This window comes from Pseudomonas sp. USTB-Z (assembly GCF_019691255.1).
GTDB classification, from domain to species: domain Bacteria; phylum Pseudomonadota; class Gammaproteobacteria; order Pseudomonadales; family Pseudomonadaceae; genus Aquipseudomonas; species Aquipseudomonas alloputida.
The window spans coordinates 1-56,257 of record NZ_JAECZP010000007.1 but is presented as its reverse complement, the minus strand read 5'-3'; the positions used below and the strand labels follow the sequence as shown (position 1 = coordinate 56,257).

General features: G+C 59.7%; 56 protein-coding genes and 1 pseudogene (1 of these 57 cut by a window edge). 26 read left to right on the top strand and 31 right to left on the bottom strand.

Annotated elements, in window-relative coordinates:
• Both I8746_RS10330 and I8746_RS10325 read left to right on the top strand, forming a co-directional pair.
• Positions 1-46, top strand: the final stretch of a protein-coding gene (locus tag I8746_RS10330) for a type 1 glutamine amidotransferase domain-containing protein (RefSeq protein ID WP_221100614.1). It extends 494 nt beyond the left edge of the window; only the last 46 of its 540 coding nucleotides appear in the window; its start codon lies beyond the left edge, outside the window; the stop codon is at positions 44-46.
• A gap of 31 nt (positions 47-77) precedes the next feature.
• Positions 78-935, top strand: a complete 858-nt coding sequence (locus I8746_RS10325; RefSeq protein ID WP_221100613.1) for an SDR family oxidoreductase — start codon at positions 78-80, stop codon at positions 933-935.
• Positions 936-965: 30 nt separating this feature from the next.
• Here the strand turns inward: I8746_RS10325 and I8746_RS10320 are convergent, their stop codons facing one another.
• On the bottom strand, positions 966-1,130 hold the full coding sequence (locus I8746_RS10320) for a hypothetical protein (protein ID WP_221100612.1): 165 nt from the start codon (positions 1,128-1,130) through the stop codon (positions 966-968).
• Positions 1,131-1,305: 175 nt separating this feature from the next.
• Between I8746_RS10320 and I8746_RS10315 the strand changes: the two genes are divergently transcribed.
• From I8746_RS10315 to I8746_RS10305, 3 genes are all read left to right on the top strand, one after another.
• A complete protein-coding gene (locus tag I8746_RS10315) occupies positions 1,306-1,809 on the top strand; it encodes a CinA family protein (RefSeq protein WP_221100611.1) in 504 nt (167 codons plus the stop codon).
• A 65-nt stretch (positions 1,810-1,874) separates the two neighbouring features.
• Positions 1,875-2,327, top strand: a complete 453-nt coding sequence (locus tag I8746_RS10310; RefSeq protein ID WP_186702919.1) for a hypothetical protein — start codon at positions 1,875-1,877, stop codon at positions 2,325-2,327.
• Positions 2,328-2,337: 10 nt separating this feature from the next.
• Positions 2,338-2,781 (top strand): DUF421 domain-containing protein, encoded by a 444-nt coding sequence (locus I8746_RS10305; RefSeq protein ID WP_221100610.1) that lies wholly within the window; start codon positions 2,338-2,340, stop codon positions 2,779-2,781.
• Positions 2,782-2,804: 23 nt separating this feature from the next.
• Here I8746_RS10305 and I8746_RS10300 read toward each other — a convergent pair whose 3' ends face one another.
• Complete coding sequence (locus I8746_RS10300; RefSeq protein ID WP_221100609.1) at positions 2,805-2,945, bottom strand: hypothetical protein; 141 nt, start codon at positions 2,943-2,945, stop codon at positions 2,805-2,807.
• Between the two features lie 350 nt (positions 2,946-3,295).
• Between I8746_RS10300 and I8746_RS10295 the strand changes: the two genes are divergently transcribed.
• From I8746_RS10295 to I8746_RS27120, 3 genes are all read left to right on the top strand, one after another.
• On the top strand, positions 3,296-5,050 hold the full coding sequence (locus I8746_RS10295; protein ID WP_221100683.1) for a glycoside hydrolase family 15 protein: 1,755 nt from the start codon (positions 3,296-3,298) through the stop codon (positions 5,048-5,050).
• Between the two features lie 97 nt (positions 5,051-5,147).
• Positions 5,148-5,612: a hemerythrin domain-containing protein gene (locus I8746_RS10290; RefSeq protein WP_221100608.1), complete on the top strand. Its 465-nt coding sequence runs from the start codon at positions 5,148-5,150 to the stop codon at positions 5,610-5,612.
• Positions 5,613-5,681: 69 nt separating this feature from the next.
• On the top strand, positions 5,682-5,960 hold the full coding sequence (locus tag I8746_RS27120) for a hypothetical protein (protein ID WP_259674116.1): 279 nt from the start codon (positions 5,682-5,684) through the stop codon (positions 5,958-5,960).
• Here I8746_RS27120 and I8746_RS10285 read toward each other — a convergent pair.
• A complete protein-coding gene (locus I8746_RS10285; RefSeq protein WP_221100607.1) occupies positions 5,946-7,082 on the bottom strand; it encodes a sensor histidine kinase in 1,137 nt (378 codons plus the stop codon). The two genes, I8746_RS27120 and I8746_RS10285, sit on opposite strands and share 15 nt — an antisense overlap.
• Positions 7,083-7,229: 147 nt before the next feature.
• On the opposite strand from I8746_RS10285, the gene I8746_RS10280 reads away from it, so the two are divergent.
• Positions 7,230-7,592, top strand: coding sequence for a response regulator (locus I8746_RS10280; protein WP_221100606.1), 363 nt, complete (start codon positions 7,230-7,232; stop codon positions 7,590-7,592).
• Between the two features lie 194 nt (positions 7,593-7,786).
• Here I8746_RS10280 and I8746_RS10275 read toward each other — a convergent pair whose 3' ends face one another.
• From I8746_RS10275 to I8746_RS10255, 5 genes are all read right to left on the bottom strand, one after another.
• On the bottom strand, positions 7,787-8,089 hold the full coding sequence (locus I8746_RS10275) for a hypothetical protein (RefSeq protein WP_221100605.1): 303 nt from the start codon (positions 8,087-8,089) through the stop codon (positions 7,787-7,789).
• A gap of 136 nt (positions 8,090-8,225) precedes the next feature.
• Complete coding sequence (locus I8746_RS10270; protein ID WP_221100604.1) at positions 8,226-8,726, bottom strand: ferritin-like domain-containing protein; 501 nt, start codon at positions 8,724-8,726, stop codon at positions 8,226-8,228.
• Between the two features lie 29 nt (positions 8,727-8,755).
• Positions 8,756-8,971 (bottom strand): hypothetical protein, encoded by a 216-nt coding sequence (locus I8746_RS10265; RefSeq protein ID WP_221100603.1) that lies wholly within the window; start codon positions 8,969-8,971, stop codon positions 8,756-8,758.
• Between the two features lie 5 nt (positions 8,972-8,976).
• Positions 8,977-9,861 (bottom strand): manganese catalase family protein, encoded by an 885-nt coding sequence (locus tag I8746_RS10260; RefSeq protein ID WP_221100602.1) that lies wholly within the window; start codon positions 9,859-9,861, stop codon positions 8,977-8,979.
• Between the two features lie 520 nt (positions 9,862-10,381).
• Positions 10,382-10,678 (bottom strand): hypothetical protein, encoded by a 297-nt coding sequence (locus tag I8746_RS10255; protein ID WP_221100601.1) that lies wholly within the window; start codon positions 10,676-10,678, stop codon positions 10,382-10,384.
• A 294-nt stretch (positions 10,679-10,972) separates the two neighbouring features.
• Here I8746_RS10255 and I8746_RS10250 point away from each other — a divergent pair.
• Positions 10,973-11,386 (top strand): annotated as a pseudogene (locus tag I8746_RS10250) (low affinity iron permease family protein).
• Positions 11,387-11,398: 12 nt separating this feature from the next.
• On the opposite strand, the gene I8746_RS10245 reads toward I8746_RS10250, so the two are convergent.
• The 5 genes from I8746_RS10245 to I8746_RS10230 all read right to left on the bottom strand — a co-directional run bounded on the left by I8746_RS10245 (position 11,399) and on the right by I8746_RS10230 (position 13,750).
• Positions 11,399-11,815 (bottom strand): response regulator, encoded by a 417-nt coding sequence (locus I8746_RS10245; protein WP_221100600.1) that lies wholly within the window; start codon positions 11,813-11,815, stop codon positions 11,399-11,401.
• 98 nt (positions 11,816-11,913) lie between these two features.
• The gene (locus I8746_RS27530) at positions 11,914-12,336 is read right to left on the bottom strand and encodes a DNA methylase (protein ID WP_409078007.1); all 423 of its coding nucleotides are present in this window, start codon (positions 12,334-12,336) and stop codon (positions 11,914-11,916) included.
• Positions 12,333-12,557 (bottom strand): DUF2188 domain-containing protein, encoded by a 225-nt coding sequence (locus tag I8746_RS10240; RefSeq protein WP_064615203.1) that lies wholly within the window; start codon positions 12,555-12,557, stop codon positions 12,333-12,335. Before I8746_RS10240 ends, I8746_RS27530 begins: the two co-directional genes overlap by 4 nt.
• A gap of 210 nt (positions 12,558-12,767) precedes the next feature.
• On the bottom strand, positions 12,768-13,061 hold the full coding sequence (locus tag I8746_RS10235) for a DUF6555 family protein (RefSeq protein ID WP_221100599.1): 294 nt from the start codon (positions 13,059-13,061) through the stop codon (positions 12,768-12,770).
• Positions 13,062-13,318: 257 nt separating this feature from the next.
• Complete coding sequence (locus tag I8746_RS10230; RefSeq protein ID WP_259674115.1) at positions 13,319-13,750, bottom strand: aspartate/glutamate racemase family protein; 432 nt, start codon at positions 13,748-13,750, stop codon at positions 13,319-13,321.
• Between the two features lie 548 nt (positions 13,751-14,298).
• Between I8746_RS10230 and I8746_RS10225 the strand changes: the two genes are divergently transcribed.
• Positions 14,299-14,901 (top strand): hypothetical protein, encoded by a 603-nt coding sequence (locus I8746_RS10225; RefSeq protein ID WP_221100598.1) that lies wholly within the window; start codon positions 14,299-14,301, stop codon positions 14,899-14,901.
• Positions 14,902-14,997: 96 nt separating this feature from the next.
• Here the strand turns inward: I8746_RS10225 and I8746_RS10220 are convergent, their stop codons facing one another.
• Positions 14,998-15,567 (bottom strand): hypothetical protein, encoded by a 570-nt coding sequence (locus tag I8746_RS10220; protein ID WP_221100597.1) that lies wholly within the window; start codon positions 15,565-15,567, stop codon positions 14,998-15,000.
• A gap of 311 nt (positions 15,568-15,878) precedes the next feature.
• Here I8746_RS10220 and I8746_RS10215 point away from each other — a divergent pair, with 311 nt between their 5' ends.
• Entirely contained in the window at positions 15,879-16,169 is a 291-nt protein-coding gene (locus tag I8746_RS10215; RefSeq protein ID WP_221100596.1) for a hypothetical protein, read from the top strand.
• A 227-nt stretch (positions 16,170-16,396) separates the two neighbouring features.
• Here the strand turns inward: I8746_RS10215 and I8746_RS10210 are convergent, their stop codons facing one another.
• The 4 genes from I8746_RS10210 to I8746_RS10195 all read right to left on the bottom strand — a co-directional run bounded on the left by I8746_RS10210 (position 16,397) and on the right by I8746_RS10195 (position 18,369).
• On the bottom strand, positions 16,397-16,975 hold the full coding sequence (locus I8746_RS10210; RefSeq protein ID WP_221100595.1) for a hypothetical protein: 579 nt from the start codon (positions 16,973-16,975) through the stop codon (positions 16,397-16,399).
• Between the two features lie 98 nt (positions 16,976-17,073).
• Positions 17,074-17,448: a hypothetical protein gene (locus I8746_RS10205; RefSeq protein WP_221100594.1), complete on the bottom strand. Its 375-nt coding sequence runs from the start codon at positions 17,446-17,448 to the stop codon at positions 17,074-17,076.
• Between the two features lie 2 nt (positions 17,449-17,450).
• Positions 17,451-17,927 carry a hypothetical protein gene (locus tag I8746_RS10200; RefSeq protein ID WP_221100682.1) on the bottom strand — a complete coding sequence of 159 codons (477 nt, stop codon included), beginning with the start codon at positions 17,925-17,927 and terminating at the stop codon, positions 17,451-17,453.
• Between the two features lie 46 nt (positions 17,928-17,973).
• Positions 17,974-18,369, bottom strand: coding sequence for a DUF6957 family protein (locus I8746_RS10195; RefSeq protein WP_221100593.1), 396 nt, complete (start codon positions 18,367-18,369; stop codon positions 17,974-17,976).
• Between the two features lie 47 nt (positions 18,370-18,416).
• Between I8746_RS10195 and I8746_RS10190 the strand changes: the two genes are divergently transcribed.
• The 5 genes from I8746_RS10190 (at position 18,417) to dacB (ending at position 25,525) form a co-directional block, all read left to right on the top strand.
• The gene (locus tag I8746_RS10190) at positions 18,417-18,965 is read left to right on the top strand and encodes a helix-turn-helix domain-containing protein (protein WP_259674114.1); all 549 of its coding nucleotides are present in this window, start codon (positions 18,417-18,419) and stop codon (positions 18,963-18,965) included.
• 254 nt (positions 18,966-19,219) lie between these two features.
• On the top strand, positions 19,220-19,843 hold the full coding sequence (locus I8746_RS10185; RefSeq protein ID WP_221100592.1) for a response regulator transcription factor: 624 nt from the start codon (positions 19,220-19,222) through the stop codon (positions 19,841-19,843).
• Positions 19,844-19,851: 8 nt separating this feature from the next.
• Entirely contained in the window at positions 19,852-23,484 is a 3,633-nt protein-coding gene (locus I8746_RS10180) for an ATP-binding protein (protein ID WP_012053181.1), read from the top strand.
• A 41-nt stretch (positions 23,485-23,525) separates the two neighbouring features.
• Positions 23,526-23,870 (top strand): YggL family protein, encoded by a 345-nt coding sequence (locus I8746_RS10175; protein WP_003248695.1) that lies wholly within the window; start codon positions 23,526-23,528, stop codon positions 23,868-23,870.
• A 200-nt stretch (positions 23,871-24,070) separates the two neighbouring features.
• A complete protein-coding gene (gene dacB, locus I8746_RS10170) occupies positions 24,071-25,525 on the top strand; it encodes a D-alanyl-D-alanine carboxypeptidase/D-alanyl-D-alanine-endopeptidase (protein ID WP_221100591.1) in 1,455 nt (484 codons plus the stop codon).
• 130 nt (positions 25,526-25,655) lie between these two features.
• On the opposite strand, the gene I8746_RS10165 is transcribed toward dacB, so the two are convergent.
• Both I8746_RS10165 and rlmKL read right to left on the bottom strand, forming a co-directional pair.
• Positions 25,656-28,046, bottom strand: a complete 2,391-nt coding sequence (locus tag I8746_RS10165; protein WP_221100590.1) for a GGDEF domain-containing protein — start codon at positions 28,044-28,046, stop codon at positions 25,656-25,658.
• A 94-nt stretch (positions 28,047-28,140) separates the two neighbouring features.
• On the bottom strand, positions 28,141-30,333 hold the full coding sequence (rlmKL, locus tag I8746_RS10160) for a bifunctional 23S rRNA (guanine(2069)-N(7))-methyltransferase RlmK/23S rRNA (guanine(2445)-N(2))-methyltransferase RlmL (protein ID WP_012053184.1): 2,193 nt from the start codon (positions 30,331-30,333) through the stop codon (positions 28,141-28,143).
• A gap of 562 nt (positions 30,334-30,895) precedes the next feature.
• Here rlmKL and rmf point away from each other — a divergent pair.
• Positions 30,896-31,111, top strand: a complete 216-nt coding sequence (gene rmf, locus I8746_RS10155) for a ribosome modulation factor (RefSeq protein ID WP_003248687.1) — start codon at positions 30,896-30,898, stop codon at positions 31,109-31,111.
• Between the two features lie 163 nt (positions 31,112-31,274).
• Here rmf and I8746_RS10150 read toward each other — a convergent pair whose 3' ends face one another.
• The gene (locus tag I8746_RS10150; protein ID WP_221100589.1) at positions 31,275-32,297 is read right to left on the bottom strand and encodes a quinone-dependent dihydroorotate dehydrogenase; all 1,023 of its coding nucleotides are present in this window, start codon (positions 32,295-32,297) and stop codon (positions 31,275-31,277) included.
• A 137-nt stretch (positions 32,298-32,434) separates the two neighbouring features.
• On the opposite strand from I8746_RS10150, the gene I8746_RS10145 reads away from it, so the two are divergent.
• The 5 genes from I8746_RS10145 to cobA all read left to right on the top strand — a co-directional run bounded on the left by I8746_RS10145 (position 32,435) and on the right by cobA (position 38,080).
• Positions 32,435-33,649, top strand: coding sequence for a CmpA/NrtA family ABC transporter substrate-binding protein (locus I8746_RS10145; RefSeq protein ID WP_014753960.1), 1,215 nt, complete (start codon positions 32,435-32,437; stop codon positions 33,647-33,649).
• Between the two features lie 11 nt (positions 33,650-33,660).
• Complete coding sequence (locus I8746_RS10140; RefSeq protein ID WP_003248677.1) at positions 33,661-34,236, top strand: ANTAR domain-containing response regulator; 576 nt, start codon at positions 33,661-33,663, stop codon at positions 34,234-34,236.
• 184 nt (positions 34,237-34,420) lie between these two features.
• The gene (locus tag I8746_RS10135) at positions 34,421-35,632 is read left to right on the top strand and encodes a NarK/NasA family nitrate transporter (RefSeq protein WP_003248674.1); all 1,212 of its coding nucleotides are present in this window, start codon (positions 34,421-34,423) and stop codon (positions 35,630-35,632) included.
• 9 nt (positions 35,633-35,641) lie between these two features.
• Entirely contained in the window at positions 35,642-37,312 is a 1,671-nt protein-coding gene (locus I8746_RS10130) for a bifunctional protein-serine/threonine kinase/phosphatase (protein WP_088513642.1), read from the top strand.
• 27 nt (positions 37,313-37,339) lie between these two features.
• Positions 37,340-38,080, top strand: a complete 741-nt coding sequence (gene cobA / locus I8746_RS10125; protein ID WP_003248669.1) for a uroporphyrinogen-III C-methyltransferase — start codon at positions 37,340-37,342, stop codon at positions 38,078-38,080.
• A gap of 86 nt (positions 38,081-38,166) precedes the next feature.
• Here cobA and I8746_RS10120 read toward each other — a convergent pair whose 3' ends face one another.
• The 8 genes from I8746_RS10120 to ppsA form a co-directional block, all read right to left on the bottom strand.
• Positions 38,167-39,201, bottom strand: coding sequence for an OmpA family protein (locus tag I8746_RS10120; protein WP_010953090.1), 1,035 nt, complete (start codon positions 39,199-39,201; stop codon positions 38,167-38,169).
• A gap of 111 nt (positions 39,202-39,312) precedes the next feature.
• Positions 39,313-39,879, bottom strand: a complete 567-nt coding sequence (gene sigX, locus I8746_RS10115) for an RNA polymerase sigma factor SigX (RefSeq protein WP_003248665.1) — start codon at positions 39,877-39,879, stop codon at positions 39,313-39,315.
• 113 nt (positions 39,880-39,992) lie between these two features.
• Complete coding sequence (locus I8746_RS10110; protein WP_003248659.1) at positions 39,993-40,817, bottom strand: mechanosensitive ion channel family protein; 825 nt, start codon at positions 40,815-40,817, stop codon at positions 39,993-39,995.
• Between the two features lie 2 nt (positions 40,818-40,819).
• Positions 40,820-41,092 carry a hypothetical protein gene (locus tag I8746_RS10105; protein ID WP_003248657.1) on the bottom strand — a complete coding sequence of 91 codons (273 nt, stop codon included), beginning with the start codon at positions 41,090-41,092 and terminating at the stop codon, positions 40,820-40,822.
• Positions 41,093-41,179: 87 nt separating this feature from the next.
• On the bottom strand, positions 41,180-42,175 hold the full coding sequence (locus I8746_RS10100) for a zinc transporter ZntB (protein ID WP_003248655.1): 996 nt from the start codon (positions 42,173-42,175) through the stop codon (positions 41,180-41,182).
• A gap of 27 nt (positions 42,176-42,202) precedes the next feature.
• Entirely contained in the window at positions 42,203-42,694 is a 492-nt protein-coding gene (rraA, locus tag I8746_RS10095) for a ribonuclease E activity regulator RraA (RefSeq protein ID WP_003248652.1), read from the bottom strand.
• Between the two features lie 358 nt (positions 42,695-43,052).
• A complete protein-coding gene (locus I8746_RS10090) occupies positions 43,053-44,045 on the bottom strand; it encodes an alpha/beta fold hydrolase (RefSeq protein WP_014753965.1) in 993 nt (330 codons plus the stop codon).
• Positions 44,046-44,147: 102 nt separating this feature from the next.
• Positions 44,148-46,523 (bottom strand): phosphoenolpyruvate synthase, encoded by a 2,376-nt coding sequence (ppsA, locus tag I8746_RS10085; RefSeq protein WP_012053190.1) that lies wholly within the window; start codon positions 46,521-46,523, stop codon positions 44,148-44,150.
• Between the two features lie 191 nt (positions 46,524-46,714).
• Between ppsA and I8746_RS10080 the strand changes: the two genes are divergently transcribed.
• Positions 46,715-47,533: a pyruvate, water dikinase regulatory protein gene (locus I8746_RS10080; protein WP_003248634.1), complete on the top strand. Its 819-nt coding sequence runs from the start codon at positions 46,715-46,717 to the stop codon at positions 47,531-47,533.
• 261 nt (positions 47,534-47,794) lie between these two features.
• On the opposite strand, the gene I8746_RS10075 is transcribed toward I8746_RS10080, so the two are convergent.
• Complete coding sequence (locus I8746_RS10075) at positions 47,795-52,660, bottom strand: NAD-glutamate dehydrogenase (RefSeq protein WP_221100588.1); 4,866 nt, start codon at positions 52,658-52,660, stop codon at positions 47,795-47,797.
• A gap of 274 nt (positions 52,661-52,934) precedes the next feature.
• Between I8746_RS10075 and I8746_RS10070 the strand changes: the two genes are divergently transcribed.
• A complete protein-coding gene (locus I8746_RS10070; protein ID WP_012053192.1) occupies positions 52,935-53,288 on the top strand; it encodes a hypothetical protein in 354 nt (117 codons plus the stop codon).
• Between the two features lie 198 nt (positions 53,289-53,486).
• On the opposite strand, the gene I8746_RS10065 is transcribed toward I8746_RS10070, so the two are convergent.
• Positions 53,487-54,392 (bottom strand): LysR family transcriptional regulator, encoded by a 906-nt coding sequence (locus I8746_RS10065; RefSeq protein ID WP_010953080.1) that lies wholly within the window; start codon positions 54,390-54,392, stop codon positions 53,487-53,489.
• Between the two features lie 123 nt (positions 54,393-54,515).
• On the opposite strand from I8746_RS10065, the gene lysA reads away from it, so the two are divergent.
• Positions 54,516-55,748, top strand: a complete 1,233-nt coding sequence (lysA, locus tag I8746_RS10060) for a diaminopimelate decarboxylase (RefSeq protein WP_221100587.1) — start codon at positions 54,516-54,518, stop codon at positions 55,746-55,748.
• Positions 55,749-56,257: the final 509 nt, after the last annotated feature.

The window sequence follows — 56,257 nt, the reverse complement described above, 5'->3', positions numbered from 1 at the left end:
TATTCCGGCCTTTAATGAGCAGTTGATCAAGGCATTGGCCGGCTGATTTCGCGTTCGAAACTGCAGGAGCTTTCACCATGAGCGAGTACCCTACCCCTCCATTCCCGTCGCAACCGCAAAGCGTTCCAGGCTCACAACGCAAGATGGAGCCCTATCCAGACTGTGGTGAGCAGACCTACACCGGCAACAATCGGCTGGAAGGCAAAATCGCCTTGATCACCGGCGGCGATAGCGGCATCGGGCGCGCAGTTGCTATTGCCTATGCTCGGGAGGGCGCTGACATTGCCATTTCCTACCTGGATGAACACGAAGATGCGCAAGAAACCGCGCGCTGGGTTGAGGCTGCTGGCCGCCAATGCCTGTTGCTGCCAGGCGACCTAGCGCAGAAACAGCACTGCTTTGACATCGTCGACAAGACCGTGGAGCAGTTTGGTCGTATCGATATTCTGGTCAACAATGCCGCGTTCCAGATGGCTCATGAGGGCCTGGACGAGATTGACGATGATGAATGGGTAAAGACCTTCGATACCAACATCACCGCCATTTTCCGGATTTGCCAGCGCGCGTTACCCTCAATGCCCAAAGGCGGTTCGATCATCAACACCAGCTCCGTCAACTCTGACGACCCATCACCCAGCCTGTTGGCATATGCCGCCACTAAGGGAGCCATTGCCAATTTCACTGCGGGCCTGGCTCAATCACTTGGCAAGAAAGGCATTCGGGTCAATAGCGTGGCGCCCGGCCCGATCTGGACACCGTTGATTCCTGCCACTATGCCCGATGAAGCCGTCAGGAACTTCGGTTCGAGCTACCCGATGGGGCGGCCAGGACAACCTGTGGAAGTAGCGCCAATCTACGTCCTGTTGGGATCCGATGAAGCGAGTTACATCTCGGGCTCACGATATGGAGTAACCGGCGGCAAACCCATCCTCTGAAGGTATTCCTGAGGCCAGATATCACTGGCCTCAGTGCTTCTTCTCCCCTTCATGCCGCGCTGTTTTCTGCGCGGTCGAGTCATGATCAGTGCCTGACGAGCCATCCGGTCGATGCGCATCGTTGTCGCGTTCTTCTTCACCCTGAGTTTTTGACGGGGCCTGCGGTTTATGCCCGGCGTCGGTGTGCTTTTTCATGGCCTACCCTACCCTTATCAAATAGCGGTTCGGAGCATGGCTCCGTGTTCCCTACAGTGATGGCAGCACGAGCATTAAAGTTCAGGTTAAGAAACCAAGCGAACCTACGCTAAACCGGTGAACCATTTACCTGACGGATACGTCCACCGCAAAAGAACAACGAGTCGACACCAAGATGGCAAGTGACCCCGTACTGGCCGTGCTCGGCTATCTCAAAGACCACCACCTGGTACTCACCACTGCCGAGTCATGTACAGCAGGCTGCATGGTCGCTTTGCTGGCGGCCTTCCCTGGTACTGGCGAGGTACTGGAAAGCGGCTATGTCGTGTATTCGCCTACCGCCAAGAAGCGTCTGCTAGGGGTAAGTCCGGAAACCATCGAACGGTACGGGCTGACCAGCGAGCCAGTTGCCTGGGAAATGGCGCTAGGGGCATTGAAGGACAGCGATGCCAACGTCGTTATTGCAACGACCGGTGTAGCCGGGCCTGGCCCAGCATCCGGGGTTTTACCCGGCACGCTGTGCTTCGCGTGGGCGTTCGCCGGCGAGCCGATTGCCGTGTTTACCCGAACCCAGCGTTTTTTGGGTGAGCGAGCGCAGGTCATGCATGACGGCGCCGTCTATGGGCTCACCCGCCTGATCCATTATCACGAGCGCTGGCTACGTGGGGAGCGCGCCTGAGGGCTAAAAATGTGACGGATGATGAACTGGTGTCCAGACAGCACCCTGTCCAGGAAGACATGGCCATGCAACAGCGCGTTTGGCGCTTCGAACGCGTGGGTTGGTACGTGCTGGTGGTCATTGTCTTACTTGGGTTGGCCGGCGTCTTCGGCAACGGCCCGCTCAGCAATGCCCAGGTCACAAGCGCAGATGGCCGTTTGCATGTCGAGTATCAACGCCTCAGCCGTAGCGGCACGACTGACTCCCTGCGCATCACGGTTCGCGGTAGCGCCCGAGAACCCATCATGGTGCTACTCGATGGTTCACTACTGCGCGAAGCCAGTATCGAAACCCTGCAACCCCAACCACAAGCCTCGCTCTCACAGGGCAAGGCCATTCTGCTGCAACTGGGTACCAGCGAGGATGGTATTGCCACGCTCTACCTCACCGTGCGCAGCGAGTATGTGGGCACCCTTGAAGGTATCGTGCGTGCAGGCCCATCCAGCGCTGTCCACTTCACCACTTTCCTATTCCCTTGAGGAGCGAGTGATGGATTCGATCCTCCGCGCAGCCGGCATGTACGTCGCATTGATGCTGTTGTTTCGCGTCGCCGGCAGACGCTCACTGGCCGACCTGACCACCTTTGACTTCGTCCTGTTACTGATCATCGGCGAAGCGACCCAGCAGGCTTTGCTGGGCGATGACTTTTCCTTCACCAACGCCATGTTGGTCATTGCGACGCTGATAGTGCTGGATGTCGGGCTGTCGCTCGCAAAACTTAATTCCAAGCCCTTGGCGCGGCTGCTGGACGGCCACGCAACGCTAGTCGTCGAGCATGGCCGATTTCTTTACCATCGCATGCGTAGAGTTCGGCTCACGGAAGACGACATCCTCGAATCGGCCCGGGACAGCCAAGGGCTCGAAAAAGTAGAGCAGATCAAATTTGCCATCGTCGAGCGCAATGGAAAGATCTCGATCATACCCGACGAGTGACGACGCCCTTCTGCCCGCGCTGATTAAGTGACGAGGATGGCATGATGAGGTTCGATAGCGGGGATGGACACACAACCGCGACGGGTAGAGAGCCACTCCCGCATCCGTAGGGTGTCGAAGATTTGCCCCTCTTCCATCATCACCAGAACGAGCGTTTGGGACATGCGATAGCTCCCGCACTGCGAGCAATGGCGCTCCTCCCAACCCGCAACACATTCAACGGACTCAGCATTTCCGGCGCAAATCAGACAAGTCATGAAGCCTCCTTTTGCTGTTGTTAGTAGGAGGGTTGAAGTCAGGCGACTGGCGCCTGTGACGCTATTGAGATTTCGATGGCCATTTGAAATTCCCTTTATTGTGAATCCGTGAAAAGCGCGCGAGCTGGAAACTGAGACGAACTCTGCATTCGACGGCTATGTCCGAACAGGACAACCTACCTCGGATGCGTCGCGTGGAAATTACATCGGTCGATGGATGGCAACACGGGGAGCCTCAGCGGGATGAAGGCGGCTGGTTGTTGCTGGAGGAGTACGGAGCGCTCGGCGATGGGCGCTCTGTAGCCTTGATTGGCCTGGATGGATCCATCGACTGGTGGTGTGTCCCCCATATGGATTCGCCTCCGCTGTTCGACCGATTACTCGCGCCCCATTCAGGTGGGTTCTTTTCCATTACGCCTTGCGAAAACTACCGCGCAGAACGCCGTTACCTTCCAGACAGTAATGTACTGGAGACACTGTTCGTCACGCCCAGTGGCCGGGCCCGGCTGACCGAGTCACTCAACAGCGGGCCAGCGGGCCGTTTGCCATGGGCAGAACTCGCCAGACGCATTGAGGGTATCGAAGGGCAAGTCGATTTCAACATCGCCATCGACTTTGGCACCCAAGCCGACACCGTCAGCCCCTACCTTGCACCGAACGACAACGGCTGCGTTTTCCATGCCGGACACATACTCGGTATGTTCATCCACGACGCCCAGGTGCGTATTGATCGCAAGGACGATATGGGCGTCAGGGCATTCGTCAGCGTTGGCCAAGGACAAAGAACCGTACTGGCTATCGTCGCGGGACGGGATGAGCCGTTGGTGCTTCCCCCGCTCGAACTCATCGACGAACGTATCGATGGCTCCCACCGTGAGTGGCAGCAATGGTCGAAAGGCCTGATCTACGACGGCCCGTTCAAATCGCTGGTTGTCCGCAATGCGCTGGCATTGAAGCTTCTGCTGTCCTCACCGAGCGGCGCGATCATGGCGGCAGGCACCTCGTCACTGCCTGAGCGAATAGGCGGGAACAAGAACTTCGATTACCGCTTCGCCTGGATCCGGGATGCCGGCTATACCATCGAAGCCTTCCTCGCTATCGGCGCGCAGCCTGAGGCCAAGGCAGCCTTCACCTGGCTGCTGAATCGGCTAGGTGAACATGGCCCACGTGTGTTTTATACACTCGACGGTGCAATCGGAGAGTGCACCCACCCGGTAGACCTGCCGGGTTACAAAAACTCGCCACCGGTGGTGGGTAACGACGCTCGCGACCAGCTCCAGCATGGAGTATTCGGCGACATATTCGAGACCGCCCGCTGCTTTATCGACAGCGGCAATATCCTCGATGCGACCAGCGCGATGATCCTCTCTGGGCTGGCCGATCAATGCGCCGACAGCTGGAGGCAGGCCGACGCCGGTATCTGGGAGCTACACGAGAAACGGCATTACACCTTGTCCAAGATCAGCTGCTGGCAGGCGCTGAGTCGGGCCATAGAGTTGGCAGATGGCGGCCACCTGCCGACCACCTGCCGTGAACGGTGGCACCGGGAGCGTCAGCGTATCCAGGCGTGGGTAGAGGAACATTGCTGGAACGAGAAACGCCAAGCCTACGTGTTCTATGCGGGCAGCGACCGCCTGGACGCGTCCATCGCACTCGCAGTGCGTTTCGGCTACCCCTCAGTGCCACGCTTGCATAGCACACTGGAAGCCATACAGACGGAACTGGGGACAGGGCCCTTTCACTACCGATTCAGTCAGGCCAGTGAAGAGGAAGGTTGCTTCCTGGCCTGTACTTTCTGGCTCATCGAAGCTTGGGCATTGATAGGTCAATGCGACCGCGCTGAAGACGCCTTCCACCGTGCGGTAAACGGCCTTGATCACGGCGTCGGCATTTACTCCGAAATGGTTGATCCAGTCACCGGCCAGTTTCTTGGCAATCTGCCGCAGGGCTTGACCCATCTCGCGGCATTGCGCGCCGCACTGGCTATAGGGGGGCAAGGGCCAGAGCGCTAAAACAGATCGGCCCTACGCATCATCATTGAACCCTGCCGTTGTCGGCCACTCAACTCCTAGGAAGTCAGTATTTATCCACCCATGACGAGGTGCCTCCATGAATGCTATCGATCTGCTGATTCAAGACCATAAAGTGGTCAAGAAACTGCTGGAAGAACTCTCATCGACCACTGAACGTGCCGTTAAAAAACGCGCTGAATTGCTGCACCGCATCGAACAGGAGCTGCAAATCCATACCGCGTTGGAAGAGGACATTCTCTATCCAGCGATCAAGGAAGCCGGTGGTAAAGAGGAGGCCAAGATGTATTACGAGGCCAAAGAAGAACACCGCACAGTGGACTCACTGGTACTCCCTGACCTGCTTCATACCAAAACAGGAACGCTCGAATTCGCCGGTCGGGTGAAGGTGATGAAGGAGCTGCTTGAGCATCACATCGAGGAAGAGGAAGGTGAGCTCTTCCCCACCGCGAAGAAGCTGCTCGGTAAAGATCAATTGGAGGCGCTGGGACAAGCCATGGAGACCCACAAAAAAGTGCTGAAGAGCGAGCAGCGTGCCGCTTGAATCAAACCCGCGTTGCCGGATCAGCGATCTGGCAATTGCGTCAAGAATTGGCGATTGGAACAGGGGCTGATGGAGAACTGGATTGAATTGCTGGAGTGGCCTGCCATGGCGGTCACGGTATTGGCAGCCTGGTGTATCGGTTCGCACCGTCCTAGACGACGCATGGTGGGTTTCTGCTGCTTCATCGCCAGCAACCTGCTGTGGTCAGTGTGGGGCTGGCAGGCTGAAGCTTGGGCACTGATTGTGCTGCAGGTAGCACTTTTCCTCATGAATTTGAGGGGCTGGAGGAAGAACAGCATATCCAAAGAGATGGGTAGCCTATACGACGGGAACTCAGGGGGCCGATGATGCATGAAGCATGATTACCTCGAATACGGTTCCATCCTCGCCAGATGAGCTGACCTGGATTTTGCCCCCATGGCTGGCCACTATCTCCGCCGCGATGAACAACCCTAGGCCCAGGCCTGCTGCCCCCCCCCTATCACCCGCCGCGTAACTCGAGTAACGACCTTCCGGCTTGAAGAGATGTGGCATGGCCTCAGGGGGAATGACCTCTCCCCAATTATGGACACTGACGCACGGGTCACCTTCATGGTCAAAGACCTTCACATGGATCGGAAGGGCTGGATCACCATGGCAGATAGCGTTTCTAATCAAATTCGAAAAGACTTGGGCCATCCGTGCGGGGTCAAATAGCCCTGTGATGACCGCCTGTTCACTTAAAACAATCCTGGCGTCGGGGAAGGCAGTGCGCAGCTCCTCGATAACCGAGTGACAGATCGCATTCAGTTCAGCTGGCTCTAACTGTACTGGAATGCCGGTGCCGATGTTGCATCGAGCAAGATCAAGCAGATCGTTCACCATATTGTTGGCGCGTTGTGCGCTCGTACAGACCTGGGCTGCCAGCACCCTCCCTTTCTCATCCAAGCCTTCTTGGCGGAGGATCAAGCCGCCTGCCATTAGCACCGCTCCCAAAGGGGAGCGCAGATCATGGCTCAGCACAGCGAGCAACATCTTACGGGTTGATTCCAGGGCGGATCCGTAGGCTGCGATTGATTCTACGAGGGCTTGGTCTATCGCTTCGTTGAAGCGGATCATATCTCGAACATGGTGTTCCTCTTCAAACACCTCTTGCGCAAGCCAGTGCGAGAGAACGCTGGAGCGCAGCGCTCGGTACTCTGAGACCATCTGATCCAGGGAGAAACCGGCAACCAAGCGCGTCAATGCATGCGTCTGGGCAGCAGTCTCACTGGTATTTAAGGGGCCCCGGCCCTGGGCCTTTTCAGCTTGTTCCCGTGTAGTCTGCTCTCTGCGCAAATCGGCGGCGATCGTTCGAAGAATCTTCTCTGCATGATTCCTCAGCCCGGTTGCATCGAGATCCGGCTGTTTAGTCTCAACCGATCGGGCAAAGTCTTCCCACGCCTGGAGAATACGCTCCATGCTGTTTTCGATGAAATCGTGCAGTCGCATAGCAGTCTTGATGCTCGCCGGTTAGACATCCCTCCAGATTAGCCCAAGCCGTAAGCCGGCATAGCAACAGGTTGTGAACCTTCTGTCTGTCTTTTGCAACGACTCGCTATAAGCCACACCTAATGAGAACAGTCAGGAGTAGATACTATGGCGAGTCGCGTGCTGATCGTCGAGGATGACGATGTGCTGAGGTGGCTGATGGCGGAAGCCATCACGCATCTAGGGTATGAAGCGACCGGGTGCATCAGCGCTGATGCAGCTTTGCTGAAGCTGCAAGTTGATGATTCATTTGATTTAGTGATAACCGACGTTATTATGCCAGGACAATGTGATGGTATCGGTTTAGCTAAAGCTATCTGGTCAACGAGCCCTGAATTGCCGATTATAATCGTGTCCGGCAATACGGTTCTACCTTCTGGCTTTTTACCAGCCAATGGGCGGTTCATTGCTAAACCTTGCACATTTGAGACGCTCAACCGAACGATGCTTGAGCTGCTCGCACTCCGCTGATGCTCAACCAGAAAAACTACGTCGTATGAAAGCATGCTGCACAAATGCGCTTCCAATTCATGGATCGATTATTTTCATCAATAATCAGACAAATAAAATTAATGAATGAGAGAAGATGAATGTCTCAAATATGAAGGGTCGGAATGGCTCTCCACATCAGGTTTGGCCCGCTAAGGCGGGCCTTTTTTTTGCGTTCAACTCAACGCTCGCGTATTTTCATAAATACCAATTTGATGAATAAAGAACGCTTTCTTTTCCGAGGTAAGTGCTCCGCATCGCTCCAATTCAACAATTGTTGCTATTAAGCGCCTCGCTGCACCAGGGCGATTATCAATCCAGTCAGTCAAGCCCGAAACGAGTGCCTGACCAATTACCTCTGGATGTATAATTTTGTCATAGGCTATCGAATCGACAAAAATAGCGCGTAAGATTTCGATATCGCGAGAACTACTAGGGTGTATTGGCGGTGCATTTGCAGGCAGATCATCGAGCGTCATAATACCTCTCCTACTCTATAAACCATCCTACTGCAGATACGCAAAGCCGGGTGAGCAATTAAAGAGTTCGAGACCGACGGCCTATTTTCTAGGAAAAAAGCCCAGCAAAATGCGCTGAGCTTTCCCACCCTGCGACTTACTTGTCTAGAGTAGCCGCCTGATTCCCCCCTTCTTCGGCAATCGCTGAAAGCTTCTCATCGGCAGATTTTTCTTCCACCAGTGTGTCCGCCAGCAGCTGAGCCGCCTCCTTCATTCGCAGGTGTTTAGCCATCGCGATAAGCGTGCCATAGGCAGCGATTTCGTAATGCTCAACCTTCTGTGCAGCACCAATGAGTGCAGCATCTAATACAGCACCCTTTTCAATTTCGTCCAGGAGTTCCTTGCTCTCCTCAATCAGGCCCTCCATGGCGACGCACTTCATTCTCTTGAGCTTCAAGCCTGCAATCTCAACCAGCTGGTCAATTCGCTCGATCTGACCCTGCGTTTCCTCCAGGTGAGAAAGGAAGGCTTCAGCAAGTAGTGGATTGGTGGAGGCGCGCGCCAAACGCGGCAGGGCCTTGGTGATCTGCTTCTCGGCGCTATACATATCCGACAGCTCGTGAATGAACAAATCTTCAACGCTTTTACGTGCAGGCATGAGTATTTCCTCAGAATAACTACTATCGGTTATGAATGCTTTCCGTGGGTATCTGGTAGGCGTGGCGGCTCGGGCAGATCGTTTGGAAGCAGTGTCCCTACGCCGAAGACCGCCATGGCCATGCGGATTCGCAATGCCCTGCACGCCAGGCGCGAGTCCATTTCAAACTCCATCAAGGCCCTGCGCATTGCAAGCTCAGCGCCCTTGTCTTTCATGGCCTGACCGGCCTGTTTTGGTGTACGCATCTGAACTACTCGCTGTCGCGCCCCTGCACCAATCCCGACCCTAGGTCAGCGCCGGTAATCGGATTACTGTCCGGCTGAGAGGTCGTGCGCAATTTCATGGCCTCAATCGCTTCAAACTCCATTTCGGAGAGAGTTACCGAAGCGCTGCCATCCCCACCGTCCACCGCTGGGGCGGGATCCTCGACGTAGTCCCACTCGCTGCCTTCGTTCCAAGGGCCACGCACATTAGGCTCACCCGACATGTTGAAATACTTGTTGGTGAACTCTGGGATGCCCGGGAGCTTGCCTTGGGGGAAATTGGGCTGGATGGCGTGCAGTGCTTTTTCGAATGAGAGCTGGTGAGCGATTTCACGTGTCATCAAGAAGCCCAGCGCTTCCCTGACCCCTGGATCATCTGTCACGTTCATCAACCGCTCGTAGACGATTTTGGCCCGCGCTTCCGCGGCGATGTTCGAGCGGAAATCTGCAGTCGGCTCACCGATGGAGTCGACATATGCGGCACTCCAAGGCACGCCGGCAGAGTTGGTCAGGGGTGCACCGGCCCCGTATAGTATGCTGGTGATATGCGAGTCATTACCGGCGCCGTTGATGGCACGGTAAAGCTCTCCCTCCTCCTCAACTCCTTCTGCCAGCCGTCCTTTGGCCCCTTTGTTGAGCATGACGATAATCGAGCCCACGATCTCCAGATGGCTCAGTTCCTCCGTTGCAATGTCCATGAGCAGGTCTTTACGGCCAGCATCGTCCTCCGCCAGCGCCTGGGTGAAATATCGGCTCGCTGCTGCCAACTCCCCTTGCGCGCCACCAAATTGCTCCAGCAGTAAATTGGCCAGACCAGGATTAGGCTGGGCAACGCGCACCGTATACTGTAAACGTTTGTTATGAATGAACATATTATGCCTCCACGGCAAATACAGCGCCGCAAATACGATTATTTGCCGTGCGTTATCATGGGAGCTAATACGTGAAGCGAATGTGCGGACGAAAACCCGAAAAGCAGACGAGCGGAACAATCACTGTAGATTAAATTTCATAACGAACGGGGTCGTGTAATTTGGCGCACAAGAATCAACGATTCATCACCGCATTCGAACACTAGATCAATTTAATCATAACTTCTAAACAAAACTGAGCAGTCAACTCCTTTTTCCAACAATCGGAGCACACTAATTAAGCCAGCACATCAGGGTCGTGGCTTGAGCAATCAGTCCGCCAGAGGGCCGTTAGTTAAACATCAAGCTTCAGTGCAATCTCTTTCACTGGGAAACTTACTTCGCCTGTTTATTGAGCGGCTCTGATGACGGGCGAGCGGGTAAATAGCGGTCATCGAACCGGCATGTAATACTGTGGCGCTCTTTTCTCTCGAAAACCCTCGGATCATATTTGGAGGGATTGGAGCGAAATTGTAGCGAATCAGGCTGTGGATTCTTTGCTTTCCCTAATTTCAATGAACCGGTGATGGGACGGATAATCTGCCCCAGCAACCGCTTTCAGGTAAGCTGCATGTGCCACCAAGCGTAGCTCCCGCCATTCCTGCCAGGAAATAATCCCTACGCGATCCATTTCATCAGCCTGCCGGGTGAGTTCATCGTGATAATCATCCGGAGAGTCCATGCGCAGCTGATGATTCTCTAACTGATGATGCCAATTCGCTAGCGCATTTAGCTTTAGCAGTTGTGATTCGGAAGGGAAGTCGTCAAGAATTCTCATTGGTCAACCTCGCGAACAGATGATTGGTTGAGTGCCTAGACCATCAGAGGTTCAGCAGAGGAGGTTTAACGGCTCTGCTGGGTTTTGCCATCGGCAAGCCCGGCGATGATAGACACGTCAGCAGCAGCCCTGCCGTATGCGCAGCGCAGGGCAAAATTGCCGTGTTAAATGCTTACCCGACGGAAAAAGTCGGCGCATCATGGGAGGCTTTGAACCGGACGTGGGATCCAAAATGTAAAAAAAGATTTCCCCACTCCGTTGCGGTCAGAGATCTGGACGACATTGGAGACCACCATGAAATTCGCACAGTTCTGTCAACGGCTTGCAGATCACTCCGGTAAGCCCCGAACATTCCTCGTTGCAGTAATCCTGATCGCGATGTAGGCAGCTTCAGGCCCCTGGTTCCACTACAATGACACCTGGCAGCTAATCATCAACACTTCGACCACCATCATCACCTTCTTGATGGTTTTCCTCATCCAGAACACCCAGAATCGTGATAACGACATCATCTATGAGAAGCTGGATGAGCTCATCAGGGCGACGACGTCAGCAGAGCGTTCCGTGCTGAATCTTGAAGCGCTGGACAACAAACAGATCCGCGAGCTGAGAAAGGAATATCGGGCCATGAGCTCCCAATGTGAGAGCCCGAAAACAACAGATGAGACGTTGGAGGATGGAGCATTGGTCAACGATTTCAAGCGCTAACAGAGCGTTCGCTCACGGTGGACTTGCGGGGTATTGGGTCTGGCCATCGAGGGCATGCTTTATTGCAATCGAGAGTTCAGCGATCGACCAAGGCTTGAAGAGATACGTCACGGGCGGGGTTACCTCAGACGCGTCCAATTGGTAACCGGATGTCAGGATGGCCGGTAACCCAGGCCATTTTTCATGGGCCAGAGAGATGAGCTCCATACCCTTTATACTCCCAGGAACACCGTGATCTACTACCATCAGGGTGCAGTCACATCCGGTGTCCAACAAGTGAATCAAAGCATCTTCGGCATTGTCGAATGCAGCGTAGTCAGCTCCCAACTCCACCAGAATATCGACTAGGAGCGTTCTCAGGGTTTCATCATCCTCCACCACTAAGATCGTCTTCCCTGACAGGGATAAACCCTCAACGTCGAGTTTCATCAAGCACTCCATGTCCGTAGCGGAATTTTTTGAGTGTTTCACTCCCTTGTTTGCACGTCGATGGCGGCCAAGGGCCAAGCCCAATCGCCGGACAGGGCTTAATGATGGTGTTCAGAAAATTCTCGCATGAATATCTCGAATGTCTTAGGGCCCACGCCTTCGAAGCTCAGCAGCCAGCGCTTGAAATCGTCGCTACTGAGAAAACCAGCTTGCATGTCCTGAAGTTGGCCCTCCCACTTTGAAGCCAGGGTGCAGCCTAGCGCATGGAGACGGCGGGCAGTCGACTGATCGTAACGGGCGTAACCTCCCTGGCCGAGCAAACGGACGAGTGTCGAATGCGAGCAGCGAGCGAGCCTACCCGGTGTATCCGCAGCTTGTTGGTCGACCAGTACTCGATAAGTCTGCACTGCGACGCTTGAGCGAATCCGCTTTCCCATCAGGAAACTGGCGAGCAACCACCTGAACAAACCGTCGGCGCTCGTGACATCAATCCCGAGATCACGAGCTGTGACAGTGCTCACCCCTTGGTTCGACGTGGGTCAGCTGAGCGGGGGTAGGTGCGCTCCTCTTCAATCGTGCCATCTGCTTTGTGAATCTTCACAGAGGCCGTTTTGCCTTCAAAGAAATCCGGCAGCATACTGACCAGTTCCTGCTTCGTCGCAGCTCGTTTCGATGCCCGGTCAGCACCGGCTTTCTTCAACTCCCATCCATCCGAGGTCGGGCTTAGGTGGTAGTTATCCATAGTCTTCCCCTCCTAGCTAAATTGACTGGCCGTCGTCCTGGATATCTTCATCAGCTTCCGCTGCATCTGTGGCGTCAGCGTCATTCAAGGGTGGGGAAGTAGGCTTTTCCGGATCATTGATGAAGGGACGTCGCTTGGCCCCTTCTCTTCGGTGCCCTCGGTCTTCGGTTGCATGGCTAAACCTCCAAGCAAATGGATCGGTGTCCATCACTAAGCGCCTTCAGAAGGCCTCGAGAATTTCCCGACATCAATAGGTTGAGGAACGAACTCAGGGCCTTGGCCAGCCACCCGCCATTTCACTTGGGCAATGCCGTATCGCTCGGCGACGGGACGGCTAACCAGCTTGATTTTCTGCTGACTGAATCGGGGGATGATGCCAACGCCGGCGTCACAACTGGCCCAATGCCAGGCGACAGCGTTGTCCATTTTTTCTAGGCGAATAATGAATGTCCGGTGATTGCCGTGCAGTTCGTATTCGATCACGTACAGTGGAAGTGCTGGCACAAGAATCCCTCCCTAGGTCATGCGCTATTGAGGTACCTCATGGGAGAAAAATTCAGTCGGAAAGACCAAGCGGCAATTCACGCTTCAGCTGAGGTCAATCAGCATCTGGATTAAACATACCTGTCGGGGCTGCTCACACGTAGGCGTTGGAAAAGCGTTGAAAGATCAGAGATTTTCTGCCGTTCGAAAAGCGTAGGTAACCTAGACATGCTCTCCCAAAACATACCGAAGCTTTCTGACGGCGCTGTCCGGGGTCGTCAGCACAGGCCTATCGGTAAGTGCCATGCAGGCGCTGCGGTCGTCATGGAGAACTGAGCAAAGCAGATCACATCAGCATCGGCTACCGAGCCAATCATTTCACTCACCAGTCGATCATGCCTCGCCGTATCGAGCGCCTGCAGCGCTGCCATAGCTTCGGACGCCAAGGCGGACTGGACATTGACCGTCATTTGCCGGAGCTCCGCCGCCGCCATGATTTCCTCTGTAATAGAATCGATTGATGGCGCGAAGGTCGCTAGGAGCGCAATTCGTCCACCCTGATCAAGCGCCTCCTCCAGCATGGCCTCATTGGGCTTCAGCACCGGGATAGATACCGCACCCTTGCATAGATCTATAGCTTCTCCGAACGCCGAGCAGGTGAACAGGATTGCATCTCCGCCGGCATACTGCGCATAGCTCGCAAGACTCATGAAACGCTCCTTGAGCGCTTGCGTGAGCTGCCCTGCGGTACTCAGATCTCTAGGAAGAGAATCCTCAAGGAGATTGCATAGCTCTGCTTCTGGCCAAAGACGGGCGAACGCCTCGTTAATCGGAGCAATCGCCAAAGGCGTTGCGTGGATGAGGAAAATGCGTACTGACCTCCCATGCTAGCCATCATGCCTTCTCCTTGTTTAGCACCCTGAGGACTCCCTCGTCGCCTACGCCGGCACTGACCAATAGGCAGTTCAAGTCGGTCGCAACATGACTGGGCGTTCCATCATTTGAAAGCGTTTGTCCGCTTGGTTGCAGCAGGGATGCGCGAGCCATCGTAAGGGGTCGCCATGCTCCTGAGAATTATCGAGTGGCGAACAAAGCATTCTCGAAACAACAACTCGAAGACGATCCAGCCCTCTGAGCACACCTGGTATGCATCCAATGAATCTGGCACCGCTCAGCTCCCAATGAGCTACCTTGAAGCTTTGTATGCACAGACAGGCGCTCTGCCTTGCCAGCGCCTTTTTTCAACACTGGGGGAGCTATGCCAAAACTGACACTAGGGGATGTGGTTGAGGTCGTTTCTAGAGCTGGAGCGCCGAAAGCCAACAAGGTTTCTGAAATCAAAAACAGGCCACCCTATAGCCCGATCACCGATTTTTACAAGGCACTACGAGAAGGCATCGTTGCCGTCCATGAAAAAGGTGGAGAGAAAAAAGAGCTTGGTTCCATCCTTGCCCGCATCAACGATCAGAAAAAGCTGAGTAATTATCCTCGAGCGATCAAAGGCTACGAAAAGTGGTGGGGCCGGAAGCAGATCGAATGGCATGCGCCTTATGCTGTGAACTACCATGTGGGAGACATCGACATTTCGGTTAAACCCGAACTGGGCCTGATGGTCGATGGAGTGCCTCATTTCGTTAAGCTGTATCTAAAAGACGAAAAGCTGCAAAAGCTAAGGATCGATGTGGTGCTAGCCTTGATGGAGCATTCTCTCAGGCCGGACGCTCCCGAGGGTTGCTGCATGGCTATCCTGGATGTGAGGAATAGCAAACTCTTTGCCGGCCCTGGCCACGCAGACCCAAAGCTACTTTCTATGGTGAATGCGGAGATGGCATACGTCTCGGCCTATTGGGGCCACCTTTGACCGCCCGTTGAGCCATCAAGGGGTAATAAGCTGCCAACCTCGCATCACGCGATCCGGAGAAAACACTCCCTTCGGATCGCATGAAGAAGCATCAGGTCAGCTCGAGACTTTCGCTTGTTTTGCTGCCAAAAGCGCCGCAGTCCATATCTGCTCAGCTAGCCATTCTGCTTCAGCGGGGCTGAGTATCCACGCTACCCATCCAAATTTCATCGTAATCACTCCGTTTTGAAGCAGAATGGATAAATCGTAAATAGCTTCTTTGGCATCGTCGAATTCGACTACCGGATCAGGGTCATGGAACGCCCCGTGCGCAATAAAATCATCTCCAGATACGCTCATAAACATTTGATCGCCACCCGGCTGGGGGCTGGGTATATAAGGGGCAACAAGATTGCTCCAACATGCGAGTCGATTATCAAGCTTGCGTTTCATCTCCAGGGTACTTCGCTGCTTGGCCAAGTGTATAAGTGCGTGACTCAAGCTTGTAGCCACCTGGACGGCTTGAGTTAGCGTATACGCCACTCTGAAATCATGCAGCCACGTATTTATGAGGCCCGAGCGTTCAATCTTTACGATAGCACGGTAATCTTCAGGTACCTCTGGAAAACTGAAAAATGTGGAAACCTTGAATGAAAGCACGGGATTTCGGGGTTTGCTGGCAGTCATAACAATCTCAAAAATTCGCTCTTAACTATACAAACGGTTAATTTTGAAAAACCTTGAGTGATTTTTTGAGAATTTTATGCTTTATTCGCTGACACCCTCAGCGGCTCATCAAACGAATTAAATCACCCGCATAACATCACGGCAAAACAACCTGAAAGCTTAGCAATCTAACGAACCTGAACGCTTTGCCGACATGAAATCTATGAGTACGCTCTAAGCAGACCGTTTAAAACGTGCCTTGACGGATCATTAAAACCACCGAAAAATATCTTAAATTTCCTGATGAGCTATGGGGCACCATGAGATATTTCGTGACGTATATCTGCTTCGACACTTCGGTCGACCACAAGCTGCTTGGCACTCCCGACACCATTGGATATCCCGAGCACCAGATTGTGTCGCCTTTAGAAAACCCTGCGTATGCTGACTGCGTGACAATTAGCGACATCGAAGCGCGATTTGAGCGCCTGAGGAATTACCAAGTCAATCATAACGAAGTCACTTTCCCATGCTGCACAGTTAAAGTGCTCAGGGTCGAGCCGCTGGAAGATAGTTGGTTTGTGAAAGGCTGGGATCAGCCGCAGAGCGCTGCACACGCTTAGGCATAGCGGTATGCCCCGTTTATGTGGGAAACACCGCCTTTGGCATAGGGGCTGAGGATCATGGCCATTCGAATTGAGGGACTCGATCCTGCAAAGTTTTCTCAGGCGAGCGGAGCGCGCAGGCCTCTTGGGCCGGAGGCGTAAGGATGGAAGCCCGTTAGGGCCAGGCCGCACGAACGTGAGGCCTGGTTCACGACAGCCGTCCGCGAATGCGGCACGCGCGAAAGTCAGCGGTGCAGTTTGCTAAACCGCTCTGCCAGGACAGCTGGTGCAATCGGCTGCCAGGTTTCGAATACAGTTGTTTTGTAGAATAGATTGATTCCAATCCCTACGAAAAACGCCTGAACCAAACAAGCAAGGACGAAGGAGTAACGCGTTACATCGCCCGCATACCGTGCAAAACCACTCACAGAGCTATTGTAGCCACCGACTATCGAGTCCAAAGTAAAGAACAACGCCACCCACGCGAGCAAAAAGGCAACTGATGCATAAATGGCGCCATTGACCCAAATGCCGAATTGTGAAGTATACTTCAAGCTTGGCACGTCGATGACGCTACCGCCCGCAGGTTTAACAGCATATACGAAGCCCTTGTTATCAACTTTTTTTCTTGAATTCTGTACCATGCCATAAAATTCATAGTCACGGCCATTTTCAAGCTCTTCAAATATCTTTGTAGGCATCCGAAAATTTGGAATCAGCACATCATCAAGCTTTACAATGACCTGGACGTTATCAGAAAATCTCTGGAAGACCCTGATGTCGTCAAGGCGTCCCGAGAACTTAAGATACTCAAACTTTATCACTTACAGCTCCTTGCTTACTGTCTATATTGCAGGCACAGAGACACCCAGGGCATGACACATTCACGCCCTAGGCTCATTTCAAAAATTGACTCCCGCGATTAGATGTTGGGGTAGCGATTTCCCACTAGGCGCCGGAATTCGTTGAAGCTTCGCCGCCCTCCATCGCGTTGGAATGTGGCGATAGCGTAACGAGAATGGATCGTGATGATCACCCAGAACCTTCCCTCCTTGGCCGTACCGAGGATGTCGGAAGTTTGGATAAGGTGGCCATCAGCGTATCGTCCGTGCGGCCCCTTCTTGGCATGCCCGAACACAACGCCAACCGCGCTGTGCCTACTTATGTGGACATTTACAAGAACCGCAGTGACCTCTTCCTCGAAGCCTTGCCCGACTGCTCGAGCAATGCGAAGAAGGTCGAAATCGGAGTAACGTTTGACATGGAAATCGACTTCAACGTCGTTGTTCTCAGTCATGCTTAATGCTCCCCATTCCCTGCAACTGATGTCGATTTCGAGTTCGAGGTACGACTGCGATACAGCTCCTTCAGCCCAGTCAGGGACTCGACTTTTAGGCCTGGTTCATGGGTGTCGATGTAAACCTCACCGCCCTCAACCTCAAGGATCGATACTGGCACTTCATCCATGCTGAAGCCCATGGAGAGAGACACCAGCTTTTCCATCTTCCAGCCATCGCTTTTGTTCATCCAACCAGGTGTGACCGCTTGGACTTCATGAACAACCAATTTTTCATCTTGAGCCACTAGCAACTCAACGAGCCGGGTCTCGTCATTGAGCATTTCTTCATAGCTCCGGAATTGGCCGTCATAGATACGCTGAACACTGACGTGATACCAGTGCGTAGCAAGAGCTCGGGAAACGCCGTGCCAATGCATCAATCCATCACCAAACATTCCTGGGAAACCGGCGATATCAGCTTGGTGCGAACGGAACATATTTTGACCTCTGAAACAGGCGAGTTCCACGAGTAGCTCGTGACACTTAGAAGATGGAGAAGATGGCTTGCAAGCTGGAAGGCTTGCGATAACCAGGGCCTTTCAAAACGTAGGCTGTATTCCGAGTTACGAACAGGTAACCATCTTCAAGCGAAGTTCCCATGGAGGAGCGTACCCAGTTGCCAGGTTCGAAGCGGCGCTGGTCGTCATGTAGCACATTGTGAGCAAACAGAAACATCGGCTGGCATCCGGCTGCGGTTACTTTCGCTCGCTCCTCGTCAGTAATTATCGCATCGAGAATTACCCAATCCTCAACCACGCAGAGAGGAAACCACTTGAACCGCTGTCGTGCCGCAGTGAGAACCTCTTCGAGAGAAAGCTCGGAGCCAACCAGGGCAACCCCATTTTCGCCCAGCAGCCCATCTTCGAGCCCTCTTTCCATTCGCTGCGTCCCCGCCAACAATTACACATAAATTGACGATCTAAGCCTTGACCGCCACCCATATTACTATAGCTCTTTGCATGGCGGCAGGCAAACGCGGCATACCGTTCGCTTTTGGGGAGCTTGCGATGTCGCTGCGTTATTCCTTTGCAGCATGCCTCCAGTTGCTACGCACTCGTAAAGGGCTGTACCAGGAGGACATCGCCAACGTCGGCGGTTCGGTCTCTCAGCCTTATGTGAGCAAGCTAGAACTCGGAAAGAGTGTGGTGAGTCTCGACACGAGCTATCAGATAGCAGCCGCGTTGAAGGTGGAGCCGATCACCCTCCTAGCTTTAACGGTTGCCTCTCATGATCAAAAAACAGCTAGGGAAATGCTGCTGGCTGCGCTAGCGGAGCTGGATGCCTTGGAGCTGGCAGATGCGAGCCTTCCAACGGCGCCAGCGGAATTAGCCCGCCATGGGACAGATAGCGCCAGGAAGAAATGGGAGGCGGTTCAGGACTTGAAGAAGCGAGGCTTCACCCAAGCCCGGGCGAAGAAAGAGCTGGGCATTCCTGAGTCGACTTTGCGTCGGTTGTGGCACCAGCAATTCGAATGAGCAATCCGTTGAGGAAAGGCACTCGAGAGGCATGATCGTATCGGTTGTAAGCTCATCACAGAACTCGTGAGGTGTATTGCTCCCTAACCCCCTTCCTGACTCACTATTAGCTCAGGTTCACTCCCCATCATAAGCGCACCGAATCTAAAGATTTTACGTCAAAGGCATCAAAGCCTTTTGGGCTTTGGGCAAGGGCAAGGGCAAGGGCAAGGGCAAGGGCAGTCAAAACCTTGAGGGTTTTGACACTAAGCCCAGTGTGTCCACAAAACATATTTATCGTTGACGACCATCCGGTGATTCGCCTGGCCGTCCGTATGCTGCTGGAAAACCAGAACTACAAGATTGTCGGCGAGTCGGACAACGGCGTAGACGCCATGCAAATGATCCGCGAGAGCAACCCCGACCTGGTCATTCTTGACATCAGCATCCCCAAGCTAGACGGCCTGGAGGTGCTGGCCCGCTTTCAGAGCATGGCCCTGCCCTTGAAGGTTCTGGTATTGACTGCACAGTCCCCGGCATTGTTTGCCGTACGTTGCATGCACTCGGGCGCAGCAGGTTATGTCTGCAAGCAGGAAGACTTGAGTGAACTGCTCAGTGCAATCAAGGCCGTACTGGCCGGTTATAACTACTTCCCCAGCCAGGCAATAAAAAACAACCAGACGACCGACAGCGACCTGCAACTTTTCCGCCAGGTAAATGACCGCGAACTGATGGTGCTTCAACTTTTCGCCCAAGGCCGCAGCAACAAGGAAATTGCCAAGGGCATGTTCCTCAGCAGCAAGACTGTCAGTACCTACAAGAAGCGCCTCATGCACAAACTGCAAGTCAATACGCTGGTCGATCTGATCGAGATGGCCAAGCGCAACGCGCTGGTCTGAACGTGGTCATGGCCCGAGCTATCAATCGCCTGCTGCTCGTCCTGCTGCTGCTCAGCGGCGCGACACAGGCTGGCCATCGCGAAGCCGCGTCCTTTACATTACTGGCGCGCTCATCGGCCCGCCCCGTCCAGCCCGTGCTCACGCCCGAACAACGGCAATGGCTCGAAGGCCAGCAGGAACTGGTACTGGGCACGTCGGCCCCCGACTATCCACCGTTCGACATCACCGGTGGCGGCAACGACTACCAGGGCCTGACCGCCGAGTATGCAAGCCTGATCGGCAAGGCCTTGCAGTTGCCAGTGAGGGTGCTGCGTTTCTCCAGCCGGCAGGCGGCGGTGGAGGCGCTCCGGCACGGGGATATTGACCTGCTGGGCAGCGCCAATGGCTACGAAGCGGCCAGTGACGGCCTGGCACTGTCGCGGCCCTATGCCGTCGACCAACCTGTATTGGTAACGCGTGAAGACGAAAAACGGGCGCTGGACATGGACCTTGCCGGCATGCGCCTGGGTATGCTCTACCACTATTTGCCTAGACAAGAAGTACTCACCGCCTACCCCAAGGCCGAGCTGCTGGCCTTTGGTTCTTCCAGTCAGGCACTGAATGCTGTCGCATTCGGCCAGGCCGACGTGTTCATCGGCGACACCATCTCCACGCACTACCAGCTCAACCGTGGTCATCTGCCCCGCCTGCGCATGGCCAACTTCGGCAAACACGAGGCCATCGGCTTCGGTTTTGCCTTGCGTCAGCAAGATACCGTGCTGCTGGACCTGGTGAACACCATCCTGGACAGGCAAAGCCCGGCCATACGCTCCAGTATCTTCAAACGCTGGAGCGCCGGCAGCGACCTGTTGCTGAGCGATCGCCAACTGCAATTGAGCGCGGCCGAGCAGCAGTGGTTGCAGAAGCATCCCGTGATGCGCGTGGCAGCCGATGACGCGGCTGCACCACTGTCCTATTTCGATGATTCGGGGCATTTCCGAGGCATCACCGCCGACCTGCTGGAACTCATTCGCCTGCGCACCGGGTTGCGTTTCGAAGTGCAGCGCGCCAGTGGCATTGCCGACATGGTCGCCCGCCTCAAGGATGGCCGGGCCGATGTCATCGCCGCACTGGCCAGCGCCGGGAAACCAGGGGACGACCTGCAAATCAGCCGCCCCTACCTCGAAAGCGCCTATGTGCTGGTCAACCACAAGGACAACAACACACTGAGTTCACTGGAGCAGTTGCAGGGGCATCGCATCGCCATTACCCGGGACAGCACCATGAACGCCATGCTGTCCCGGGACTACCCAAAGATAAGCTGGGTCGAGACCGAAAGCGCGTTCTACTCCATGGCGTTGCTCAACAGCGGGGCCGTCGATGCGGTGATCACCACCCTGATCGACGCCAACCACGCCTTGGCCAGCAACCCCGAGCTGGTCATCCGCACCTCGGTCGGCAGCGAACCCGCCAACTTCGCCATGGCCACCATTGCCCCGTCACCGGCGCTGTTGTCTATCCTCGACAAGGCTTTGCTGAGTATCTCACCCGAGGAGCTGGGGGTAATCAACAACCGCTGGCGCGGCTTTGGCAGGCATGAGGATGACAACACCAAAGGCTACAGCCGCCTTGCCCTGCAGGTGGTGCTGGCCACGGTCGTGCTTTTATTGCTGGCCCTGCTCTGGAATGCCCGCCTGCGGCTGCAGATTCGCCAGCGCCAGTGCGCCGAACGCGCGCTGAACGACCAGTTGGCATTCATGCGCGCCCTGCTCAACGGTACGCCCCACCCCATGTATGTGCGCGACCGCGAGGGTTGCCTGAAAAGTTGCAACTACAGCTACCTTGAAGCCGTGCAGGCCCGCTCCGATCAGGTGATCGGCAGAAAACTCAACGACAGCCTGTTTGCCGATTCCGAGCAGGCTCGGCAGATCCAGGCTGATTACCAGAAGGTCATGGCGGCAGGCTCGCCGCTGATCAAGGACCGCCCACTACGGATCAAAGGCCGGGAATTGACTATCTACCACTGGATCTTGCCGTACCGCGACTCCCTGGGTGAGGTGCAGGGGATCATCGGCGGCTGGATCGACATCAGCGAACGCCGCCAACTGGTCATGGAGCTGCGCCAGGCCAAGCAGCAGGCCGACGATGCCAACCGCGCCAAGAGCACATTCCTGGCGACCATCAGCCACGAAATCCGCACCCCGATGAACGCCGTCATCGGCATGCTGGAGCTGGCGGTCAAGCGCGCCGACCAGGGCCGGGTGGACCGCAGCGCGCTGGAACTGGCACACCATTCGGCCAAAGACCTGCTAGGCCTGATCGGTGACATTCTCGACATCGTGCGCATCGAGTCCGGGCACTTGTCCCTGGCCCCGGAGGTGGTCGACCTGGCGGCGCTGGTCGAATCGGTGGCGCGCATTTTCGATGGCCAGGCGCGGCAAAAAGGCCTGGCCCTGGAGGTGCAGATCGCCCCGGCCGCACGCTGCCATGTCCTGCTTGACCCGCTGCGCTTCAAGCAGGTGCTGTCCAACCTGGTGAGCAATGCCATCAAGTTCACCGAGCATGGTCAGGTGCGCATCTGCGTCAGCCTGCTGGATGACGGTACCAGCACACCCGCCGTACTGGAGCTGGAGGTGCGCGACAGTGGCATCGGCATCCACCCCGACGACCTGCAGCGCCTGTTCAACCCGTTCATCCAGGCCAACCCGCACAGCCAGGGCGCCCGCGCAGGTACCGGGCTGGGCCTGGCCATCTGCCGCAACCTGTGCGAAATGATGGGCGGCAGCCTGTCCATGAAGAGCCTGGAGGATGTCGGTACCCAGGTGCGCCTGAAGATGCCGCTGCAACGGGTGGATGGCGCAGAGCAGCCGAAACCGCTGCCCGAGCAGCTCGACGTGCCCGACCCACGGCTGAACGTGCTGGTCATCGATGATCACCCGGCCAACCTGCAACTGATGGCGCAACAACTTGGCTACCTGGGCCTGGAGCACGCCAGCGCCCGCGATGGGCGGGAAGGCCTGGCGACCTGGCGGGAAGGCGACTTCGATGTGCTGGTACTCGACTGCAACATGCCGCACATGAACGGTTACCAGCTGGCGACTGCCGTGCGCGCCGAAGAACGCCATGGCAAGCGCCCCCCCTGCACCATCCTCGGCTATACCGCCAACGCACAGCCGGAAGTACGCCGCAAGTGCCTGACCGCCGGCATGGACGACTGCCTGCTCAAGCCCATCAGCCTGAGCACCCTCAGCCAGCGCCTGGCTGGCATTCGCCCGCGCCGCCAGCAACGCCCCCGCCGCAAGCTGTACCAGCTGGACGGCCTGGCCGCCGTGGTCGGGCCTGACCCGGTCGATCGTCAGCGCTTCCTGGAGGCCCTGCACCAGAGCCTTCAGGCCGATCTGGCCAGCCTGATGGCGCTTCACCCGCAACACGACAGCGGCGCCATTGCCGAGCAGGCCCATAAGGTGCTCAGCGCCGCACGCATGCTGGAAGCCCCTGACCTGATGGCGGCCTGTGAAGCCCTCGAAGCCAGCGACTTGCCCACTGCCCAGGTGCGCCTGCGGCGCCAGGTACTGGCACGGCATATGTGCCGAGTGGAGCGTGCCCTGGCCAAGGAGTTGGCCACAAGCAGAGATACTCAGGCAGGCAACCACACGTGTTAACTGGTAGACTGCGCGGCGTTATTACCTAAGAGGATTGTTTCATGGCCACAAACCGCTCCCGTCGTCTGCGCAAGAAGCTGTGTGTCGACGAGTTTCAGGAATTGGGCTTCGAGCTGAACCTGGAATTCAAGGAAGATCTGGATGACCAGGCAATCGATGCTTTCCTCGACGCGTTCCTGGAAGAAGCCATGGACGCCAACGGCCTGGATTATGTAGGCGGTGACGATTTCGGCCTGGTGTGCTCGGTCAAACGCGGCTCGGTCAGCGAAGAACAGCGCGCTGCCGTTGAAGCCTGGCTCAAAGGCCGCAGCGAACTGACCAAAATCGAAGTCAGCCCGCTGCTGGATGCCTGGTACCCGGAAAAGCCTATCAACAAGGCTGAGTGATACTTGTCAGCTTCGAGCTGAAAGGTTGATTGCTGAAAAGGCCACCCCATTCGGGTGGCCTTTTTATTGGCGATGCTTTTCCGTCGAACGTGACGCATCGCGGCTGCGCTTGGGGCATAATGCGTAGTGTTTACGTCGTGGGGCCATCATCTCTTACAGCCCCAAAGCCCTTTTCCCTCGCCGCAGGGTATTCACTCGCTATGATCAAAACGCTTCGTCCCCTCATACTTGCCGGCCTGCTGTTGCCACTTGCCTTGCCCAGCCACGCCGCCGTCAATACCACCCTGCCTGCCAAAGTGCAGCAGGCGCTCAAGGCCAACAAGCTGCAGGACACAGCACTGTCGCTGGTGATGCTGCCGCTGGACGGCCCCGGCACCCCGACCGTGTTCAATGCCGATGTGTCGGTGAACCCGGCCTCGACCATGAAATTGGTCACGACCTACGCCGCCCTCGAACTGCTTGGCCCGACCTTCCAGTGGAAAACCGAGTTCTACACCGACGGCACCCTGAGCAACGGTGTGCTTAACGGTAACCTGTACCTTAAAGGTGGCGGTGACCCCAAACTGAACATGGAAAAGCTGTGGCTGCTGATGCGTGACCTGCGCGCCAATGGCGTGCGCACCGTCACCGGTGACCTGGTGCTGGACCGCAGCCATTTCGTGCAACCCAACCTGCCGCAGTTCAACGACGACGGCGGTGATGAAAACAAGCCGTTCCTGGTCAAGCCCGACTCGCTGCTGGTCAACCTCAAGGCCCTGCGCTTCGTGGCGCGCAATGATGGTGGCAAGGTCACCGTCGCAGTCGAGCCGCCGATTGCCAATATCCGTATCGACAACCAGGTCAAGCCGGTAGCCTCGAAGAAATGCACCGGTGATGTGCGCTACAACCCGGTGCCCCAGGCCGACGGCATCAGTGTCACGGTCAGCGGCCAACTGGGTGACGGCTGCAACTCGCAAACCTACCTGTCGCTGCTCGACCATTCCACCTACGCCGCCGGTGCCGTGCGCGCAATCTGGAACGAACTGGGTGGCAACATCCAGGGTGGCGACCGCATCGAGAATGTGCCCAAGAGTGCTCGCCTGTTGGCCCGCGCCTTCTCGCCAGACCTGGTGGAAGTGATCCGCGACATCAACAAGTACAGCAACAACACCATGGCCCAGCAGCTGTTCCTGAGCCTTGGCGCGCAGTTCCGCACCGATGCCGATGGTGACGACGCCCGTGCTGCCCAGCGCGTGGTACGCCAATGGCTGGCGAAAAAGGGTATTACTGCGCCGCATCTGGTGATGGAAAACGGCTCTGGCCTGTCGCGTGCCGAACGGGTCAGTACCCGGGAAATGGCCGAGATGCTGAAAGCCGCCTGGAAGAGCCCTTACGCTGCCGAATTCATGAGCTCGATGCCGCTGGTGGGCATGGACGGCACGATGCGCAAGCGTCTCAAGCGCACCGCGATGACCGGTGAAGGGCACATCAAGACCGGCACACTGAACACGGTGCGGGCGATTGCCGGCTTCAGCCGCGACAGCAACGGCCATACCTGGGCGGTGGCGGCGATTCTCAACGACCCTAAACCGTGGGGTGCCTCGCAGGTGCTGGATCAGGTGTTGCTTGACCTGTATCGCCAGCCGAAGCTGGCTGGCAGTACAGCAGCTAATTGATTGGTTAGCCTGTATTGGCCTTTTCGCGGGTGAACCCGCTCCTACAGGGGTGAGCACGGCTTACCAAACCTGTGCAACCTGTAGGAGCGGTTTTCGCCGCGAAAGGCTCGGTACCGGCAACCGACAGCACTTAGGCCGACTCCCCCTCCACCCGGTCCCGCCCGGCCTGTTTGGCCGCATACACGCCGGCGTCGGCGCGCAACAGCAAGGCATCAGCGCCTTCGCCCGACCGCCAACCCGCCACCCCAAAGCTTGCAGTCACCTGGCCCACGCCTTCCACCGGCACATTGCGCACCCCTTGCCACAACTCCAGCGCCAGCAACCGCGCCTGATCGACATCGCTGCCCGGGCAAAGCACCATGAACTCTTCCCCGCCCAAGCGGCAAAACACATCGGTACGCCGTAAACGCTGACCGATGCGCTGGCACAGGCTACGCAGCACCCGGTCGCCGACGGCATGGCCGAAGCGGTCGTTGATGCGCTTGAAGTGATCGATGTCGAGCATGATCACCGCCAGCGCCAAGCCATCGCGCTGGGCCCGTTCCAGTTCGATCTTGAGCCGCTCCTGGAAGTAGCGACGATTATGGATACCGGTCAGGGAGTCTGTGACCGACAGCGCCCGCAACTCTTCCTCCACGCCCTTCAGGTCGGAGATGTCAGTCAGGTAGCCATGCCACAGCGTGCAGCCCTGCTCGCCCACTTCCGGGGTCGCCTCGCCACGCACCCAGCGCAGTCCGGCCCGGGGCAGGCAGACCCGATACTCCTCGCGCCAGGGTGACAGGTGTTCGGCCGAATAGCGCACCGAGCGGCGCACGCGCTCCAGGTCATCGGGGTGGATACGTTCGAACACCCCCGAGGCATCCTCACGCAATTGCATGAGGTCGACCTCATAAATGTCATACAGGCCCATGCTGGCATAGGGAAAACACGAATGGCCGTTGGCATCCAGGCGATATTGGTAGATGCCGCCCGGCACCTCGGCACTGAGCTTTTCCAGCAACCGGTCACGCGCTGCCAACGCCTCATGCACCCGCCGCCGCTCGGTCACGTCAATGCAGATGGCCAGGTAGCCAACCCACAACCCCTGTTCGTCGAGCATGGCAGTCACCAGCATGTTGGCGACCAGCTGGCTGCCATCGGACCGTAGCAAGGTCCACTCGCCAGGCTCGGCCCCGTGCTCCTGTACCGTTTCAGCGAACATCGCCTGGCCCCCAGCAATGGCGCGGCCAAAACGCAAGCTCAAGGCATGGGCACGCAGGTTCAGCTCCTCCGGCAGCACCAGGTCTTCAAGGCGCAAGCGGCCGATCGCTTCGCTGGCCGCGTAACCGAGCATGCGTTCGGCACCGGCGTTGAACGTGCTGACCACCCCCTTGAGGTTGGTGGCGATGATCGCCACCTGGGTTGCGGCATCTAGCACACTGCGCAGTTGGTTGTGGGTGCCACGTAACGACTGCTCGCTGACCTGCAACTCGGCCGTACGCTGAGCGACCAAGGCCAGGGCGCGCTGACGCTGGCTCAACAGGCTGTAGAGCAGCACGCTGAGCAACAGGCTCAACAGCCCGCCCAACAAACCGACCGCCAGCACTGCCGAGGAGCGGTTCGCCTGCACGAACGCCTGGCTCGGCTGAATGCTCAGCTGGAAATAGTGATCGGCCAGGCGCAACAACTGATTGCTGGCCAGGGCCAAAGGCGCGACCTGATTTTGCGAATCGAACATCACGACGGGGCCTTCTAACCCAGACGGGTCCGTGATGCGCACGACAAGGTTGTCATCAGTCGCTACCGGCCGACCGTCGCTGACCAGCTCGCGCATGCTCAGCAAGGCCACCACATAACCCGCTGCAGCACCGCGGGGGTCGGCATCGGAAAATACCGGCGCGACCATCAACAGGCCGCGCTCTGCCGAGTGGGTATCGAGCAGGGCCAATGGCTCGGACACCGCCATGCTGCCTGGCCCCAACGCCCGCGCCAAGGCCGCCTGAGGCTCGCTTCGGCCAGCGAGGTCCAGGCCGTAGGGCAACCCGGGCAGTTCGCCCGATTGGGTATAGAGTACCGGGAAGTAATGGTCGCGCTGCGACGCCGGGCGCCACTGGCCTTGCGCGTCCTTGTCCCGGATCACGTAGCCTGGGCCGGTATGGGCACTGGCCAGGCGCTCGAATTCGGCGCGTTGCGTAGCCTCGACGCGCGGCGCCCAGGCATAGGCCAGGGTGCGCTGCAGCAGTGGCCGGGCATAGCCGTCAAATTCGCGCGGGCTGATGTCGTTGGAAAAGCTGAAAAACCGCCGCAGCCCGTCCAGGCGCTGCTGCTGTTCGTCAAAGCGCTCGGCAATACGGCTGGCGCGCTCACTGGCCAGCAGCTCAAAGCGCTGGCGCAGCTGCTGTTTGTAGAAGGTGTGCGCGGCAAATGCCAAGGCGGCGGTCAACAAGCCGCCCGCCACCAGTGCAATCAGCGCCATCGCCCAGGCGGACGCCCTCTCTGTGCACAAGCCAAGCAACCGCGCACGCACGCCACACTTTGACATACACCCATCTCGTCACGTCAGCGTCCTGCGGATTATCTTGCCCTGCCCTCAGTTATAGCTATTGGCCATTAGCCGTGCAATGTACCTCGTCGCCTCAACGAAGCTGCAAACGCCAGGCGCGATGGATACGGTTATTACGCGCGAAGTCCGGGTCCAGGGTCTGCGCGCTGATTTCTTCCACCACGTAACGCGCCATCAGGTGCTCGTCCAGCTGGAACTTGCGGAAGTTGTTGGAGAAATACAGCACACCACCCGGCGCCAGACGGGCCATGGCCAGGTCCAACAGCTGAACATGGTCACGCTGCACGTCGAATACACCTTCCATGCGCTTGGAGTTGGAGAAGGTTGGCGGGTCGATGAAGATCAGGTCGTAGCTGTCACGGTTGCCTTCCAGCCAAGCCATTACATCGCTTTGCTCCAGGCGGTTGCGCTCGGAATAGCCATTGAGTGCCAGGTTACGCCGCGCCCAGTCCAGGTAGGTTTTTGACAGGTCGACGCTGGTGGTGCTGCGCGCACCGCCCTTGGCCGCGTGCACGGTGGCCGTCGCGGTGTAGCAGAACAGGTTGAGGAAGCGCTTGCCGGCAGCCTCACGCTGGATGCGCATACGCATCGGGCGGTGGTCGAGGAACAGCCCGGTATCCAGGTAGTCGGTGAGGTTGACCAGCAGCTTGACGCCACCTTCGTTCACTTCCTGGAAGCGGCCCTCGGTAGCCTGACGTTCGTACTGGCGCGTGCCGCTTTGCCGCTCGCGACGTTTGAGCACTACACGCTGCGGCGAAATGCCCAACGCCTGCGGGATGGCCGCCAGTGCATCGAGCAGACGCGCCTGAGCCTTGTCCGGGTCGACCGAACGTGGCGCGGCGTATTCCTGCACGTGTACCCAGTCCTGGTACAGGTCGACCGCCAGGGCATATTCAGGCATGTCGGCATCGTACAGGCGGTAGCAGTCGATCTGCTCGCGACGGGCCCACTTGCCCAGTTGCTTGAGGTTCTTCTGCAGGCGGTTGGCAAACATCTGCGCCCCTTCCGACAGCCGAGCGGGCTCGCTGGCCTGCGGCACCTGCTGGCGGGCTTCGGTGCCTTCAGGCTGCGCTTCGCGGCGTTCACCGGTGACGAACTGGTCAGGCTGCACCTTGAACAGCAGCAGCTTGCATGGCAATGCGCCGTTCCAGAACGCGTACTGCTTGTGGCTACGAATGCCCATGCGCTTGCCCAGTTGCGGCGCACCCGTGAATACCGCTGCTTCCCAGCCCATGCAGGCCTGGCGCAGGCGCTCGCCCAGATTCTGATAGAGGTACAGCAGGCTGGCTTCGTCACCCAGGCGCTCACCGTAGGGCGGGTTGCTGATGACCAGGCCTTTCTGGTTCTGGTCCGGGCGTGGCTCGAATGTACTGACTTCGCCTTGGTAGATCTTCACCCAGTCGCCCAAGCCGGCACGCTCGACGTTGTTGCGGCCCGGCTGGATCAGCCGCGGGTCAGCCTCGTAGCCACGGATCCACAGCGGTGGCTTGGCCAGGCCGGCCTGCGCGCGCGCCTGCGCTTCGTCATGCACCTTGCGCCACAGCGCCGGCACATGGCCGAGCCAGGCACTGAAGCCCCAGCGTTCGCGCTTGAGGTTGGGGGCGATATCGGCGGCGATCATCGCGGCCTCGACCAGGAAGGTACCCACACCGCACATCGGGTCGGCCAGCGCACCACCTTCGGCAGCAATACGCGGCCAGCCAGCACGGATCAGCACCGCTGCCGCCAGGTTTTCCTTCAGCGGCGCGGCGCCTTGCTGCAGGCGGTAGCCACGCTGGTGCAGGCTGTGCCCGGACAGGTCGAGGGACAAAATGGCCTCGCCGCGGTCCAGGCGCAGGTGCACACGCACGTCTGGGTCGATCTTTTCCACGGACGGGCGCAGGCCTTCGCGGTTACGCAGCTTGTCGACGATCGCATCCTTGACCTTCAGCGCACCGAAGTGAGTATTGTCGATGCCTGAGCCATGGCCGCTGAACTCCACAGCCAGGGTGCCGTCGGCTGCCAGGTGGTCAGCCCAGTCGACCGCGTGCACGCCGTCGTAAAGGTCGTCGGCGTTCTTCATCGAGAAGCGCTTGAGCACCAGCAATACGCGGTTGGCCAGACGTGACCAGACACACAGGCGGTAAGCAGTTTCCATGTCGGCGGCGCCGCGAATGGCCGAGGTGTGCTCGCGCACCTCGTCAAGGCCGAGGCCCTTGGCCTCTTCGGCGAGCAGGCTTTCAAGGCCTTTGGGACAGGTGAGGTAAAGTTCGAAACGGTCCGACATGAGTATTCCAGCGCCTTGGGCTATTTGACTGACGGGGCGACGCATCGCCCCGCGATGTTTGCCCGTACACCTTTCCAGCAGGCGTGCGGGTGGCCCTCTGCGACACACAACGTGCTGCAGAAAAGCCGGGCCGCCTGACCGATCCGTGCTTGGCCCAGTGGCAAAGACAGCTTAGATCATCAGGCAGTACGCGTAATTCTGGCGATCTGCGGGCCAATGTGACCCTTCGTCGCATTTCAAATTATTTCTGTCATCCGCAAACAACGCTGGCGAAATGACGTCAAAGAACGGCAAACCCCGATCATTGCAGGGCTAAACACCAAATAAGGTTGAGTCGCATTTATTTACTTATCCCCTCACCCTTGGAAAGGTTACGTGCTTATGACAAATCGATCATTCACACCGTGACTCGCATTCGATAGAACTGGTCTCAGGCCGCTTCGCAACGAGGCGGCACTTTCAGCTCGCCACGCCGGCAGCGAGCGCAAACCGGCAGAACGACTCTGCCCGGCCTCGGAGAGGCCGACGGGACATTACAGTCAACAAGTGAGGGCAACACCCTATGAGAAGACTTAAGCGTGATCCGTTGGAAAGAGCATATTCACGTGGCTACCAATACGGGGTCACCGGCAAATCCCGCGAACTTTGCCCCTTCAATCTTCCTTCTGTTCGCCAAGCCTGGATCAACGGCTGGCGTGAAGGTCGCGGTGATAACTGGGACGGAATGACTGGCACCGCTGGCATCCATAGACTCAACGAAAATCACGCCGTTGGCTGAACGAGGACACTGAATTCGATTTACCATGCACGCCCCATCCGGGCGGCGGGCTAAGGCCCAGGGGCCCCTCGAAGGGGCCCTTTTTTATGCCTTGGCAAACCTCATCAGCTGTACCCACACTATCCCTGCAAGAGCGGGCTGGCCCGCGAATCGGCCCATCAGGTCACCGCGGCATTGCCGCGATAGCATCCACCGCTTCGCGAATCAGCGCCGGCCCTTTGTAGATGAAGCCCGAGTAAATCTGCACCAGGCTCGCCCCGGCCGCGATCTTCTCGGCAGCATGGCGGCCTTCGGTAATGCCACCGGCGGCAATGATCGGCAACTTGCCGCCCAGCTCACCTGCCAGCACCTTGACGATGTGGGTGCTCTTCTCCCGCACCGGTGCGCCCGACAGGCCGCCCGCCTCGCCACCGTACGGCAATGCTTCGACACCTTCACGGCCCAGCGTGGTGTTGGTGGCGATCACCGCATCCATGCCCGACGCCATCAGCGCGGCGGCCACCAGCACCGTTTCTTCGTCGCTCATGTCCGGTGCGATCTTGATTGCCAGGGGCACGCGCTTGCCATGTGCACCGGCCAGTTGCTCGCGTCGCTCGGCCAGGGCGTCGAGCAACTGCTTGAGCGAGTCGCCGAACTGCAGGCTGCGCAGGCCCGGGGTGTTGGGCGAGCTGACATTGACCGTGATGTAGCTGGCGGCGGTGTAGACCTTGTCCAGGCAGATCAGGTAGTCATCGACGGCACGTTCGACCGGGGTATCGAAGTTCTTGCCGATGTTGATGCCCAGCACCCCCTTGTAGCGCGAGGCGCGTACGCGGTCGAGCAGGTGATCAACGCCCAGGTTGTTGAAGCCCATGCGGTTGATGATGGCCGTGGCTTCCGGCAGGCGGAACAACCGTGGCTTGGGGTTGCCTGGCTGCGGACGCGGGGTGACAGTGCCGATTTCGACAAAGCCGAAGCCCAGCTGGGCGAAGCCGTCGATGGCCGCGCCGTTCTTGTCCAGGCCAGCTGCCAGCCCCACCGGATTGGCGAAGTTCAAGCCCATGACCGAAACCGGCAATGACGCCGGTTGCTTGCACAGCATGCCGTTGAGGCCCATACGGCCACCGGCGCCGATCAGGTCCAGGGACAGGTCGTGGGAAGTTTCCGGGGAAAGCTTGAACAGCAGCTGGCGGGCCAGGGTATACATGGGCGGGCAAGGCTCAGGGTGAGTGAGGGGGCGATTATAGCCAGCGTGGGGCTGGCAGGACAGCAAATCGTGGAGCGCTTGGCACATCGGTTGCACCTGTTCAGCCCACAGCCTTATCAGTAAGGGCGAGGATTCTTGTGAACACTGTACCCCGAGCAACGCCCCTGGCCTGGGTCAACGGCAGCGACGCGCCGGAAAAAACCAGCCTGAACATCGGCTACATGGCCCTGACCGACTGCGCCTCGGTCGTGGTCGCCGCCACCCAGGGCTTCGCCCAGCAGCACGGCCTTACCCTCAACCTCAAGCGCCAGGGCTCGTGGGCCGGGCTGCGCGACAAGCTGGTCAGCGGCGAACTGGACGCCGCGCATTGCCTGTATGGCCTGGTCTACGCCGTGCACCTGGGCATTGGCGGCGTACCCGCCAGCGACATGGCCGTGCTCATGGGCCTGAACCAGAACGCCCAAGCTATCAACCTGTCCCCTGCCCTGCAGCGCAAGGGCGTGACCAACCCTGAGGCACTGGCGCGCCTGGTGCACCAGCATGGCGCACGCCTGACGTTCGCCCAGACCTTCCCCACCGGCACCCACGCCATGTGGTTGTATTACTGGCTGGCCAGCCAGGGCATCCACCCGCTGCGCGACGTCGACAGCGTCGTGGTGCCACCGGCGCAGATGGCTGCACACCTCCAGGCCGGGCGCATTGACGGCTTCTGCGTTGGTGAGCCCTGGGCCGCCGACGCGGTGGCCAAAGGCCAAGGCTTCACCTTGGCCACCAGCCAGTCGATCTGGCCGGATCACCCGGAAAAGGTCCTGGCCTGCGCCCGCGTCTTTGCCGAGCAATACCCCAACAGCGCCCGCGCGTTGATCAAGGCGATCCTCACCGCCAGCCGGTTCATCGAACAAAGCCCGGAAAACCGCCGCAGCACCGCGCAACTGCTCAGCGCAAGTGCCTATCTGGACACCCCGCTGGACAGCATAGCCCCCCGCCTGCTCGGCCATTATGAGGATGGCCTGGGCAACCAGTGGCAAGACCCACACGCGCTGCGCCTGTTCGACCAAGGCCGGGCCAACCTGCCCTACCTGTCCGACGGTATGTGGTTCATGACCCAGTTCCGCCGCTGGGGCCTGCTGCGCGAAGACCCCGACTACCTCGGCGTGGCCCGGCAAGTCCAGCAACTGCAGTTGTACAGCGAGGCCGCACAGACCCTGGGCATCGCTTGCCCAGACCAACCGATGCGCAGCAGCCTGCTGATCGATGGTTCCCGCTGGGACGGCAGCGACCCCTTCGGCTATGCCCGCAGTTTCAGCTTGCATGCCTTGGGCGACTTGCCCGATGCCCGCGTCGGCGCGTGAGGGGGACGAACATGTTGCGCATCCTGCTGATCGACGACACCCAGAGCAAGCTCGGCCGCCTCAGGGCGGCCTTGAGTGAGGCCGGCTTCGAGATCATCGAAGCCCCAGACCTGACCATCGACCTGCCCGCCTGCGTCGAAACGGTGCGCCCGGACGTGGTGCTGATCGACACCGACTCACCAGACCGCGATGTAATGGAACAGGTAGTGCTGGTGAGCCGTGACCAGCCGCGGCCCATCGTGTTGTTCACCGACGAGCACGACCCCGGGATGATGCGCCAGGCGATCCAGGCAGGGGTCAGCGCCTATATCGTCGAGGGTATCCATGCTGCGCGGCTGCAGCCGATCCTGGACGTGGCCATGGCCCGCTTCGAAAGCGACCAGGCACTGAAGGCGCAGCTGCTGGCGCGCGACCAGCAACTGGCCGAACGCAAGCGCATCGAGCAGGCCAAGGGTTTGCTGATGAAGATGAAGGATTGCAACGAAGAGCAGGCCTATACCCTGATGCGTCGCCAGGCCATGAGCCGGCAGCAGAAGCTGATCCAGGTGGCCGAACAGATCATTGCCATGCATGAGATGCTCGGCTGATGCGCTGAAAATCTCAAGCCAGCCCCACCAGAAGTTGGCCCATCTCTTGCTCAACAAATCTCACCGGTAGCCAACGGCGGTTACCCCACTTGAATCCCGACAAAGACGTCGCTCTCCCCTCCACGCCCGTGGAGCGGGTAGCGGCGTCTTTTTCGTTCCGTTGTACTACCGAGTGAGGTGTTCGATGAGTACCAGCTTCTGGAAATCCGGGCATGTGCCCACGCTGTTCGCCGCATTTCTGTATTTCGACCTCAGCTTCATGGTCTGGTACCTGCTGGGCCCGCTGGCGGTGCAGATTGCTGCCGACCTGCAACTGAGCGCACAACAGCGGGGCCTGATGGTGGCCACGCCGATCCTGGCCGGGGCAATCCTGCGCTTTGCCATGGGCGTTCTGGTCGACCGCCTGTCGCCCAAGACGGCTGGCCTGATCGGCCAGGTCGTGGTCATCGTCGCCCTCGCCGCAGCCTGGTACCTTGGCGTACACAGCTATGAACAGGCCCTGCTGCTCGGCGTGTTCCTGGGCTTTGCCGGTGCGTCCTTCGCCGTCTCGCTGCCGCTGGCCTCGCAGTGGTACCCGCCACAGCACCAAGGCAAGGCCATGGGCATCGCCGGCGCCGGTAACTCCGGCACGGTGTTCGCGGCCTTGCTGGCACCGGCACTGGCAGCGGGCTTTGGCTGGAACAATGTGTTCGGCTTTGCGCTGATCCCGCTGTCACTGGCGCTGGTGGTGTTCGCCCTGTTGGCGCGCAATGCCCCGCAACGGCCCAAGCCGAAAGCCATGGCCGACTACCTCAAGGCACTGGGCGACCGTGACAGCTGGTGGTTCATGTTTTTCTACAGCGTTACCTTCGGCGGTTTCATCGGCCTGGCCAGTGCCCTGCCCGGCTACTTCAGTGACCAATACGGCCTGAGCCCGGTCACCGCCGGCTACTACACCGCCGCTTGCGTGTTCGCCGGCAGCCTGATGCGCCCGCTTGGCGGCGCCCTGGCTGACCGTTTTGGCGGCATCCGCACCCTGCTGGGCATGTACGGCGTGGCCGCCATCTGCATTGCCGCCGTCGGCTTCAACCTGCCCTCTGCCGCGGCCGCACTGGCGCTGTTCGTCAGCGCCATGCTCGGCCTGGGGGCCGGCAATGGCGCCGTGTTCCAACTGGTGCCCCAACGCTTCCGCCAAGAAATCGGGGTAATGACCGGTCTGATCGGCATGGCCGGTGGCATCGGCGGCTTCCTGCTGGCGGCCGGGCTTGGCACCATCAAGCAGCACACTGGCGACTACCAACTGGGGCTGTGGCTGTTCGCCAGCCTGGGCCTGCTGGCCTGGTTCGGCCTGCACGGGGTGAAACAGCGCTGGCGCACCACCTGGGGCTCGACTGCAGTCACTGCAGCGCGGGTCTGAGGCACGCCGATGAGCCTGCAACTGAGCTTTGCCCAGGCCAGCGCCACCGGGCCGCGCGCGGAAAACCAGGACGCCCTGCGCCTGGTGACGCCGGCACCAGAACTGGCCGCCAGCAAAGGCTACCTGTTCGCGCTGGCCGACGGCGTCAGCCAATGTGCCGACGGCGGCCTGGCGGCACGCGCCAGCCTGCAGGCACTGGCCCTGGATTACTACGCCACGCCGGCCACCTGGAGCGTAGCCCAGGCCCTCGACCGTCTGCTGCTGGCGCAAAACCGCTGGTTGCGCGCCCAGGGCAGCGGCCAGCCGTTGTTGACCACGCTTAGCGCGTTGGTGTTGCGCGGCCGACGCTTTACCCTGGCCCATGTAGGCGACTGCCGGGTGTACCGCTGGCACGAGGGGAACCTGCAATGCCTGAGCGAAGACCATGTCTGGGACCAACCGGGCATGCAGCATGTACTGAAACGGGCACTGGGCCTGGACCAGCACCTGCTGGTGGATTACCTGGAAGGCGAGCTGCAACCGGGTGAATGCTTCCTGCTGCTCAGCGACGGGGTCTGGGCCAGCCTGGGCGAACAGCACATCCAGGCCGTGCTGCGCGAGCAAACTGACCTGCAACTGGCCGCCGACACCCTGGTGGCCAGTGCGCACCTCAACGGCAGCAAGGACAACGCCAGCGCCTTGCTGGTGCAAGTCGATCAACTGGGCACGGCTAACCTGGGCGATACCCTGGCGCAACTGCAACAATGGCCAGTGCCCGGCCCGCTGCGCGAAGGCCAGGTGATCGACGGCTGGCAGGTCGAAACACTGCATGCGCACAGCCGCCAGTCCTTGCTGTACAAAGTGCGCGATAGCCAGAACCAGCCTTGGCTGCTCAAGACCCTGCCCACGGCACGCGAACAGGAACCGGGGGCGGCACAAGGGCTGTTGCTGGAAGAGTGGTTTCTGCGCCGCATCGCCGGCCGGCACTTCCCCGAGCTACACACCGCCAGTCAGCGTCAGCACCTGTACTACGTGATGCGCGAATATCCCGGCCGAAACCTGGCGGCGTTGCTGGCCGAACAAGGCCCGCTGCCCTTGCCGCAATGGCTGGAAGTCGCACGGCAACTGCTGCAGGCAGTCGGTGTGCTGCATCGGCGCAACTTGCTGCACCGCGATATCAAGCCAGACAACCTGCACCTGGGCCGTGATGGCCAGCTGCGCCTGCTGGACTTCGGCCTGGCTTATTGCCCGGGCCTGTCCGAAGACCCGCTGCACGAGCTGCCCGGCACACCCTCGTACATCGCCCCGGAAGCATTCGAAGGCCACCCGCCCAGCCCGCGTCAGGACTTGTATGCAGTGGGCGTGACCCTGTACCACCTGCTGACCGGACACTACCCGTACGGCGAGGTAGAGGCCTTTCAGCGCCCGCGCTTCGGCCAGCCGGTCAACGCCGCGCGCTACCGACCCGACCTGCCGGAATGGCTGCAGCACAACCTGCTGCAGGCCGTGGCGAGCGACCCGGCGCAGCGCTTCGAAACCGCCGAACACTGGTTGCTGCTGCTCGAGCGCGGCGACCGCCAGGAACTGCCCAGCCGACCCCGGCCGCTGCTGGAGCGCGAGCCGCTGAAGGTGTGGCGCACCCTGGCCCTGTTGTCGTTGCTGATCAATTTGATACTGCTGTTCACCCTGCTCAAGGGCTGAACGCACCTTGCCGATGAGGAAACCCTGATGAATGCAAAAGTATGGCTGGTCGGTGCCGGCCCTGGTGACCCTGAACTGCTCACCCTCAAGGCCGTGCGTGCGTTGCAGCAAGCCGCCGTGGTCATGGTCGACGACCTCGTCAACCCGGCAGTGCTCGAGCATTGCCCGCAGGCCCGGGTAATGACCGTGGGCAAGCGCGGCGGCTGCCGCTCTACACCGCAAGCGTTCATTCAGCGCCTGATGCTGCGCCACGCGCGACAGGGCCGTTGCGTGGTGCGGCTCAAGGGCGGCGACCCTTGCATCTTCGGCCGTGGCGGTGAGGAGGCACTTTGGCTGCAGGGCCATGGCATCGAAGTGGAGGTGATCAATGGCATCACTGCCGGCCTTGCCGGGGCCACGCAGTGCGGGATCCCCCTGACTTCACGGGGCGTGAGCCGAGGGGTGACGCTGGTGACGGCGCACACCCAGGACGATAGCGAGCTGAACTGGGCGGCCTTGGCTCAGGGCGGGACAACGCTGGTGGTCTACATGGGGGTGGCGCGGCTGGAACAGGTGCGCCAGGGATTGCTGGCGGGGGGCATGGCGCCGGGAATGCCGGTGGCGATGATCGAAAATGCCTCGTTGCCGCAGCAGCGGGAGTGCAGAAGCGATGTGCAGGGAATGGTGGAAGCTGCGCGGGCGTTTGGCTTGCGTAGCCCGGCAATCCTGGTGATTGGAGAGGTGGTGGGAGAGCAACAGGCTGTGGGGCGGATCGCAATCGCAGGCTAACAGCAGGAACAGCCTTCAAGGCCGGTTAAACCCCAGGCAAAGAAAAACCCGGCCGAGGCCGGGTTTTTCATGAAGCTTCAAACCAATTACTTGGCCTGGGCTTCTACCTGAGCTTCAACGCGACGGTTGACAGCACGGCCTTCTTCGGTGGCGTTGTCAGCAACCGGACGGGTTTCGCCGTAGCCAACCGAGTCAACACGGCTGGATTCTACGCCGTACTGCTGGGTCAGCACTTGCTTGACAGCGTTGGCACGACGCTCGGACAGCTTCTGGTTGTAAGCGTCTGGACCCACGGAGTCAGTGTGACCTTCAACCACGGTGGTGGTTTGTGGGTACTGCTTCATGAAGTCAGCCAGGTTTTTGATGTCGCCGTAGCTGTTAGGCTTGACGACCGACTTGTCGAAGTCGAACTTGACGTCCAGCTCAACGCGAACGACTTCGGCAACAGCCGGGCAGCCGTCGGCGTCAACGGTAACGTTGGCCGGGGTGTCTGGGCACTTGTCGACGTTGTCGCACACGCCGTCGTTGTCGGAGTCGGAGCAGACTTCAGCAACTGGAGCAGGAGCAGCTTCAGCTTGCTTCGGGCTACCGCCGAAGTTCAGGCCAACACCAACGCTCGGGGCCCACTCGGTGTCGCCCTGGTCGATGTTGTACTGAGCTTCTACGCCGGCACGAGCATAGAACATGTCGGTGATGTACCACTTGGCGCCAGCGCCAACGTTGGCGAAGGTGGAGTGGTCACGACCGCCACGGCCGGTCTGGCCCAGCGACTGGTGCGAGAAACCAGCGGAAACGTACGGACGGATGGCGTCGTACGGGTTGTTGAAGTGGTAAACGGCGTCCAGGGCGGTGTTCGAGCCCTTGATGTTCTTGCCGTCTTCGCCACGAGCGTTGTGCACTTCGTCGTAGCCCAGACGCAGCTCAACGTCGTCGGTCAGGAAGTAACCGATCGAGCCGCCGAACAGGTTGCCGTCGTTCTTGAAGTCGCGCTGGCTGTCGAAGAATTCTTTCTTGTAGAAGATTTCAGTCTCGACGGCGCCTTGACCTTGTGCCATAGCGCCAATCGAAGTGGCGGCTACAAGCGAACCAATGGCCAAGCCCAAGGTGTTTTTCAATTTCATCCGTTAAATCCCCATCTGGTGATAGTTAAGCAGTCCCACCACAAACAAGAGGGACAACTCGACGGCGAGTCTAGCAGAACTCGCCGGTTCGTTAGAGATATTTGCACGCCACTAAGTTTCATCAAGGCCGGCAAATTTCTCCCGAAGCTTGTCTAGCGCGCGCTTGTAACGCATTTTCGTCGCGCTCAGGCCCATGTGCATGATGTCGGCAATTTCCTGAAACTCCAGCTCTGCGACAAAACGCAGCACCAGAATTTCCCGGTCAATCGGGTTCACATGCACCAGCCACTTGTCCAGCCCGCCTTTTTCTTCCGGCTTTGGAGCCTTGTCCTCGGACGCCTCTTCAACAGGGTCCAGACTCAAGGCATCCATCAACCGACGTTTGCGACGCTCCTTGCGGTACTGGGTAATGCACTCGTTGTAGGTGATGCTGTAGAGCCAGGTCTTGAACTTCGACTTACCCTCGAAGTTTTTCAGCCCGTACAGCACTTTCAGCATCACTTCCTGACAGACATCGTCCGCGTCACGGTCGTTCCCCAGATAACGCGCACAGACGTTGAACAGGGTCCGTTGGTAGCGCCGCATGAGCTCTTCATAGGCGCGAGTAACGTGGTACAGCTCCTCATGCGAACGCGCCACCAACTCTTCGTCTGTGAGCTCGCGGGGGTCATAGCGCATGGGCGGCGAATGAACTTTATTCAAAACGGATCTGGCCGACAGTCAGGTCAATGTCGCCGCGCGACCCCGTGGGTCGAATTTCGCGGCGGCATACATTAACAGCTTTTGTGCGGTTAGCGGCTATTGACGCGCTGTTCAAGCAGCTCGCGGTTAGACAGCGACACCAGTTCGCCATCATCGGTCAACAGCGTCGTCTTCACCGTACCGATCTCCTCGATATGCCCTTCGACCTCTCCAATCCGCACCTGCTGGCCCACTTGGTACAGCTCGCGCACGTAGATGCCGGCCAGGATCTGCCCGGCAATTTCGCGACTGCCAAGGCCCATGGCCAAGGCAACGGCCAGACCAACGGTAATCAGCCCGATAACGATGACGTGGTTCAGCAGGTCGGTTTTCACTTCCAGCTGGCTGATGGCCACCGAGATGCTGATGATGATCACAAGGCCTTGGGTGATACGCCCCAGGCCTGCCGAGTACTCCAGGCCGATGCCTTCGGCAGCGCCACGCACCAGGCCGTTGGCCACCTGCGCCAGCAACACGCCGGCCAGCAGCACCAGGGCCGCGCCGAACACTTTGGGCAAGTACAGGGCGAGCATGTCGAGGGTTGCCGAAACCCGCTCCAGGCCCAGCGATTCGGCGGCCGAGACCAGGAAGATGAGCAGCACGAACCAATAGACGATCTTGCCGATCAGGGTCGAGATTGGCACCTGGATGCCGCCCCGACCGAGCATTTTGGTGAGGCCGGTACCGGCCATCAGGCGGTCCAGGCCAAATTTGGCCAACAGTTTGGACAGCAGCGTGTCGAGCAGCTTGGCCACCACGAAACCGAGCAGCACCACGACCAGCGCGCCGAACAGGTTGGGGATGAAGTTCGCTACCTTGGTCCAAAGGGCAGTCATCGCGGTGACCAGGCTCTGGGTCCAGAGATCGAGTTCCATATTCAATCGGCCTTATCTGCTTTGCTGCCGGGGGCAGCGTTGCGGGAAGAGTGTCGACGCACCGGCGCAACATGCGCCGAGCCATTGTTCACGGCAATCAGCAGCGCCTGGCTCCAACGGCCAAGCAGGCTGAACAGATCACCCGCGCCAACCTGGCGGTTGGCGGTTTTCAGCACGCGACCCAGGCAAGCGGCGTCGTCCCGGTCGTCCCGGTCATTGCCGGAGGGTGACGCCTTGAGCAGGTCGCGCAGGGATTCTTCAAACGGATCGTGCATGGGCACCTCGCGCAGTGTCAGCAAGAGACGAGATGGCCGGGCGACGGGTCACACATCCCATTGGCACGAAGGTTTCAAATTGCACCGCTATACCCATCGCAACCGCCGGAACAGCCACCACTGCCCCACGGCCAACCCCAGCACGACGATGCAGGCGAACAGGAAGCCCAAAGGGTTTTCCGCCCCGGGGATGCCGCCGACATTGATGCCCAGCAGCCCGGTGACAAAGCTCATGGGCAGGAAGATGCAGGTGATGATGCCAAAGCGGTACATGGTGCGGTTCATCCGCTCGCTGCGCCGCCGGTCCTCGCTTTCCAGCACCAGCGCAGCGCGTTCGCGGGCCAGTTCCAGCTCTTCGAGGTAGCGGATCAGGCTGTTGTTGAGTTCATTCCAGTAATCGGCGTCGGCATTGGCGAACCAGCTCCATTTGCTGCGCGACAACTGCGCGTAGATTTCCCGTTGCGGGGCGAGAAAGCGGCGCAAGCCAGCGGCACGGCGGCGGATCTGCTGCAGGCTGCCCTGCTCCGGGGCATACCGCTCGTCGGATTCGACCTTTTCTTCCTCCAGGTCGACGAGCTCGGCCAGGTCGCTGACCAGGCCCTGGACCTTTTCGGTCAGCAACTCGCCCATCAACAGCAACAGTTCCGAGGCCGATTTCGGTCCCCTGCCCTGTTCCAGCAGCTGGAGAATCTCATCGCTGGCGCGCAACGGCCGCAGGCGCAGCGAGATGACCCGCTGCGCCTCGGCGAAGATGCGTACCGAAACCATGTCTTCGGGCTCGGCACCCGGGTTGAGGTTGACCCCCCGCAGGAACAGCAACAGCTGTTCGTCCGCCATGGGCAGCAGGCGCGGGCGGGTGTTTTCTTCCAGCAGCAGCTCGCAGGCGAACTCGCTCAGGCCGCTGTCGTGCAGCAGCCAGGAACGGGTTTGCGGATGGCTGCGGTCCCAGTGCAGCCACAGGCTCTGCTCCGGTTGCAACTGCAGGTCGTCCAGTTCGGTACGGGCAATCGAGCGCGCGCCGCCTTTGCCATCGAGCACCAGGGCATGCACCAGCCCCCACTGCGCGTTGTCTTCCTCGAACATCAAAGCTCCATCAGCGCGTGCGGCGCATTACTCCGGCATTTTCAGCGGGCTCGGCGAGACCAGCACGCCATTGTTGTCGGCATACACATACTCACCCGGGCGGAAGGTTACCCCGGCGAAGGTCACCACCACGTTGAGATCGCCAATACCGCGCTTGTCAGTCTTCATTGGGTGGCTGGCCAGGGCCTGCACGCCAACGTCGGTCTGAATCAGCACGTCGACATCACGCACACAGCCGTAGATCACCAAGCCTTCCCAACCGTTTTTTGCGGCTTTTTCGGCGAGCATGTCGCCGAGCAGCGCACGGCGCAGCGACCCCCCGCCATCGACCACCAGCACTTTGCCCTTGCCGTCGAGTTCGACCTGCTCCTTGACCAGCGAATTGTCCTCGAAACACTTGATGGTAACGATCTGGCCACCAAACGAATCGCGGCCACCGAAATTGCTGAACATCGGTTCCAGCACTTGTACCAGGTCCGGGTAGGCGTCACACAGGTCGGGCGTTACGTAATGCTGCATGGGAAGCTCCTGTCAGTCACAACGAAAGCGGGTATCGGCCAAGGCTACACCTTGGAGGCTGTCGCAGTCATCCGGGACCGGGCAGTCATTTGTATTCATCCTGTCTCGGCCCTTCCACGCGTGACCCGTTCCTGCACAAGAACGCGCCGTTATCCAGGTGTAGGAGCGGGTTTACCCGCGAATACGGTAGCGGCGGCAACGGTGAACGGCCGGTGGAAATTGGCCAGCAGGCCCGGCCCTTTCGCGGGTAAACCCGCTCCTACACGACGGCCTGTGTCCCACCCCCGATGTGCGTCCACCACCAATCCGTTGTAGGAGCGGGTTCACCCGCGAAGAGGCCATGACAGGTACAGCAAACTCAACTGGCAGGCACAGGTTCCGCAACGACAGTGGACGCATGCACGGGCAGCAGCGGGTTGCGCAGCCAGCGCTCCACCAGCGGCCACACCTGCACCTGCGCGGCCTTGCTCACCAGCATGTCGACATGCCCAAAGGCCTCGAAACCTTCTTCACGACCCAGCCGCAGGAACTGCTTGCGCTCGCCGCCCAACTGCTCGAACAGCTTGCGACAGGCCCACACCGGGTCCTGGAAGTCCCCTGCACCGGCCACTGCCAGCAGCGGTACATCCACTTCAGCCAGCCCTGCCCACCAATCGTTCTGCTTGTCGCCAAAGCGCCCGAACAGGCCGTGCCAGCGCATGCTCTCCAAGGCGAGGCCTATCGGCTCGTCTTCAGGCCCACGCTTGAAGCGCGGCCCGGATATCTGTCCCCAACGCTTGAGCACCAGCTTCGCGCCCCAAGCCAGCGGCGGCACTTTTAATGGCCAATAGACACGGCTGATCTGGGTACCGAACAAGGCCACACTGGCGACTTGCCCAGGCTCCAGGAAGCCGCCACCCAGTGCTGCCGCCAATGTCGTACCACCCAGCGAATGGCCCACCCAGTGCGGCGCCTGGCCCGATTGCTCGCGCACGAAGGCGTTGATCAGCGGAAGGTCATCACGGGCGTAGGCAGCAACACTGTTGTGCTTCCAGGCAAGGTTGCGCGGCGACAAGCCATGGCCTCGCATTTCCGGGATCCAGACATCGAAACCGGCGCGCGCAAGGTAGGCGCCCAGGCCAACCCCTTTGGGTGAATACCAGAAACGCCGATTGGAAAAACTGCCGTGCAGGAGAATGACCGGCACGCCTTGGGCCTGAACCTGGTCGGCCAGCCCCAGACGGGTGATGGCGAGCTCGACGCTGGGGTCCGGGCCGTTACCGGCCTTGATCCGATACACGTCTTCGCTGAGATCGCCGCGGCGCTCGGCACTGAGCAGGGCCACGGGGAATAGAGTGCTGCTGCTTTGCATAAGGTTGCTTGGTGCACAAAAAAGGGCGGGGTCCATTGCTGGAGCTCGCCCTGGAAAAAACCAGGCAGGAGGACGCCAGACGTCCCCCCGCGTTTTACTGCATCAGGCCGCGCCTTGGCCTTCGGCCAGGAAGAACCAGGTCTCGAGTACCGAGTCCGGGTTCAGCGACACGCTTTCGATGCCCTGCTCCATCAGCCACTTGGCCAGGTCCGGGTGGTCCGATGGGCCTTGGCCGCAGATGCCGATGTACTTGCCAGCCTTGTTGCAGGCGGCAATGGCGTTGGCCAGCAGCTTCTTCACCGCAGGGTTACGCTCGTCGAACAGGTGGGCGATGATGCCCGAGTCACGGTCCAGGCCCAGGGTCAGCTGGGTCAGGTCGTTGGAGCCGATCGAGAAGCCGTCGAAGTATTCCAGGAACTCTTCGGCGAGGATGGCGTTGGACGGCAGTTCGCACATCATGATCACGCGCAGGCCGTTGTCGCCGCGGGCCAGGCCGTTTTCGGCGAGCAGGTCGACGACCTGGCTGGCTTCGCCCAAGGTGCGCACGAACGGCACCATGATCTCGACGTTGGTCAGGCCCATCTCGTTGCGCACGCGCTTCAGCGCACGGCATTCCAGCTCGAAGCAGTCACGGAACGATTCGCTGATGTAGCGCGACGCACCGCGGAAGCCCAGCATCGGGTTTTCTTCTTCCGGCTCGTACAGCTTGCCGCCGATCAGGTTGGCGTACTCGTTGGACTTGAAGTCCGACAGGCGCACGATGACCTTTTTCGGGTAGAAGGCCGCCGCCAGGGTGCTGATACCCTCGACCAGCTTCTCGACATAGAAGCCGACCGGGTCGTTGTAGCCGGCAATGCGCTTGTCGACGCTGTCTTTCAGGTCGGCAGGCAGGCCCGCGTAGTTCAGCAGTGCCTTGGGGTGCACGCCGATCATGCGGTTGATGATGAACTCCAGGCGTGCCAGACCGACACCGGCGTTGGGCAGCTGGGCGAAGTCGAAGGCGCGGTCCGGGTTGCCGACGTTCATCATGATCTTGAACGGCAGTTCCGGCATGGCATCGACCGAGTTCTGCTTGATGTCGAAGCCCAGCTCACCTTCGAAGATGAAGCCGGTGTCGCCTTCGGCACAGGAAACGGTCACGCCCTGGCCGTCTTTCAGCACCTGGGTAGCGTTGCCGCAACCGACAACCGCCGGGATGCCCAGCTCACGGGCGATGATCGCCGCGTGGCAGGTACGGCCACCGCGGTTGGTGACGATGGCACTGGCGCGCTTCATCACCGGTTCCCAGTCAGGGTCAGTCATGTCGGAGACCAGTACGTCGCCCGGCTGGACCTTGTCCATTTCCGAGACGTCGTTGATGACGCGAACCTTGCCGGCGCCGATACGCTGGCCAATGGCACGGCCTTCGACCAGCACGGTGCCTTTCTCTTTGAGCAGGTAGCGTTCCATGACGTTGGCGCTGGAACGGCTCTTCACCGTTTCCGGGCGGGCCTGGACGATGTACAACTTGCCGTCGTCACCGTCCTTGGCCCACTCGATGTCCATCGGGCGCTGGTAGTGCTGCTCGATGATCATGGCCTGCTTGGCCAGCTCGCTGACCTCGGCATCGGTCAGGCAGAAGCGTGCGCGCTCGGCGCGGTCGACTTCGACGGTCTTGACCGAACGGCCGGCCTTGGCTTCTTCGCCATAGATCATCTTGATCGCCTTGCTGCCCAGGTTACGGCGCAGGATGGCCGGGCGGCCGGCCTGCAGGGTGTTCTTGTGCACGTAGAATTCGTCAGGGTTGACTGCACCCTGCACCACGGTTTCGCCCAGGCCGTAGGCGCCGGTGATGAACACCACGTCGCGGAAGCCCGACTCGGTGTCGAGGGTGAACATCACCCCGGCTGTGCCGGTTTCCGAGCGGACCATGCGCTGCACGCCGGCAGACAGAGCCACCAGCTTGTGGTCGAAGCCCTGGTGCACGCGGTAGGCGATGGCACGGTCGTTGAACAGCGAGGCGAACACTTCCTTGGCCGCGCGGATCACGTTGTCGACGCCACGGATGTTGAGGAAGGTTTCCTGCTGGCCGGCGAAGGAGGCGTCCGGCAGGTCTTCGGCAGTGGCGGAAGAACGCACGGCAACGGCCATGTTGTCGTTGCCGGCGGCCATTTCGGCGAAGGCCGTACGGATTTCCGAATCCAGGCGTGGCGGGAATTCGGCTTCCATGACCCACTGGCGAATCTGCGCGCCGGTCTTGGTCAGGGCATTGATGTCGTCAACGTCCAGCGCGTCGAGCGCGGCGTGAATGCGGTCGTTCAGCCCACTCTGCTCGAGAAAGTCACGGTACGCCTGAGCCGTAGTGGCAAAGCCGCCCGGCACCGACACGCCGGCACCGGCGAGGTTACTGATCATCTCGCCCAGGGATGCGTTCTTGCCCCCCACATGCTCCACATCATGGACGCCGAGCTTATCGAGGGAAACTACGTACTCTACCAAGGTGATCTCTCCACTAACTGTGTTGGAAAAGCTCAAAAGGCGCCCGCCTGTCTTCTATGACTTGGCCGGGCGTTTGTGGCCTGTACCTGGAAAATAGGCGCTGCAAATGTGGCAGAATGTCGACAGCCGCATTCGGCAAACCGAACTTATCATATCCAAGAATCGTCATCAGCTTAAGGCCCAGATCGCAAATGAAACGAACCGCGTTCTTCATCTCCGACGGCACCGGTATCACTGCCGAAACCCTGGGCCAGAGTTTGCTCGCGCAATTCGAGAGCATTCCATTCAACAAATTCACCCGTCCTTACATCGATTCGCCGGACAAAGCGCGGGCCATGGTCCAGCAAATCAACGCTGCGGCCGAGCGGGATGGGGTCCGCCCGATCATCTTCGACACCATTGTCAACCAGGACATCCGCGAGATCCTGGCGACGTCGAATGGCTTCATGATCGACATCTTTTCTTCGTTTTTATCCCCTCTTGAGCAGGAATTGATTGCCCATTCGTCGTATTCCGTGGGCAAATCCCACTCGATCGGCGGCAATTCAAACTACATGGAACGCATCGAGGCGGTGAATTTCGCCCTGGATAACGACGATGGTGCACGCACCCACTACTACGACAAAGCCGACCTGATTCTGGTTGGCGTGTCGCGTTGCGGCAAAACCCCAACCTGCCTGTACATGGCCATGCAATTCGGCATCCGTGCCGCCAATTACCCGCTGACCGAGGACGACATGGAGCGCCTGCAGCTGCCGGCGGTGCTGAAAAAGCACCACAGCAAGCTGTTCGGCCTGACCATCGACCCCGACCGCCTCACCGCCATCCGCCACGAACGCAAGCCCAACAGCCGTTATTCCAGCTTTGCCCAGTGCGAATTCGAAGTGCGTGAAGTGGAAAGCCTGTTCCGCAGGGAGAACATTCCCAATATCAATTCCACGCATTTTTCGGTGGAAGAGATTTCCGCCAAGATCCTGGTCGAAAAAGGCGTGGAGAGACGGTTCAAGTAACAGCCCCGCCCCCCTGTAGGAGCGGGTTTACCCGCGAATACGGTAGCGGCGGCAACGGTGAACGGCGGGTGTAATTGGGCCCGCTGGGGGGGCATCTTGGCGGGTGAACCCGCTCCTACACGACGGGCTGCGCCCAACCCCCGATGTGTGTCCACCACCCATCTGTGTAGGAGCGGGTTCACCCGCGAAAGGGCCCGCCCAGGCATACAAAAAAAAGCCCCGGCATCACTGCCGGGGCTTTGTTTTACCTCACCACAAGGCTCAGGACGGCACCACCGCTGCCTGCCCGCTCATGGCCAGGTCGACCAGCTCGCGGTTGGCCACCGCGTACATCGCATAGTCAGTGCCCGTGGCATTGCGCAGGTCGTCGAGCATGGCGCGCCAGCGCTCCACCATTCCCCGATGCTGCTCTGACCACAACGCCACGCGGGCATCCATGTCTTGCGGTGCATCGACCATCTGCAGGACCGAAATGGTGATCGCCCGCTGCTGCAAGTCGATATCGTCGCGGAATGCCTCGCGCGCCAGCGCCTGCCAGTTGTTTTCCACCGGCAGGTTGCTGATTTCCTGCAGGTACCAGGTCAGGTCCAGCGCGCTGCCCACGGCGAAGAATGCCTTGGCCACCTGCGCAGGCTCATGGCCGGTAACGTCGGCCGCCTCAATGATCGGCAGCAGGGTGTACAGGTGGCTGGTACCCGCCACCATCCGCGCCAGCAACTCCGGCACACCGGCGTCGACAAAGCCTTGGTAGCGCACCATCCAGCGTTCGCGGGTGGGGCCTTCGAGCAGCTCATCCAGCTTCAGACCCAGCTGCGCGATCTTCGGCCCGAAGTGCGCGGTATCGCGCCCGGCGTCCTGTTCGTTGCGGCGGCTACGCAGGAACCAGCGGGTGGCACGACGACCCAGTCGCATCAGCTCGTCCATCAGGGTGAGCTGGATTTCTGCCGGCACCTGATAGTCCAGCGCCTCGATCTGGCGGAACCAGTGCGGCAGGTGGAAGATATCGCGCACGATCACGTAAGCACCGGCCACGTTGGCCGGGCTCATGCCGGTCGACTCCTTCAGGCGCTGGACGAAGGTGATACCCATGTTGTTGACCAGGTCGTTGGCGATCTGGGTGCTGACAATTTCGCGCTTCAGGCGGTGGCGGCGCATGGCCTCGGCGAACTTGCTGACCAAGGACGGCGGGAAAGCGGTTTCCATGTCACGGGTCAGGTAGTCGTCGTCCGGCACCAGCGATTTGAGCAGTTGCTCCTTGAGGTCGATCTTGCTGTACGAGATCAGCACCGACAGCTCGGCGCGGGTCAGGCCGTGGCCGGCAGCCAGGCGTTCGGCCAACTGCTCTTCGGACGGCAGGAATTCGATGGCACGGTCCAGCTTGCCCCGCGCCTCGAGGTCGGCCATCAGGCGCTTGTACTCGGCAATCCGCTCGCGGGCGCGGCGGGCAGCCAGCGACAATGCCTGGGTCTGCTTGTAGTTGTTGCCCAGTACCAGCCCGGCGACTTCGTCGGTCATGCTGCCCAGCAACTGATTGCGCTGCTTCTCGGTCATGTCGCCACCCTGCACCACTTCGTTGAGCAGGATCTTGATGTTGACCTCGTGGTCGGAGCAGTCCACGCCGCCGGCGTTGTCGATGAAGTCGGTGTTGGTGGCGCCGCCGTTCAGGCCGAACTCGACGCGGCCGAGCTGGGTCATGCCCAGGTTGCCGCCCTCGCCCACTACCTTGCAGCGCAGTTCGTTACCGTTGACCCGCAGCGCATCGTTGGCCTTGTCGCCGACATCGGCGTGGCTCTCCGTACTGGCCTTGACATAGGTCCCGATGCCACCGTTCCACAGCAGGTCTACCGGGGCCTTGAGCAGCGCATTGAGCAACTCGGTCGGGGTCAGGCGGTCGGCTTCGATGGCGAAGCGCTCTTTCATCTGCGGGCTGATGGCGATGCTCTTGGCACTGCGCGGGAAGATCCCGCCGCCTTCGGACATGATGCTGGTGTCGTAGTCGCTCCAGGCCGAGCGCGGCAGGTCGAACAGGCGCTTGCGTTCAGCGAAGCTGGAAGCGGGCTCCGGGTTGGGGTCGATGAAGATATGCAGGTGGTTGAACGCTGCCACCAGTTGCAGCTTGTCGGACATCAGCAGGCCATTGCCGAACACGTCGCCGGCCATATCGCCCACACCAATGACGGTGATCGGGTCTTCCTGCACGTTGATGCCGCGCTCGCGGAAGTGGCGCTGCACGCCCACCCAGGCACCGCGCGCGGTAATGCCCATCTTCTTGTGGTCGTAACCGGCCGAGCCGCCGGAAGCAAAAGCATCGCCCAGCCAGAAACCGTAGTCGATAGCGATGCCGTTGGCGATGTCGGAGAAGGTCGCGGTGCCTTTGTCGGCCGCGACCACCAGGTACGGGTCGTCATCGTCATGGCGCACCACGTTGGCCGGCGGCACCACGCCACCGTCCTTGAGGTTGTCGGTGATGTCGAGCAGGCCGGAAATGAAGATGCGGTAGCACGCCACGCCTTCGGCGGCAATCTCGTCACGGCTGCCGCCCAGCGGCAGGCGACGCGGCAGGAAACCACCCTTGGCGCCGACCGGCACGATGACCGAGTTCTTCACCTGCTGGGCTTTCACCAGCCCCAGCACTTCGGTACGGAAGTCCTCTTCGCGGTCGGACCAGCGCAGGCCACCACGGGCAACGTTGCCAAAGCGCAGGTGCACGCCCTCGACGCGCGGCGAATAGACGAATATCTCGAACTTTGGCACCGGTTTGGGCAGTTCGGGGATCAGCTTGGGGTTGAACTTGAAGCTGAAGTACGACTTGTTCTGGCCGTTTGCGTCGGGCTGGTAGAAGTTGGTACGCAGGGTGGCCTTGATCAAGTCCAGGTAGCGCCGCAGGATGCGGTCTTCGTTGAGCACCTGCACGTCATCCAGGGCGCTCAGGATGGCCTGTTCCAGGCGCTGCTGCTTGTCGTCAAGGTCGTCCTGGGTCAGCTTGCGCGCCAGGTAGAAACGGGTCTTGAACAACCGGGTCAGCTCACGGGCGATGTCGGTGTGGTTGTTCAGGGTGCTGGCGATATAGCCCAGATCGAAGCCCAGACGGATCTGTTTCAGGTAACGGGCGTAGGCACGCAGCAAGGCCACGTCGCGCCACGGCAAGCCGGCGGTGAGCACCAGGCGGTTGAAAGCGTCGTTCTCGGCGTCACCACGGACGATGTGGATGAAGGCGTCCTGCAGGGTGTCGTTGAGCTGCTGGATGTCCAGGCTCAAGCCTTCGCTGTAGGTGAAGGCGAAGTCGTGGATCCAGTATTCGCGGCCATTGGCATGGCGCAGGCGGTACGGGAACTCGCCGAGCACGCGCAGGCCGAGGTTTTCCAGAATCGGCAGCACGTCGGACAGCGCCAGCGGCGTGTCGGCGTGGTACAGCTTGCAGTGCAGGATGCGCTCGCCCACCTGGGTCAACGGCTGGTAGAAGCTCATTGCCAGCGGCTTGCTTTCAGACAGGTTCAGCACATGCTGCAGGTCGACCACCGCCGAGTGCGCGGCGAAGCGCTCGCGGTATCCGGCCGGGAAGCCTTTGGGGAAATCGGCGAGGATGTTGGTGCCCTGGGCTTCGCCGAAGTTCTCCACCACCAGTGCCGAGTAGTCGTCATGCCACGAGCGGCAGGCCTGGATGACTTCGCGTTCCAGCTGCTGCGGGTCGATGTCGATACGGTTCTTGGGGTCGACCCGCAGAATCAGTTGCACACGGGCCAGTACCGATTCGGAGAAGAAGGTCCAGAACTCGCAGTCGCTGGCCTTCAGGCGCTCCATCAGCACCTGCTGGATCTTCTGCCGCACTTCGGTGGAGTAGATTTCCCGCGGGACGTAGGCCAGGCAGTAGCAGAAGCGGCCATACGGGTCTTTGCGCAGGAACACGCGGATCTTGTTGCGCTCCTGAATCTGCACGATTGCCATGACCGTGCTGAACAGCTCGTCGATCGGCGTCTGGAACAGGTCGTCGCGCGGCAGCACTTCCAGCACCTGGGCCAGTTCCTTGCCCAGGTGGGCCTTGGGATCGAAGCCCGAACGGCGCTCGACTTCGGCCACCTTCACGCGGATGTACGGAATGGCATGCACGCTTTCGCCATACACCGACGAGGTGTACAGCCCCATGAAGCGGTGCTCCTTGATGACCTTGCCGTCGGCGTCCAGCTGGCGGATCGACACATAGTCCGGGTAGGCCGGGCGATGCACGCGGCTGGGCAGCGCAGCCTTGGCGAACGACAGCAGCAGCGGCTCGTTGAGGTAGGCCACAGCGTAGTCTTCGATGCGCAGCTCTTCTGCGGTCAGGCCCACGCGCAGACGGCGCGGCAGGCCGAGGAACGACTGCTCGTCGTAGACCATCTGGCCGCCATCGGCGTCGCCCTTGACGGTGAATTCTTCATAGCCCAGGAAGGTGAAGTGGTTATCCAGCAGCCACTCGAGGAAGGCCTTGACTTCGCCCTTCTCGTTTTGGGCAGGACCAAAGCCGGTCTGTTCCACCTGCGCCACCACTTCACGCAGCTTGGCCTTCATCGGCTCGAAGTCGGCCACCACCACCCGTACCTCGGCCAGCACCTGCTCGATCTCGCGGGTCAGCACTGTCAGCTCGGCGGCATTGGCGCAGCGGTCGATCTCCAGGTACATCAGTGACTCGTAGCGCACGCCCTCGCCCTGGGTGCCCTTGGGCAGCAGTTCCAACAGCTCGCCCTTGGCGCCACGGCGCACGCTGAGCACGGTGGTTTGCAGGGTGTGGATGCTGTAGCCACGGCGGTTGAGCTCGGTACGCACCGAGTCGACCAGGAACGGCAAGTCATGGTGCAACACTTCGACCACGGTATGGGTCGACTGCCAGCCATTGCGTTCGTAATCAGGGTTGTACACCCGCACTTGCGGGTATTCGGGGTCGAAACGCTCGATGATGCGCCAGGCTGACAGGGTGCAGCCGGCCAGGTCGGAAAGCCTGCGCTGGGTGAGTTCGTCCAGAGAGATGATGCCGAAGAACTGCTCGGCGAACAGCGCCACTTGTGGCAGGGACTGCTCGCTGATGTGCTGCGCCAGGGCCGCTTGCAGTTGGTGCTGGAAGTCGGCTTTGCTGGCTGCGGTGAAGAACGCCATCTGTGGTACTCCGCTTGGGCTTTGTAATAATTGAAGCGTCGCTGCGTGCGCCGTGTACGGATCAACGATAGCCAACCCGTGGCATGACGGACGGTAAAAACCAGACGTTGAACGTGCGCAGGCACGCCCAGGGCTCGCCGAAGCTTAACGACTGATCGGTCATCTACGCTTGCAGCGCTGCGACAATTTCGGTCAAGGGGCGGTAACTTTACGTTTATGCCTGTACGCAAGACTGTCAGAATTCCCTTCCGTTTCCTTTGACCCGAGCCTGCTCATGCAAATCAACACCGCCCTGCTGTTCGCCACCCCTTGCGATGACGAGGAAGACAACATGGCGACCCTGTGCTGCCACAGCGACAAGGGTCAGATGTTCCTGCTTACCCGTTACCCGGACGAGGACACCGTCGACCTGACGCTGGATGACGAGCCGTCGACACTGGATGGCCTTAAGGTGACCCTGAGCGCCAAGCGCCTGCTGATTGAAGTGGCGGCCGGCGACCGGGACGCGCTGAAGGGGGATGAAGCACTGGAAATCACCCTGACCAGCGAGCTGAGTGACATGGATGAAGTGAAGGAAACCCTGGAGAACATCCTGGCCGGTACTGGAACCTTGGTCTGCGAGCTTTGAACCCTGCCCCTGCCTAGTGGGAGCGCGGTCCCTGGGGAGCAACTGTCTTGCTCAATTTCTAAAAGCTGACGCGATCCCTGTGGGAGCGGCCTTGCGTCGCGAAAGGGCCGCGCAGCGGCCCCAGGATCCCGACATCATGCATAGATTGCTGGGGCCGCTTTGCGGCCCTATCGCGACACAAGGCCGCCCCCACAATGATCAGGCCAGCGCCTGTTGCATCTCTTTGGCCTGCACCCGCAACGCCTCGCAAAACGGCTCCACCGCTGCCGATGCCGGCCGATGGTCCGGGCGTATGAGCATCACCTGATAGGGCACCGATACCCGTAACCTGCGGATCGGCAACCCGCCTTGCGCCGCCTCCAGCCCGCTCAGTGGGTTGATGATCGCCACCCCCAGGCCTTGCCTGACCATGGCGCACACCGAAGCGGCACTGGTGGTTTCGATGACCGTGCGGCGGTTAACCCCGGCCGCACGAAAGTGCTGATCCAGACGCTGGCGGTAGGTATCCAGGCTGGCCAGGTTGATGAAATCGACCTCATGGAAATCACTCAGCTCCAGTTCAGCCTTCACCTGCAGCGGGTGGTGCTCGGGCAACACGCACACCATGTTGGCACTGAACAGCAATTCACCATACGCGCCGCGCGGTATCTGTTCGACTTCAGTCAGGCCAAGGTCATGCTGCTGGGCAACCAGTGACTCCTCCAGCAAAGGCGACTCCTGCGCCAGAATGCTCACACTCACACCGCTGTGCTGCTGGTGAAAGCGCTGGCAGGCCTTGGGCAACAAGGTTTGCGAGAACAGCGGCAGGCAGGTGATGGCCAGCCGGCCCTGCTCGAAGTTGCGGATGGCCTGGGCAAAGCGATCGATCCGCTCCAGCCCGACGTAGGCGCGCTCGACCTCTTCGATCAACAGCAGCGCCTGGGCCGTCGCCACCAGGCGCCCGCCCTCGCGCTCGAACAGGTTCAGGCCAGTCACCTGCTCCAGCCGCGCCAGTTCGCGGCTGACGGTCGGCTGCGAGGTGAACAGCAGGCGCGCCGCACCGGTGACACTACCAGCGGCCATGATGGCGCGGAACACTTCGATGTGGCGGACGGACAGTTTCACGGCAGCACCCGGTGAGTCGACAATGGGTATATCAGATATGAATGACTTGCAGAAAAATAGCTATTTTTCTGAATTCCCGCTTTGATTCATCCTCGTGGCCTTCCTTATCCGAGTAGCGCCACCATGACCGCACCCTTCACCCTTCTGGCCGAGGCGGTTCGCCAGCACGGCTCGCCGCTTTGGGCGTACGACGCCAGCACCATCGCCGAGCGTGTCGAGCAGTTGAACGTATTCGACACCGTGCGCTTCGCCCAGAAAGCCAACCCCAACCTGCATGTGCTACGCCTGATGCGCGCCCATGGCCTGGTGCTGGACGCCGTGTCGCTGGGTGAAATGGAGCGGGCCTTCGCTGCGGGTGCAAGCGTGGACGGTGACCCTGCCGGCGTGGTGCTGACCTGCGACGCGCTGGACCGCCCCACCTTGGAGCGCGTGGTGGCGTCAAAGATCGAAGTCAATGCCGGCTCCATCGACATGCTGCGCCAACTGGGTGAACGCTCGCCCGGCCACCGCGTGTGGATCCGCATCAACCCAGGCTTCGGCCATGGCCACAGCCGCAAGACCAATACCGGCGGCGAAAACAGCAAGCATGGCATCTGGCACGAAGAGCTGGACGAGGCGCTGGCGTGCATCAAGGCCCATGGCCTGCACCTGGTGGGCGTGCACATGCACATTGGTTCCGGGGTGGACTACCAGCACCTGGAACAGGTGGCCCGCTCGATGATCGAGCTGATCGGCCGCCTGGGCGTGGACATCGAGGCGTTCTCCATCGGCGGCGGGCTTTCCACCCCTTACCGCAGCACCGACAAACCGGTCGACCTGCAGCGTTATGCGCAGACCTGGGCGGTGGCGCGCAAGGAGATCGAAGCGATGCTCGGCCACCCGGTGCGCATGGAGATCGAACCCGGGCGCTTCCTGGTGGCGGAGTCGGGCTACCTGGTGGCCGAAGTTCGTGCCGTGAAACAGGTGGGGCGCAATACCTTCGTCATGATCGACGCTGGCTTCAACGACCTGATGCGCCCGGCGATGTACGGCGCCTACCACGGCATGACCCTGCTCGATGCCGATGGCCAGGCAGTAGATCGCCCGCGCCAGCCGACCGTGGTGGCCGGGCCGTTGTGTGAATCGGGTGATGTGTTCACTCAGGATGACCAGGCGCTGACCCCGCAGGACCTGCCTCAGGCACAGGTGGGCGACCTGCTGGTGATCCACGATGCCGGGGCCTATGGCGCGTCGATGTCGTCGAACTACAACAGCCGGCCGCTGCTGCCGGAGTTCCTGATCGAGAACGGTACCCTGCGGATGATCCGCCGGCGCCAGACGGTGCAGGACCTGCTGAGCCTGGAGGCGGATTTCTAAAGATCGCCCCCAGGCGTGCACACTCTTTTGCGGGCACGCCCGCTTCCAACTGACCTTCACCTCCAGCTTCATCCCCCGGCACGCTCAAGCTGGGTGCGATCGGGCCGCTTTGCGGCCCTGTCTCGATGCGGGACCGTATTTAAAAAAGCGACCAGGGTGGCTCTGCACCCGATAGCCATGGCGCAACGAGAGGCAGATGGGTTGACGCGCAAGGCGACAAAAAGCCTGCCAACGTCAACGATACCGTTTAATCAGAAATTTCCTACGCACCTATCGGAAGCGCAATGCTCCTTTGAGAAGTGATTCCTCGCTAGTGTCCAGCCTCGGGTCGAATGCAACGCTTGCATGCATTTGATGATCATCCCTGCTCGCTGGAGCTATACATGGACTCGTTGAAAGAAACCCTCGAACTGTGCAGGCGCATCACCTCCGGCTACCGCCCTGCCCTGCGCAACAGCCCCGTCGCCGACTGCACCCGCCGCTTCGAACTGCTGCCCCTGCGCTACGCC

What these genes read in the sequence shown, in the direction of transcription:
- I8746_RS10100 (WP_003248655.1), bottom strand. Translation starts at nt 42,175, where the DNA reads ATGTTCGAGGAAGACAACGCGCAGTGGGGGCTGGTGCATGCCCTGGTG.
- I8746_RS10200 (WP_221100682.1), bottom strand. Translation starts at nt 17,927, where the DNA reads ATGTTCCGTTCGCACCAAGCTGATATCGCCGGTTTCCCAGGAATGTTT.
- I8746_RS10225 (WP_221100598.1), top strand. Translation starts at nt 14,299, where the DNA reads ATGCCAAAACTGACACTAGGGGATGTGGTTGAGGTCGTTTCTAGAGCT.
- I8746_RS10070 (WP_012053192.1), top strand. Translation starts at nt 52,935, where the DNA reads ATGCAAATCAACACCGCCCTGCTGTTCGCCACCCCTTGCGATGACGAG.
- I8746_RS10150 (WP_221100589.1), bottom strand. Translation starts at nt 32,297, where the DNA reads ATGTATACCCTGGCCCGCCAGCTGCTGTTCAAGCTTTCCCCGGAAACT.
- rlmKL (WP_012053184.1), bottom strand. Translation starts at nt 30,333, where the DNA reads ATGTCGGACCGTTTCGAACTTTACCTCACCTGTCCCAAAGGCCTTGAA.
- I8746_RS10255 (WP_221100601.1), bottom strand. Translation starts at nt 10,678, where the DNA reads ATGAGAATTCTTGACGACTTCCCTTCCGAATCACAACTGCTAAAGCTA.
- I8746_RS10220 (WP_221100597.1), bottom strand. Translation starts at nt 15,567, where the DNA reads ATGACTGCCAGCAAACCCCGAAATCCCGTGCTTTCATTCAAGGTTTCC.
- I8746_RS10310 (WP_186702919.1), top strand. Translation starts at nt 1,875, where the DNA reads ATGCAACAGCGCGTTTGGCGCTTCGAACGCGTGGGTTGGTACGTGCTG.
- I8746_RS10110 (WP_003248659.1), bottom strand. Translation starts at nt 40,817, where the DNA reads ATGGAACTCGATCTCTGGACCCAGAGCCTGGTCACCGCGATGACTGCC.
- I8746_RS10140 (WP_003248677.1), top strand. Translation starts at nt 33,661, where the DNA reads ATGTTGCGCATCCTGCTGATCGACGACACCCAGAGCAAGCTCGGCCGC.
- dacB (WP_221100591.1), top strand. Translation starts at nt 24,071, where the DNA reads ATGATCAAAACGCTTCGTCCCCTCATACTTGCCGGCCTGCTGTTGCCA.
- I8746_RS10285 (WP_221100607.1), bottom strand. Translation starts at nt 7,082, where the DNA reads ATGCGACTGCACGATTTCATCGAAAACAGCATGGAGCGTATTCTCCAG.
- I8746_RS10270 (WP_221100604.1), bottom strand. Translation starts at nt 8,726, where the DNA reads ATGCCTGCACGTAAAAGCGTTGAAGATTTGTTCATTCACGAGCTGTCG.
- I8746_RS10130 (WP_088513642.1), top strand. Translation starts at nt 35,642, where the DNA reads ATGAGCCTGCAACTGAGCTTTGCCCAGGCCAGCGCCACCGGGCCGCGC.
- lysA (WP_221100587.1), top strand. Translation starts at nt 54,516, where the DNA reads ATGACCGCACCCTTCACCCTTCTGGCCGAGGCGGTTCGCCAGCACGGC.
- I8746_RS10275 (WP_221100605.1), bottom strand. Translation starts at nt 8,089, where the DNA reads ATGACGCTCGATGATCTGCCTGCAAATGCACCGCCAATACACCCTAGT.
- sigX (WP_003248665.1), bottom strand. Translation starts at nt 39,879, where the DNA reads ATGCGCTATGACCCCCGCGAGCTCACAGACGAAGAGTTGGTGGCGCGT.
- cobA (WP_003248669.1), top strand. Translation starts at nt 37,340, where the DNA reads ATGAATGCAAAAGTATGGCTGGTCGGTGCCGGCCCTGGTGACCCTGAA.
- I8746_RS10325 (WP_221100613.1), top strand. Translation starts at nt 78, where the DNA reads ATGAGCGAGTACCCTACCCCTCCATTCCCGTCGCAACCGCAAAGCGTT.
- rmf (WP_003248687.1), top strand. Translation starts at nt 30,896, where the DNA reads ATGAGAAGACTTAAGCGTGATCCGTTGGAAAGAGCATATTCACGTGGC.
- I8746_RS10265 (WP_221100603.1), bottom strand. Translation starts at nt 8,971, where the DNA reads ATGCGTACACCAAAACAGGCCGGTCAGGCCATGAAAGACAAGGGCGCT.
- I8746_RS10315 (WP_221100611.1), top strand. Translation starts at nt 1,306, where the DNA reads ATGGCAAGTGACCCCGTACTGGCCGTGCTCGGCTATCTCAAAGACCAC.
- rraA (WP_003248652.1), bottom strand. Translation starts at nt 42,694, where the DNA reads ATGCAGCATTACGTAACGCCCGACCTGTGTGACGCCTACCCGGACCTG.
- I8746_RS10180 (WP_012053181.1), top strand. Translation starts at nt 19,852, where the DNA reads ATGGCCCGAGCTATCAATCGCCTGCTGCTCGTCCTGCTGCTGCTCAGC.
- I8746_RS10290 (WP_221100608.1), top strand. Translation starts at nt 5,148, where the DNA reads ATGAATGCTATCGATCTGCTGATTCAAGACCATAAAGTGGTCAAGAAA.
- I8746_RS10165 (WP_221100590.1), bottom strand. Translation starts at nt 28,046, where the DNA reads ATGTCAAAGTGTGGCGTGCGTGCGCGGTTGCTTGGCTTGTGCACAGAG.
- I8746_RS10195 (WP_221100593.1), bottom strand. Translation starts at nt 18,369, where the DNA reads ATGGAAAGAGGGCTCGAAGATGGGCTGCTGGGCGAAAATGGGGTTGCC.
- I8746_RS10300 (WP_221100609.1), bottom strand. Translation starts at nt 2,945, where the DNA reads ATGTCCCAAACGCTCGTTCTGGTGATGATGGAAGAGGGGCAAATCTTC.
- I8746_RS10240 (WP_064615203.1), bottom strand. Translation starts at nt 12,557, where the DNA reads ATGGATAACTACCACCTAAGCCCGACCTCGGATGGATGGGAGTTGAAG.
- I8746_RS10205 (WP_221100594.1), bottom strand. Translation starts at nt 17,448, where the DNA reads ATGACTGAGAACAACGACGTTGAAGTCGATTTCCATGTCAAACGTTAC.
- I8746_RS10230 (WP_259674115.1), bottom strand. Translation starts at nt 13,750, where the DNA reads ATGAGTCTTGCGAGCTATGCGCAGTATGCCGGCGGAGATGCAATCCTG.
- I8746_RS10105 (WP_003248657.1), bottom strand. Translation starts at nt 41,092, where the DNA reads ATGCACGATCCGTTTGAAGAATCCCTGCGCGACCTGCTCAAGGCGTCA.
- I8746_RS10260 (WP_221100602.1), bottom strand. Translation starts at nt 9,861, where the DNA reads ATGTTCATTCATAACAAACGTTTACAGTATACGGTGCGCGTTGCCCAG.
- I8746_RS10320 (WP_221100612.1), bottom strand. Translation starts at nt 1,130, where the DNA reads ATGAAAAAGCACACCGACGCCGGGCATAAACCGCAGGCCCCGTCAAAA.
- I8746_RS10245 (WP_221100600.1), bottom strand. Translation starts at nt 11,815, where the DNA reads ATGAAACTCGACGTTGAGGGTTTATCCCTGTCAGGGAAGACGATCTTA.
- I8746_RS10175 (WP_003248695.1), top strand. Translation starts at nt 23,526, where the DNA reads ATGGCCACAAACCGCTCCCGTCGTCTGCGCAAGAAGCTGTGTGTCGAC.
- I8746_RS10135 (WP_003248674.1), top strand. Translation starts at nt 34,421, where the DNA reads ATGAGTACCAGCTTCTGGAAATCCGGGCATGTGCCCACGCTGTTCGCC.
- I8746_RS27120 (WP_259674116.1), top strand. Translation starts at nt 5,682, where the DNA reads ATGGAGAACTGGATTGAATTGCTGGAGTGGCCTGCCATGGCGGTCACG.
- I8746_RS10090 (WP_014753965.1), bottom strand. Translation starts at nt 44,045, where the DNA reads ATGCAAAGCAGCAGCACTCTATTCCCCGTGGCCCTGCTCAGTGCCGAG.
- I8746_RS10120 (WP_010953090.1), bottom strand. Translation starts at nt 39,201, where the DNA reads ATGAAATTGAAAAACACCTTGGGCTTGGCCATTGGTTCGCTTGTAGCC.
- I8746_RS10075 (WP_221100588.1), bottom strand. Translation starts at nt 52,660, where the DNA reads ATGGCGTTCTTCACCGCAGCCAGCAAAGCCGACTTCCAGCACCAACTG.
- I8746_RS10305 (WP_221100610.1), top strand. Translation starts at nt 2,338, where the DNA reads ATGGATTCGATCCTCCGCGCAGCCGGCATGTACGTCGCATTGATGCTG.
- I8746_RS10280 (WP_221100606.1), top strand. Translation starts at nt 7,230, where the DNA reads ATGGCGAGTCGCGTGCTGATCGTCGAGGATGACGATGTGCTGAGGTGG.
- I8746_RS10080 (WP_003248634.1), top strand. Translation starts at nt 46,715, where the DNA reads ATGAAACGAACCGCGTTCTTCATCTCCGACGGCACCGGTATCACTGCC.